The following is a 56715-nucleotide window of genomic DNA, read 5'->3' as shown; positions in this document are numbered from 1 at the left end:
GCGTACCTTCGGCGGCGATGCGGCCCTGGTCGAGGTAGACCAGCTGGTCGGAAACCTCGCGGGCGAAATGCATCTCGTGGGTGACCAGCAGCATGGTGCGGCCCTCGTCGGCGAGGCCGCGGATCACCCCCAGCACCTCGTTGACCCGCTCCGGGTCCAGCGCCGAGGTGGGCTCGTCGAAGAGCAGCAGGCGCGGCTCCATGGCCAGGGCGCGGGCGATGGCGACCCGCTGCTGCTGGCCGCCGGAGAGGAAGGCAGGATAGGCGTCGCGCTTGTCGGCCATGCCGACCCGTTCCAGGTAGTGTTCGCCCAGGGCGGTGGCCTGCTTGCGGGAGATCCCCTTGACCCGCATGGGGGCCTCGATGACATTGCCCAGCACGCTCAAGTGGGGCCAAAGATTGAACTGCTGGAAGACCATCGCGACCTTGGCGCGCAGCCGCTGCAGCTGGCGCCGATCCAGGCCGACGATGTCGCCCTGGGGGTTACGGGTAAAGCGAATCGCCTCGTCGGCAATCGCCAGTTCGCCGCGGTCGGGGCGTTCCAGCAGGTTCATGCAGCGCAGCAAGGTACTCTTGCCGGAGCCGCTGGCGCCGATGATCGAGGTGACGGTGCCCTCGGCGACGCTCAGCGAGACGCCCTTGAGTACCTCCAATTCGCCAAAACGCTTGATCAGGTGGTCGGCCACCACTGCGAGGGCGGCCTGGGGACGGAGGGGATGCTCGAATGATGATGTCATAGGCAATCGGCCTCCGAGGCCGGGGACGGTGACAGGGCGCGCTCATCTCGAGCGCGTTGCGCACAGGCCGCCAGGCGCCGGCTGGCCGCGGCGAGGCGTTCGGCCTCCACGGTCAGGCTGAGGCGCACGAAGCCCGCCGCCGAGGGGCCGAAGGCCTCGCCGGAGAGTACCGAGATGCCCTCCTCGTCGAGCAGGCGGTCGGCGAAGGCCTGGGACGAGAGGCCGGTGGCGCGGATATCCACCATCAGGAACATCCCCGCAGGCGGGCGGATCGCCGTCACCGCCGGGCTCTCGGCGAGTGCCGTGCAGACGGCGTCGCGGCGCGCCCGATAGACCTCGCGCATCGCCTGCAGCTCGGCGGGCGGCGTCGTCAGGGCGTCGCAGGCGGCGTCCTGGATGAAGTCGGGGCAGCCGTAGAGCATGCACAGCGCGAGGTGGGTCAGGTGTTGGATCAGCGTCTCGGGGCCCAGCACCCAGCCCAGCCGCCAGCCGGTCATGGCATGCGACTTGGAAAGGCTGCTGATCACCACGCTGCGTTCGGCCATGCCCGCCAGGCTGGCGGGGCAGATATGCTCGCCCTCGAAGATCAGCTCGGCGTAGACCTCATCGGAGATCAGCCACAGATCGTGGCGGTGGCACAGCGCGGCGATCGCCGCCCAGCTCTCGGCGTCGATCAACTGCCCGGTGGGGTTGTGCGGGCTATTGAGCAGGATGGCCCGGGTGCGCGGGGTGATGGCTGCCTGCAGGGCCGCCGGGTCGAGGCGGAAGTCCGCCTCGCCGTTGAGCGCCACCTGCACCAGCTCGGCGCCGGTGGCACGCAGCACCGCCTCGTAGGTGACATAGCTGGGCTCGGGGACCAGCACCTCGTCGCCGGGGTCGAGCAGGCACTGGGCGGCAGCGTAGAGGCCGCACTGGGCGCCGGCCATGACGATGACATTATCCGGGCCGACGTCGAGGCCCAGGCGGCGGTAGTCGTCGGCGATTGCCTGGCGCAGCGCCAGCTTGCCCTGCACGTCGGGGTAGTGAGTGGCACCGCCGCGCAGGCTGGCCACGGCGCTCTCGACGATGGGCGCCGGGGTAGCGAAATCAGGGTCGCCCACCGAGAGCACGGTGATTGCCTCGCCGGCGGCCTGGCGGGCCAGGGCGCGGTAGTGGATATCCCAGGCCGCGGCCCCTTCGCCGGCGATGCGGCCGGTCAGTCGTGAATAGTGCATAGGGTCTCTCGCTTCCAGACGTGCTGGGACCGGCGTCACGCCGGCCCGGGGGCCTCACTCCAGGCTGGCGCGAACCGCCGCCAGGCCCGGCTCGCCGTCGCGTGTGGTAACACCCTCGAGGAAGGTTTCGATGCGCCCGGGGTTGGCCAGCAGCCAGTCGCGAGCGACGGTTTCCAGTTCGCCCTCTTCGAGGCCGAAGTCGCGGATGAACTCACTCTGCTCGTCGGCCGTCAGCTCGAACTGGTCCAGCAGCCGGATCATGTTGGGGTTGGCCGCGTGGTAGGTGCTGGCGACGATGGTGCGCACATCGCTGGCGCCATTGTTCTCGCCGAACACGCTCGCCGGATCATCGAGGATCTGCATGTCATACGCTGGGGCCATCCAGTGCGGCGTCCAGCCGTAGAAGAGAATCCAGCGCTGGTCACGCTGTGCCGCGTCCACTTCGGCGAGCATGCCCGGCGTCGAGGACTCGCGGAATCGCCATTGGCTGAGCCCGTAGGTATCGGCGTCGGCGGCGTCGTGGAGGTGGTCGCTGACCGTGGAGCCGCTCACGATGGAGTAGATCTCGGCGCCGAAGCGCTCCCGGATCTCGGGGTCGGCCAGCTGTTCGGCGTGGGTCACGCCGGCCTCGTAAACGTAGCCGGGTACCGCGAAGCCCATGCGCGCGCCGCTGACGTTGTTGCCCAGGTCGACGATGCTGCCCGTGTCCATGGCCGCGTCGTAGCTCTGCTGCTGGGAGGGCAGCCAGCCGGCCAGGAAGGCGTCGCTGTCGCCGCTCTGCAGGGTCTGGTAGCCCACCGTTGAGCTGACCTCCAGCGCTTTGACCCGATACCCCAGGGGCTCCGCCAGCTGGGCGAAGATCTCCGACTTGACGGTAACCCCCGGCCAGGGGGGCACGACGAGACGCAGCTCATCGCTGGCGTCCTGGTAAGCAAGCGCGGTGAGCGGCAGCAGGCCGATGAGGATGAGGCCGGTGAGTCGGGTGGTATTGCGCATGTCAGGGATCCTTGTTGTGGGTTATCGATGCGAGGGTGGCGCGGTGACCGCCATCCAGGCCGCCGCGTCCACTTCGATCAGCAGCGGTGAGACGTCGTCGCCGAGAAGGGCAAGCGCCTCGCCGAGGGAGGCGGGGTCGCCCACCGTCCGGTAGCGGCAGGCGTAGGCGTTGGCGAGGTCGGCGAAGTCCGGCGGCGCCAGATCGACGCCGAGCTGGGGCACCTCGTGCATGGCCATATAGCGGCGAATCTCGTCGTAGCCGTGATTGTTCCAGATCACCACTGCCACGGGCCGCCCCAGGTCGCGGGCGGTGGCCAGTTCGCCGAGGACGAACTGCAGGCCGCCGTCGCCGACCAGGGCCACCACCGGCCGCTGCGGGCAGGCCAGCGCCGCGCCCAGGGCCGCCGGCAGGCCGTAGCCCAGGGTGCCGTAGCCGGTGGCGGCGTTGAACCAGCGCCGCGGTGCCGGCAGCGAGGCGAGGAAGTTGCCGGCATAGACCGGCCCGGTGGAGTCGCCCACCAGGATGGCGTCGGGCAGCGCCGCGCGCAGGGTGGCATAGAGCGGCACATAGGCGGCGAGCTGCGGATCCTCGGTGAGGGCCAGTTGGTGGCGTACCGCCGCGGCGCGGCCGTCGTCGGCACGCGGCGGCAGGGCCTCGGCCAGGTCGTGCATCACCTGGCCGACGTCGGCCAGCAGCGCCAGGTCGGCGGCCTGGTTACGACCCAGCTGCTGGGGATCGATGTCGACGCGGATCAGCCGCCCGTGGAGGCGGAAACCGTTATCGAACACCAGATCATAGTCGGTCTCGCCGAGCTCGGTGCCGAGGGCCAGGATCACGTCGGCCTCGGCGGCCAGGCGGCGCGCGGCGGGCAGGCTGGCGGTGGCGCCCAGGTCCAGCGGGTGATCCTGCCCCAGAACCCCCTTGGCGTTGATGGTGGTCAGCGCCGGGGCCTGCAAGCGTTCGACCAGGGCGCGGGCCGCCTGCGGGGCACTGGCGCAGCCGCCGCCCAGCAGCAGCAGGGGGCGCTCGGCCGCGGCCAGCCAGTCGGCGGCCTGGGCGATGGCCGCGGCCGGGGCCGCCGGCGGGAAGACTCGCAGCGGGCGCGGCGGCGCTGCCTCCATGGGCGCGGCCAGCAGGTCCAGCGGGATCTCGATATGCACCGGCCCCGGCCGAGCCCCGTGGAAAATCGCGAAGGCCCGCGCCATCACCTCCGGCAGGGCCGCCGGGTCGAGCAGGGTATGGCTGAAGACGCTGACGCCGGACAGGGTCTGCTGCTGGCTGGGCAACTCGTGGAGCCGCCCCTGGCCGCGCCCCAGGGTGTCGCGGCGGTTGACGCTGGAGATCACCAGCATGGGCACCGAGTCGGCCAGGGCCTGGCCCATGGCCGTGGCGATGTTGGTCATGCCCGGGCCGCTGATGATGAAGCAGGCCGCGGGCTTGCCGCTGGCGCGGGCATAGCCATCGGCCATGAAGCCGGCGCCCTGCTCATGACGCGGCGTGACGTGGCGGATGGCGCTGTCGCCGAGGCCGCGGTAGAGCTCGATGGTATGCACGCCGGGAATGCCAAAGGCGGTGTCCACGCCGTAGGCCTCGAGCAGTCGCAGCAGGTAGTTGGCACAGGTCTGGGGCATGTCAGTCGTGCTCCACGCGGTGCTCGGGCAGCGGCTCGGGCAGCCCGCCGTGGGGCGTACGCCGGAGTACCCGCTCGACCATGGGCAGGAAGTGCTCCAGGGGCAGGGTGTCGTAGTCGGGGTCGAAGCTGGCCTGGTCCCAGTCGTCACAGAAGCGCACGGTGCGCGCATAGGCCGGATGATCGCGATACGCCTCGCGGGCGTGGCGGTCCTGGCCGAAATAGTGGCGATAGTGGTAGCCCTGGAAGAGTTCGTGGTGGCGGATCATCCAGGCGTTGAGAGGGTCGATGAAGGGCTCGAGGATGGCCGCGGCGACCTCGGCGTGGTTGGCCGGGGCCAGGTCGTCGCCGATGTCATGGAGCAGGGCGCAGACCACCATCTCTTCATCGGCACCGTCGCGCAGCGCCCGGGTGGCGGTCTGCAGGCAGTGCTGGTAGCGGTCCACCGGGTAGCCGTGGGTGTCGCCGGCGAGGTTGTGCAGATGGGCCAGCACCCGGCGCGGGGCATCCTCGACATAGTCGCGGAAGCGAGCGTCGATCAGCGCCCAGTCGTCGCGCTGGGCCTCGCCGAAGTGGCGAAAACGAGCTTGATTCATGCGGGCTCTCCTGGGGCGTTGGTCTCGGCATGGCGGCGTAGCACCCGCCGGCGGCTGGCGGTGCTGTCGCGGTCGACATAGCCCTGGCGCATGTGGCGCACGCCGCCGGCCAGCTGATAGGCGCGGCGCCCGTGCAGCAGGCGGTAGTTGTCGATGATCAGCATCTGGCCCGGGTCGAGCTTGAGATGCAGGGTCAGCTCCTCGCCGGTGATCAGCTCATGGAAGGCGCGGCGGGCGGCAAAATAGGCATCGAGGTCATCCGGCGCCAGGGCCGGTACCCGTTCGGTGCGGTTGGAGTAGCGCACGCGCATGGGCTCGCCGTGGCTATCCAGTTCGATCAGCGGCCCTTCGCTCTCGAGGTGGGTGGTGTCGTCACGGTAGCGAAAGCCGGGACGCACCTGGCTCAGGCAGGCGAAGGCCTCAGGGTCGCGCTCGCGCAGCAGCCGAGCGGCCATGAAGCCATCGGCCAGGGTGCTGTCGCCGCCTTCGGCGGCGTTGGTCAGGCAGTGCAGCCAGATGTAGCCGGGGATGGGGTCGCGGTAGGGGTTGTCGGTATGCGGCTCGAGGCCGCGCTGGGTCATGGTCAGGTCGTAGGCATTGGCCACCGACTTGACGTCGGCGATGCCACCCCAGTTGGTGCGCCGCAGCGGGCCGATGCGGTCGATCAGCGGGCGCATGCCGTCCTCTGCGTCGGGGACCCCGGAGACCATCACGAAGCCGTCGCGCTGCAGCGCCTCGAGCATGGCCAGCAGGGCAGCGTCGTCGCGCAGGGCAGCACTGAAGTCGGCGCGGGGTGCGGGGGCGCTGGCGGCGTCCCACAGGCGTTGGGGCGGGTCGACGGCCTCGTCGAGCAGCTCCTGCAGCGGGAAGTCGCAGCGGTGGCCATCGCTGAAGTGCAGCCTCAGGGCGTGATCGACGCTCTCCGCCGACTCCAGGCGCAGGTCCAGCGGCAGCTCGGCGGCCTCGATCAGGCGCTGGCCGGTGCGCGGGTCCCGGGTCTGGGGGTCGGGGCTGCGCTCGCGCAGCCACAGGGCGGTGAACTCCCGTGATTGATCGCGCTGGTCGAGGACCAGGCGTTGGCCTTCGGACTGGAGCCTGACGTGAGTCATGACGGCGTCTCCACAAGATTCGGTCACTGGCGTTGGGTGAGTGCTTATTACCATATCCGCGGTGGCGGGTGCGGACTTGATAAAATTGGCCGTATGCTTGATTTTATTGGCCATGATGGACATCTACCCCGACAAGTGGCCCTATCCGCGGCCGGACTCTCCGCCGCTGCTGACCCCCGATGAGGCCGAGCACACCATGGACGTGTGGCTGGTGCCCAAGTTCTCGATGCTGACGCTGTTCTGTCTGCTCGAGCCGCTGCGGGTGGCCAACCGCTTCGGCCGCAATCTCTTCGCCTGGCGCCTGCGCTCCGCCAGCGGGCAGTCGGTGGTGGCCAGCAACGGGGTGCGTATCGACGTGGACGATTCGCTGGAGACGCTCGCCGACGGTGCCGGCCTGATGGTGGTCTCTTCCTATGAGGCGGAACTGACGGTGGGGGCGGCGGAGCGCGCCGTGCTGCGGCGCATCGCTGCCCATGGCGGCTGGCTGGGTGGGCTGGATACGGCGCCCTTCATCCTCGCCCGGGCTGGGGTACTGGAGGGGTATCGGGTGGCGCTGCACTGGGAGAGCGTGCCGGCCTTTCGTCAGGAATTTCCCCACCTGGCGATCAGCCAGGCCCGCTACGAGTTCGGCAGCGAGCGGCTGACCGGCTCCGGGGGCTCCGCGGGGATCGACATGATGCTGGACTGGATCGAACGCGCCTACGGGCCGGCGCTGGCCAATGCGGTGGGGCGCCAGCTGGTCCACCAGCGAGCCCGGGGCGAGGCCTCCCTGGCCCAGCGTCACCTCTATGAAGAGCTGCCGCGCAGCGTGGTGCGCGCCCTGGCGGTGATGGAGGCCAACTTGGCCCAGGCGCTGCCGATTCCCGACGTGTGTCGTCTGGTGGGCCAGTCCCAGCGCCAGCTGACGCGGCTGTTCATGGCCCACTTCGGCGAGAGCCCCAAGCAGTGCTACCTGGGCCTGCGTCTCGATCAGGCGCGGCGGATTCTCGCCGACAGCCGCTGCCGCGTCACCCAGGCGGCCATGGCCGCCGGCTTTACCCAGCCGGCGCACTTCTCGCGGGCCTATCGGCGCCGCTTCAATGAGGCCCCGAGTACCACCGCCGAGCGGGGCTCGCTCTAGGCCGGCTTGCCTTCGGCGACCTGCCGCTGACGCCGGGCGCGCTGAATCATGCGATAGCGCGAACGGATCTCGTCGCGCTCCATGTAGCAGCCCTGCAGCCAGCGGTGGCCGCGGCTGCCTTCGAAAGCGTCGCGGGCGTGCAGCAGCCGGCGGTTGTCGAAGATCACCAGGTCGCCGGGCGCATAGGTGAAGCGGATCGCGAAGTGCGGCTCGCGCAGCATCGCCTGCAGCGTCATCAGCGCCTCGTAGGCTGGCTCTACCTCCTCGAAGGGGGCCTGCAGGGGGCCGCGCAGGAAGTCGGCGATACGTACCTCGAGCAGCTCGCCGCGGGCGTCGAGGCGGATCATCGGCGAATACCAGACGTAGTCTGTGGTTCTGGCGGTATTGGCGTAGCACCAGTGCACCCGGGTAAGCGTGGCGAAGGCGCCTGGGGCGCGCTGGCGTAGCGCCTCGGCCACGGCGAAGCCGTCGAGCATCACCGCCTCGCCGCCCGCCACGCTGTTCTCCAGGCAGTGCAGCATCTGCAAGCCGGGGTGATATTCGCGGGTCGGCAGGTCGGTGTGCGGCGGCAGGGCGATGGAGGTGTAGGCGTTGGAGTCCGGGTCCGGCTTGGCCTTGACGTCGAACAGCAGGCCGAAGTTGGTGGGCCGGACCGGACCAATGCGCTGGGCGATGGCCTCCAGCGAACCGGGTTCGGTAGGCAGGCCGCGCAGGCGCACCAGCCCCTTGCCGAGGACGCTTTCCAGGGCGGGGGCGAGGATTGCCTCCTCGGCGTCGCCAGCCGGTTCGGTATCGAGCAGGCCGCTGGCCTCGAGGCTGTCTGGATCTGCGCCGGGGCCGCCGTGCCAGAGCCTGACCGGCACCAGCGGCGCCTCGGGGTCGCCGGCGTTGTCGTAGTCGTGGGCGCGCAGCCAGCCGGGGTGGAAGCGCAGGTGACGATCCTCCGCGGCGAAGGCTACGCACAGCGCGCCGGCGTCATCGATCTCGGCGGCGGCGATCTCTGGCCAGCCCGGCAGGCTGGAGAGGTCGAGGATGCGCTCGCGGGTCGCTGGATTCACGGTGCTTTCGTCGGCGGCGTTCTCGCGCAGCCAGATGCCGTGGTAGCGGCTCTTGCGACCGTCGCTCCAGCCCAGCGTGACCACCCGGGCGTCGTGGTCGACCGAGACAATATCGGCCTCGATGGGCCAGCTGTCGTAGTCCGGGGTGAGCGGCAGGGACGAGAACGAGTTCATGGCGACCTCTCTTGAGGGAGTGGAGTCGCCTAGCTTGTCTGCACCGCCGCCGCGGGAAGCAGCACCATTCGACGCCGACTATGCACCATTCGACAGCCAGGCCCGATCCTGCTGGCGCCGCAGCTGGCTGGGCGTCAGGCCGTGGCGCTGGCGGAAGGCGCGGGTAAAGCTGGAGGCAGAGGCGAAGCCGCAGGCGAGGGCGATATCCAGCACCCGGTGGGGGGTCTCCAGCAGCAGGCCATGGGCGTGGTCGAGGCGCAGCCCCAGGTAATGGTCGCGGGGCGAGCGCTGCAGGTAGCGCAGGAAGAGGCGCTCCAGGCCACGCCAGGAGAGCGCCAGGCGCTGGGCCAGGTCGGCGATGGCCAGCGGCGACTCCAGGTTCGCCTCCATCAGGCCGATGGCGCGGCGCAGCTCAATGGGCAGGTGAGGCGGCGCGCCGGGGCGCTGGCGGCTGGCGGGCAGGCGAGCCCGGGCGTGCACCAGCTGGGCATTGACCCGCGCCGCCTGGGCGTCGCCGTGACGCCGTCGCACCAGGTCCAGGGCCATGTCGATGGCGGCGCTGCCGCCGGCGCAGGAGAAGCCCCGGCTATCCACTTCGTAGAGCGACTCCACGGCATCGATGGTGGGGAAGCGGCGGCGGAAGTCGGGCAGGCTCTCCCAGTGCAGGGTCACGGTCTGGCCGTCGAGTAGCCCTGCCGCGGCCAGCGCTACGCAGCCGGTATCCACGCCGCCCAGCACGCCGCCTCGAGCCGCCCGTTCGCGGAGCCCAGCCAGCAGCGATGGGGTCAGGCCCACCTCGGGGGCGAAGCTGGCGCAGACCGCCAGGCTGGGAAAGTCGGGTGCCTGCTGCAGGGCCATCTCGACCCCCAGGGGCATGCCGTTGCTGGCCTCCACCGGGGCGCCGTCGCTGCTGATCAACTGCCAGCGGAACAGCTCGCGACCCGCCATGCGGTTGGCAATCCGCAGCGGCTCGATGGCGGAAAAGAGCGCCACCATGGCGAAGCGCGGTAGCAGCAGAAATCCGATGGGTTCCGGCTCAGGGCCGCGGTAGTGGAGTCTCATGGCGGCCAGAGTAGCGTGCCCCCGCCGAGGATGCAGCAGGGGCCGGCAATGCGCCTAGCGGCGGATAGCGATGCTGCGCCCGGCCAGCGCCGGCCAGTTCCCCTGCTCGGCGTGGGGTAGTGCGGCGATGGCCTCGGTCACCGGCGCCGGGAAGGCGTTGGGGCGGCCGCTCTGCTGGTCCATACCCATCAGCATCTGTTCGCTGCTGGCCAGCAGGTTGCGCTCCTCGTCGAACAGCTCGAAGAAGGCGTGCAGCCGCTTGGCGTCGCGATCCAGCAGGGTCAGCGCCACCCGCAGCGGCTGGCCCTGGAGGGCGCCGCGGCGGTAGCAGAGGTGGGTCTCCAGGGTATAGAGCGTGTAGCGATGGCGGCTGCGCCCCGCGGCATCCAGGCCGATACGCTCCATCAGCGCCTCCACCGCCAGGGAGAAGACCCTGGCGTATTCGGCGTCGTTCATATGGCCGTTGTAGTCGACCCACTCCGGAGCCACCCGGGTCTCGAGGATCACCATCAGATGCGCCCCTCCAGGCCTTCCGCTTCCGGCCAGTACTTGTGCACCAGGTCGAGCAGCTCGACCAGGAAGTCGTCGCGGCGGCGGTCGAGCTCGCTGACCGGCCGGCCGGCGGCCTGGTGCTCGCAGCCTTCGACCACCTTGTCGATCAGCTCATCGGTGAGCTCGGGGGCCTCGAGCTTGGTCCAGGGTAGCTTCAACGCGGGCCCGAACTGCTCGAGCATATGGCGCATGCCCGGTTCGCCGCCGGCCAGGTGGAAGGTCAGAAAGGTACCCATCAGCGACCAGCGCAGGCCGCAGCCGTAGACCACCGCGGCATCGATCTCCTCGGTGGTGGCCACGCCGTCGTTGACCAGATGCAGGGCCTCGCGCCACAGCGCTTCCATCAGGCGGTCGGCGATATGCCCTTCGATCTCGCGGCGAACCACCAGCGGACGCATGGCCAGTTCGCGGTATAGCGCCTGGGCGCGCCGGGTATGCTCGGCGCTGGTGGCGTCGCCGCCCACCAGCTCGACCAGCGGCAGCAGGTAGACCGGATTGAAGGGGTGAGCGACGATCACCCGCCCCGGCGCCCGGGTGCAGTCGCGCTGCAGGTCGCTGGGCTTGAAGCCGGAGGTGGAGGAGCCGATCAGCACCTCGGGCTCGGCGGCGGCGTCGAGGGCGGCGAGAATCTCGCGCTTGAGTTCGAGGCGCTCCGGCACATTCTCCTGGATCAGGTCGGCGCCGGCCACGGCGGCCTCGGGGCTATCGACGAAGGTCAGCCGGTCGCGGCTGGCGCCCTTGGCCAGGCCCAGGCGCGAAAGCGAGGCCCAGGCGTTGTCGACGAAGGCGCGGGTGCGCTGTGGCGCGTCCGGGGCCGGGTCGAAGGCCACCACGTCCCAACCCTGGGCCAGGGCGCGGGCGATCCAGCCGTTGCCGATCACCCCGGTACCGATCACGCTGAGTTGGCGGCTCATGCGTCACCTCCGACGACGTTCTCCACGGTCTGGCCGCTGCGCGGGTCGCGCAGCTTGAGCTGGGCGCGGGTCTCGGCGGGGGTCATTACCCGAGCGCCGAGGTTGTCGATCAGGGTGGCGGCCTTCTCCACCAGCTGGCCGTTGCTGGCCAGTACCCCTTTCTTCAGATAGAGGTTGTCCTCCAGGCCGACCCGGGCATGGCCGCCCAGCAGCACCGCCTGGGCGACCATCGGCATCTGCTGGCGGCCGATGCCGAAGGCTGCCCAGTGGGCTCCCTCGGGCAGCTTGTTGCGCATGGCCAGCATGGTCTCGGTGTCCGCCTCGGCGCCCCAGGGGATGCCCAGGCAGAGCTGGTAGAGTGGGTCGCCGTCGATCAGGCCCTCCTGCTGCAGCTGGCGGGCGAACCACACATGGCCCAGGTCGAAGCACTCCAGCTCCGGCTTGACCCCGGCGGCCTGCACCAGCCTGGCATGCTCGCGCAGCCAGTCGGCGCTGTTCACGTAGATCATGTCGCCGAAGTTGAGGCTGCCGCAGTCCAGGGTGCACAGCTCCGGCAGCAGCTCGCCGACCGGTTCGTGGCGCTGGGCCGGGGTCTGGATATCGCTGCCCGGACCGCCGCGGGTGGGGTCCGCGGCGTCGGGGATCCAGTCGCCGCCGCCGCCGGCGGTGATGTTCATGACGATATCCACATCCGCCTCCCGGACCCGCTCCATCACCTCGCGGAAGTGCTCGAGGGAATGGCTGACAGCGCCGGTCTCGGGGTCGCGCACGTGGATATGCGCAATACTGGCGCCGGCCTGGGCGGCGGCGATGCAGTCGTCGGCGATCTGCTTGGGGGTGACGGGGACCTTGTCGCTCTTGGCGGTGGTGTCGCCGGCGCCGGTAACGGCGCAGGTCAGGATGACGTTGCGATTCATGGAGAGGCTCCTCCCGCGAATGGATGTGATGCAGGGAGTGTCGCCGAGCTGCGGCGTACCGACGCTACGCCAGGCGTCGTTTAGTTGGCGTGACGCGTCATGTCGTCAGGGTGGCGAGGGGAGTGGCGAATTCCTTGAACTTTGGTCTACATCTGGCGCCGTGCAAGCTTGATGACAGCTTCGTCGGATAGCGTTCGTTCCTACACAGGTGCTTGCCTGTGACAATAAATGCTTACAAGAGGCGAAACGTCATGCTCAATACGCTCAATATCATCAAGGGGAAGTCGCTGCTGATCGGCGCTGCCGCCATGCTGACCACGCTGGCGCTGCCGGTGGCCGCCGAAGAGTTTCCCGATCGCCCCATCAACATGGTGGTCGGTTTCGGCACCGGGGGAAGCGCCGACCGCATGACACGTGCAATATCTAGTTACCTAGCCGAAGAGGTCGGTGTGCCAGTCCGTGTTGTGAACCGTCCAGGAGCTGGTGGTCAGTTGGCAGCAAACTACCTTCTTAGTGTCGAAGATGATGGTTATAATATCTTGTCATCTACTTTTGCCCCTTATTTGCCTAATGCCATTGTTGCTAATGGCGCTGATTTTTCGATTGAAGATTTTTCGTTTGTTAATATTCAATGGTTCGATATGGACATCATTGCTGCCAATCGTGATGCGGGTTACGAAGACTTGGCTGCTCTGATAGAGAACATCAGGAAGAATCCTGGCCAAGTTCGGGGTGCTGTCATTCAGGGGTCTGCTGGCCATCTGACGACTCGAATGCTTCTCGATGAAATGGATATCCCACAAGAAAATCTCAATCTGGTGACTTATCAAAATGGTGGTGAGGCTCGTTCTGCCGTAGCTGGTGGCCAAGTTGACTTCATTGCCATCAGTGCTCAAGGTAGCGAAGGGATCCGGGAGTTTCTTACCCCATTAGCTATTGTTAACGATGAGCGTGTCTCGCAGTGGGATGCCCCAGCACTCAACGAGGCTCTTGCGTCTCTCAATATAGAGGTTCCCGTTTTCCAAGGCTCTATGCGCGGGCTGGCAGTTTCTTCAGAGTTTGAACGTCAGCACCCAGAACGCTTCGAGAAGCTTAGCAATGCAATTCAGAGTACCTTGGCGCGCAAGGATGTCCAAGAGCACCTTGAAAGCAATGACATCGGCGGCGTCTGGGTCGGCCCCGAGCGTGCCAATGCGCTGATGCGCGAGAACTACGAGACCTTCGAGAAGTACGCCCACCTGCTCAACTGATGCTATCCGTTGCCGCCGCCCCATACCCTGTATGGGGCGGCTGGGAGTGATGTGATGACCACCCGCGATCGCGACTATGGGGACCTGCTGGTCCTCATGGCCCTGGCTGGCTTTACGCTCTGGTATCTGTTCGATGCCATTAGCGTATCGTCCGCCGTCCAGAACCTGCTGCTGATTCTTCCGCTGGCCCTGATCGTGCTGAGTATCGTGCTGCTGGAGCTGGTAATACGGCTGCGCAAGGGCACGCTGCTGGTGCGCCCCGACGCCGAGCCGCTGCGCCAGACGCTGCCGGTGGTGGGGCTCTTCGCCGCCTATGTGATCTCGCTCGAGACGCTCGGCTTCGATGTGGCCACGGTGCTTTTCATTGCGGCCTTTCTGGTGCTGAAAGGCGAGCGCAACTGGCTGCTACTCGGCGGCTATAGCCTGGCCTTCGGCTTCGGCGTGGCGTTCTTCTTTGCGCTGATGCTGCCCTATCCCATGCACATGCTGATCCTCCAGGGCTAACGGGGTAACACCATGATCGATTTCACGGCCGTCGAGCAGGGCCTGAATCTGCTGTTTTCCGACTTCAGCCCCTGGCTGGTAGTGGTGCCGGGGATCATCATCGGCCTGATCTTCGGTGCCACGCCGGGGCTGCAGATCTCCATGGCCATGGCGATCTTCCTGCCGATGACGCTGTATATGGACTTCGTCCAGGCGATGCTGTTTCTGACCGCGATCTTCACCGGCGGCTCTTTCGGCAGCGGCATCCCGGCGATCCTGATGAATATTCCCGGCACCTCATCGGCGATCGCCACCGCCTTCGATGGCTATCCGATGGCTCGCCAGGGGCGCCACAACCAGGCCCTGGGCATCGCCCTGGCGTCGTCGGTGATCGGCGTGCTGATGGGCTATCTGATCCTGTTCGTAATGATCCAGCCGCTCTCGCTGATGGTCCTGAAACTGGGCCCGGCGGAGATGTTCGCGGTGATCCTGTGGGGCATGACGCTGATCGCCAGCCTCAAGGGTGAACAGGTGCTCAAGGGGCTGATGGCGGGCTTCGTCGGCCTGCTGGTGGGCACCATCGGCTTCAACGAGCTGGGCATGGCGCGCGGTACCATGGGCCAGACCTACCTGCTCGACGGCGTGCCGGTGATCCCGGCGATGATGGGCATGTTCGCCGCCTCCGAGCTGTTCAAGCTGGCCAACAAGGGCTTTATCGTCGAGTCCGAGGCGTCGCGCAAGGTGCGCATCGGCGAGATCTTCGAGGGCTTTGGCATGGCCCTCCGCTATCCGTGGGTGATGATCCGCGGCGGCCTGATCGGGGTCTTCGTCGGCGCGGTGCCGGGGGTGGGGTCGTCGGTGTCGAACCTGCTCTCCTACGTCGAGACCCAGCGCCGCGATCCCGACCCCGCTTCCTTCGGCAAGGGCAATCCCAAGGGGGTGGTGGCGTCCGAATCGGCCAACAGCACCTCGGAAGCGGGCTCCATGGCGACGCTGCTGGCCCTGGGCATTCCCGGCGGCGGTGCCACGGCGGTGATGCTGGCCGCCTTCGCCATGCACAACATCACCGGCGGCCCGCAGTTCATTCGCCAGCAGACCGATGTGGTCTACGCCATCATCTTCGCCAACTTCGCCCAGGTGTTCCTGCTGGTGGTGATCGGTCTGCTGTTCATCCCGCTGCTGGCCAATATCATCAAGGTGCCGATGCGCTATCTGATCCCGTCGGTGCTGGTCCTGGCGGTGATGGGCTCGTTCGGCCTCACCGGCAACATGACCGGGCCGGCGACGGTGTTGATCTTCGCCGTGGTCGGTTGGCTGTTCCGCCACTACGGCTACTCGGTGCCGGCGGCGGTAATCGGCATGCTGCTGGGGGCGATGGCCGAGAAGTCGCTGCTGCACTCCCACCAGATCAGCGGTGGTGATATTGGCTATCTGTTCGAGCGTCCGGTGGCAATGGGCATCGTGGTATTGATGCTGGTGTCGCTGTTCGGCCGGCCACTGATGGCGCGGCTGGGCCGCAAGCGGCGCGCTGCGACCGATGCGCCGAGCTAGCGAGATGCGGCCGCTGACCTGGCGAACCCTGGCCCTTGGCGCCCTGGGCGGCGCGCTTGCCAGCCTGCTGTCGCTGCCCCTGGCGTGGATGCTGGGGGCGCTGTTCATGGTGCTGGCGGTGTCGCTGCTGGGGGTGCCTACTGCGGTGGACACGCGGCTGCACCGCCTGGCCATCGCCACGCTGGGGGTATTCATCGGGCAGCGCGTCGATGCCGGCGAGTTGGCGCAGCTGGCGGCGTGGTATCCCAGCGTGATCGCCATGCTGCTCTATATGCTGCTGCTGTTGGTCGGCGGCGGCGCGCTCTTCCTGCGCGGCGGTGTCGCTCCGCTCAACGCGCTGTTCTGCGCCTTCCCGGGCAGCATGAATACGGCGCTGGTACTGGCCGAGCGCGCCGGCGGCGACGTGCGCTGGATCGCCATCTCCCACTCCATGCGCCTGGCGGTGGTGGTGTTGTCGGCGGCGCTGATGGCGGCGCTGCTGGTCGATGAAGTCAGCATGGCGGATGACGCCGGGCTTCTCACCCTCGATCTACTCTGGTGGCTGCTGGCGCCGGCAAGCTGGTGGCTGGGGCGCCGCCTGCGGCTGCCGTTGGCCGAGTTCCTCGGCCCACTGCTGGTGAGTGCGCTGCTCACCAGCCTAGGTGTGCCGCTGGCGCTGCCCGGCGTGTGCCTGCTGGCCACCTTCCTGATCCTCGGCAGCTCCATCGGCTCGCGCTTCTCGGCGACCTCGTGGCGTCGCGTGGTGAAGGTGGGGCGCGTTGGGCTGCTGTTTGCCCTATTTGCCGTGGTCCTGGCGGCGGGGGTGGCACTGCTGGTGGCATTCCTCACCGACCTGAGCTTCGTCGCGGTGCTGCTGGCGCTGCTGCCCGGTGGGGTGGGCGAGATGGCGGTCATCGCCGTGGCCGTCGACGTCGACCCGGTCTATGTAGTGTCACACCATGTACTACGCCTGCTGCTGCTTATCGCGCTGACGCCGTGGATGCTGCGCTGGGTGCGGGCGCGCTATGCACGGCCAGGGCCGGAAAGCTGACCAGGGCCTCGAGCCCTCCCGCGTCACGGTTGCGCAGGGTCAGCCGGGCACCGTGGGCCTGGGCGATCTGCTCGGCGATGGCCAGCCCCAGGCCGCTGCCCTGGGTGCGCGTATCGGCGCGATAGAAGCGCTCGGTGAGACGTATCAGGCGCTCCTCCGCGACGCCTACGCCATCATCGCGCACGGCCAGCGAGCAGCGGCCATCGTGGCACTCGACGGCGACCTGGATGCTGCCGCGGTAGGCTTGCTCGCCACCGGCGTGGAGGCTGGCGTTGTCGATCAGGTTCTGCACCATCCAGCGCAGCATGATGGGGTCGCCAAGTAGTGGCGGTGCGGACTCGTCGGCTTCCAGGGCCAGCTCCTGGCCGCGCTGATAGACGCTTGCTGCAGCCTGGCTGCAGGCGTCGCGACAAATGGCGACCAGGTCGACGCTGGCCAGGGTGGCGCTGTCGACAAGCTCATGGCGCGTCTTGGCGTATCTGAGCAGCTGCTCGACGGTGTGGCCGGCGTGCTCGGCAATGCGGCTGATCTCACCGAGGTTGGCGCGGGTCTCAGGCTCGTCGCTGCGCGTCAGGGTCAACTCGCTCAGGGCGCGAATCTCCGAGACCGGCGTGCGCAGTTGATGCGAGACGTCGGCATTGAGCTGCTGGGTATTCTGGATGCTCAGGCGCATGCGCTCCATCAGCTGGTTGATGCTCTGGATCAGCGGCGCGACTTCCCGCGGCACCTCGCCAGCCAGCGGCTCCAGGTCATGCTGCGAGCGGCGGTGCAGGGCGCGGCGGATGGCATTCAGCGGCGCCAGGCCCTTGTGGATGGCGAGCAGGGCGATGGAGATGGCGAGCAGCCCGCCGACCGCCATCAGGCCGCTCAAGGTGAGCATGAAGTCGCTGACCAGGGCCTGGCGCGCTTCGGTGGACTCGGCGACGATCACCTCGATCTGGCGGGACTGGTTGGCGCGGGTCAGTGGGAAGGTCAGAGCCACGGCGCGCAGCGAATTACCGGCATAGTCGACGTCGTAGAACAGCGGCTGCTCGGGCACGTCAGGCGGCCCTTCGAGGCCCGCAAAGCCAACCAGCATGCCGCCATCGACCTCCTGGATGCGATAGAAGATCTTGCCATCACCGCGACTGCCAAGGGTGCTGATGCTGAAATAGTGCATGTTGACGCGCAGCTCGCCATCCACCGCGTGGATGCGCCGCTCGACCCGCTCGGCGGCGTTGAGCAGCATGTCATCGAAGGTCTCGTTGATCTGGTGCGACAGCAGGTAGTGACTGGCTAGCAGTGCCAACAGGGCCAGGCCAGTGAAGGGCAGGCCGATCCAGATCAGCAGGCGGGCACGAATCGAACGCATCAATCTGCACCCTGGGCGTCAAGCAGGTAGCCCAGGCCGCGCACCGTCTTGAGGCCGACATCGACGCCCAGTTTCTTGCGCAGGCGAGATACATAGGTCTCCACCGCGGTGTGGCTGACCGGGTCGTCGGTGGTGGAGAGGCGATCGGCGATCTGCCCCTTGCTGACCAGGCGGCCCTGGTTGATCAGCAGATACTCCATCACCTCCAGCTCGCGGCGGTGCAGTGCCACCGGTTCGCCGTCGAGGCGCAGCTCCATGGCATCGGGATGGAACTCCAGGCGACCGCTGCGCAGGGTATCGCCGCCGAACTGCTTGGCGCGGCGCACCAGCGCCTTGGCCCTGGCGGCCACCTCGTCCAGCGAGAAGGGCTTGCAGAGGTAGTCGTCGGCACCCTCTTCGAGTCCCAGGATGCGCTGATCGAGGGCATCCCGCGCCGAGATGATCAGCACCGGGATAGTGTCCTGACGCTGGCGCAGGCGACGCAGCAGGCTGATGCCATCGAGCTCCGGCAGCCCCAGATCGAGGACCAGCAGGTCGTAGGCGCCCACCTCCAGGCAGTGTTCGGCACTGCGGCCGTCGCGGCTCACGTCGGCCTGGAATCCGGTGCCTTCGAGCGCCGCCGAGATGGAGCGCGCCAGATTGTCATTGTCTTCCACCACCAGCACTTTCATCGCTGCCATCCCCGACGTCGCTGCGAGTCCAGCATTCTATCATCCACCGCGCGCTCGCCCGCTAACCGAAAGGTCAATTGTTGGCGGCGGTAATCCCGGTAGGCTGGGGTGGGCCAGCGGCGTCGATGCCGCAGATACAGCGACGGGAGATGGTGCGACGATGCACAGTGATGCGGCAGAGTTCGACTACATCGTGGTAGGCGCCGGCACCGCCGGCTGCCTGCTGGCCAACCGCCTGAGCGCCGACCCGGCCAACCGGGTACTGCTGATCGAGGCCGGCGGGCGCGACAACTACCACTGGATTCATATTCCGGTGGGCTATCTCTACTGCATCGACAACCCGCGCACCGACTGGCTGTTTCGTACCGAACCGGACCCGGGGCTCAACGGCCGTTCGCTGATCTACCCGCGCGGCAAGACCCTGGGCGGCTGCTCGAGCATCAACGGCATGCTGTATATCCGCGGCCAGGCCCGCGATTACGACGGCTGGGCCGAGGCGTTGGGCGACGATGCCTGGCGCTGGGAGAACTGCCTGCCGGATTTCATCAAGCATGAGGATCACCAGCGCCTAGACGCAGGCGGCGACGCCGATGCCGGCCACCGCGATTTTCACGGCCACGGCGGCGAGTGGCGGGTCGAGAAGCAGCGCCTGAGCTGGGAGGTGCTCGACGACTTCGCCGCGGCGGCGGTGGAGGCGGGTATTCCGCGCACCGACGACTTCAACCGCGGCGACAACGAAGGCGTCGATTACTTCGAGGTCAACCAGCGTGGCGGCTGGCGCTGGAATACCTCCAAGGCCTTCCTGCGCGGCGTCGAAAAGCGCGATAACCTGACACTCTGGCACTCCAGCCAGGTGCTGGGGCTGGCGTTTGCCGAGGGGGATAAGCCGCGCTGCAGCGGGGTGCGCGTCGCGCGCAACGGCGCGGAGGTGCTGGCCCGCGCGGGCCGTGAGGTGATCCTCTCAGCCGGTGCCGTCGGTTCGCCGCAGCTGCTGCAGCTCTCCGGTATCGGCCCCGCTGACCTGCTCGCTCAGCACGGCATTGCGGTGGTGCGCGAACTTCCGGGTGTGGGGGAGAACCTGCAGGATCACCTGCAGATCCGCTCGGTCTATCGGGTCAGCGGCGCCAAGACCCTCAATACCCTGGCGGCGAGCTGGCTGGGCAAGGCCAGGATCGGTCTAGAGTATCTGCTCCACCGCACCGGCCCGATGAGCATGGCGCCGTCGCAGCTATGCGCCTTCACCCGCAGCAGCGCCGACTATCGTCACCCCAATCTCGAATATCACGTGCAGCCGCTCAGCCTGCCGGCCTTCGGCCAGCCGCTGCATGACTTCCCGGCGATCACCGCCAGCGTCTGCAATCTCAACCCCACCAGCCGTGGCACGGTGCGCATCAAGAGCGCCGACCCGCGGCAGGCCCCGGCCATTGCGCCCAACTACCTGAGCACCGAAGAGGATCGCAAGGTGGCGGCGGATTCGCTGCGGGTCACCCGGCGCATCGCCGAGCAGCCGGCCTTTGCCAAGTATCAGCCGGAGGAGGTCAAGCCCGGCGTCGAGTACCAGAGCGACGAGGACCTGGCGCGGCTGGCCGGCGACATCGGCACCACCATCTTCCATCCGGTAGGTACGGCGAAGATGGGCCGCGCTGATGACCCCATGGCGGTGGTCGATTCACACCTGCGAGTGCACGGCGTCGACGGCCTGCGGGTGGTGGACGCCAGCGTGATGCCGACCATCACCAGCGGCAACACCAATTCACCGACGCTGATGATTGCCGAGAAAGCGGCGCGCTGGATCTTGGCCGTGGAGTGATCAAGGTTCGCTGATTAAATTCTTCTGAATGGCGTGGACGGCATCGCATGCCGGCTGGGGCTCATGCATGTAGTAGCCCTGGACCTGATCGCAGGAGTGCCGACGCAGGTAGTCCACCTGTTCTGCCGACTCGACGCCCTCGGCAACGACGGTCAGGCCCAAGCACCTGCCAAGATCGATGATGGCGTCGGCCAGGCTCCTGTCTGCGGAGCTGCCTGGAAGATCGTGAATGAACGAACCGTCGATCTTGATGGTGTCGAGGGGAAAGGCCTGCAGCCTGGAAAGTGCAGAGAAGCCAGTGCCAAAGTCGTCGATTGCGATGCGTACCCCGATCTTCCTGAGCTGCTGCAGCACACTGACGGCTCTTGGCATATCCACCATCATTGCGCCTTCGGTGATCTCCACCTCGAGAAGCTGAGGTGACATGCCTGTTGTCGCTAGCGCCCCCTTGATGTCTCTCAGCAGGCTGTCGTCGAGGAACTGTCGGGCCGAGACGTTGACTGCCATTGACAGTGCAGGTAGCCCCGCCTGCTGCCAGGCAACGTTCTGTTGGCAGGCTGTATAGATGACCCAGCGGCCGATGGGCACGATAAGGCCGTTCTCTTCGGCCAGGGGGATGAACTGATGGGGCAGCAGCAAGTCGAGCTCTGGATGTTGCCAGCGCAGCAGGGCTTCCATGCCGATGATACGGCCGGTCGCCATATCGACCTTCGACTGGTAATAGAGCAAGAACTCTTTGCGTTCCAATGCCCTGCGCAGGCTTTGCTCGAGAGTCAGGCGCTCAAGAGAGCCTGATTTCAGCTCCTCGGAATAGAACTGTGCGTTGTTCTTGCCTTCTTCCTTGGCGTGGTACATCGCCACGTCGGCATGCTTCATCAGGGTTTGTTCATCCTCTCCGTCAGAGGGATATTGCGCGACTCCGATGCTCACCGTGATATGGAACTCTTGGCCCGCCAGGAGGAAGGGGGCGCTGACGGCGGCGAGGATTTTTTCGGCGACACGGTTAATCTGATCCGCTGCCTCGATTTCAGGGAGGAGAACCACGAACTCATCGCCGCCCAATCGGGCTACCCGATCGCTTTTCCTCACCGAGCGAATGAGCCGCTGGCTAACCTCTTTAAGCAGCTCATCACCGGCATCGTGGCCCAGCGAGTCATTGATCGCCTTGAAACGGTCCAGGTCCAGAAAGAGAAGAGCCAACCGCTTGTCATAGCGGCCGGCATGTTGCATGCCGTGAGTCAGCAGATGGCTGAAGTGTGCCCGGTTCGGCAGGCCCGTGAGGGTGTCGTGGAAAGCCAGGTGCTCAGCACGTCGGGCATGTTCCAGGCGCTCCTCAAGGGCCTTGGCTTGTATCAGGCGGAGTTTCCGGCTGAGCCGTCCGAGCAGTGTCAGCACTGCGATCGAGATAAGACTCACCAGTAGCGCACGCCAGTAATAGGCACGTCGCGTCGCATTGGTGGCTGCCATCTGCTCCGCTCGAGAAAGGCCGACGACGATGGCGATTGGGAACTCGAACAATGCCCTTGCCACGAGATAGCGTTCCAGGCCGTCCCACTCGCTGACGCTTAGCCCGGCAGGTTCGCCGACCAGGCTGCTGTCCGAAAGCAGGCGCTCGTATTCGGTTGCCTCACCCGTATGAACGTTCTCCCCTGTGCGTCGCACCAGCGAGATGCCACCGTCCCCCACGAGGGCGAGTACTCCCTGCACCCCCATCGTATTCATGTCATAGCCACTGACGAAGTAGGCTGGGTTAACTATTACCGAGACCGTGCCTGAGACCTGTGCTTCTTCCGCCAGGCGACGGCTGAAGACAAGCGATTGATCGGCGCCTGTGGCAGCCTCGCCTTCAAGCTCGACGACCAACCCCGACTGCTCGGTTATACGGCTAGTCTTCCGAGTGCTGTAAAGATCGTGAGTGCTAGCGATGCCATGTCCCTCGGCATCGCTAATACGAACTTCGAACAGCAGGGTGGGGGGCAGCATATCCCGGCGGCTCAGTTCATCCAGCACCTCTTGTGGCGGACGTGCGTCGAGGCTGTAGCGCACCAGTTTGAGGGTAGTATCGATCTCGCGCAGCGCCCTAACCGCCTGCGCCTCGTAGGTTTGTGCCATATCCGATACGAGCGCCGCCAGGCGGCGGTCTGCCGTCCTGTATTCTCGATCGACGAGATTGAACGTGATCAGCCAGACGGCGGTTAGCGTCAGCACAGCGAGCCCGGGAAACAGCACTCCGGGATCGAGTACTCGCAGCAGCCATCGACGCCCCGCGTTGGACTCCATCGTTTCGGCGTGCGGGGTGGGCTCACTCAATGGAGACCCTCCGCAAGCGTTCATCGAGATAGGCGTCGTCCAGATAACCAATGGCCTGTGCATGCTCCGCCACGAAGTCGGCCACGGCCCGGCTACTGGGTAGGGATCGCGGTGGCTGGCCACGCCCGGTGAAGATCAGGCGCGACCAGTGCATCTTTATCTGGGCGGGCGTCTGACCAAGATAATGGCGATAAAAGGCTACGTAGTCCGCCGAGCTTTCGCGCTGGTCGACCGGGACTGCGGGTTGTCCATTGGGGAAGCGGCTGTTTCGGCCAAGATAGATGTCTGCCAGTTCGTTACGCGTCAGAATATGAACCGGACTCTTCGCGGAAACTACGAGTACCACATCGGCCAAGGAAACGTTGGCCGACAGAAGAATGAGCAGGCTGAAACCGAGCCGGGTTAATCGCGAAGTCATTTCAACCCCCTCAGAATACGAAGTCGAGCGCGAGGCTGAAAAGGTTGACCGAGCCGCCGGGCTCGAACGCAGGATTCCTGTTGGTTAAGTACCCATTTGACCCGGCGTCCAGGTCGATATGATCGATTTGTGCCTTCAGGTTCATGCCGCGAGCGAAGTCCCAGCGTGCGCCCAGAGAGAAGCGCGTCTGTGAATCCTGGTATGCCGTGAAATAGTTGAGGGTAGCGTCCAGGACCTCCGTGCCGGGTTGCGACAGGCCGGCAACCGATGTCGGGCTGCGCTTGCTGTGTCTGGCATAGGTGACGTATGGAGTAATGCTGCCCAAGCGATAGCCGTGAGTGATATACCAGCCGCGGCTATCGCCGACGAAGGTGCGACTACTGCTTTGCGTCCACTCTCCCATGACGAACCAGTTGCCAGTGTCGTAATTGGCGCCGAGGCTGAAGACGTCAAACCGCTTGTCGTTCATGTCGTAGCGATCGGCAATCGCCTCGCCATCAGGGCCAAATGCACGATAAATATCGAAGAAAGGAGTGAGCTCTTCGATGCTCAAGCGATAGTGGGTGTAGGCGGTAAATAGTCTGAGATTTTGCCACTCCAGGTTATTGCCCAGCGTGAACCCCTCTCGGGCCACTGCGGCACCTGTGGCGCGTTCGCCGTTTTGGTCTATATAAGGGAATTTCCCGGTAGTCTGGCCATAGGTGGCTCGCAGCGTGTTGTTTACCTCGCCGAGGCGAAACCGGTAGCTAATATCGACGCCATCGATATTGGAAATCGGGATGGAGCTATAGACTTCCTGTGGAGTTCGTACCCAGGGCAAGGCGTAGCCGACCTTGCGATATTCGGCATTCATGAACACCGGCAGCATGAGACGACCGGCCCGCACGCTGAGATCCGGGGTGACATGATACTTGAGATTGGCCCACTCGATCGTTGGCTGGTAGGAGCCGTCGTAGCGCTGCTCCGAGATGGCCTGAACGACGCCAGAGAGGCGCGGCGTAACCTCTGCGCTGAGCTGAAGTCCCAAGCGACTATCGACTTCGGCGCTCCAGTCGCTGCTGTAGCCGGCGCCTCGGGCTGCAAAGATGCTCGAGGTATGGTCAGCCCGCGCCTCGTCGGAGTAGACAGCGCCGAGCGTGCCGAAGCCGTCCAGCGACAGCGAGGGTGTCGCCGCCTGTGCGGCCATGGAAAGGCCACAAGCCAGCAAGGTCACCAGGACCTTTAGATGGGGCTGCTTCCTGAGCATCGGCTTCACACGCTTAGTGGATAGGAAAAGGGGAGCCACCGTTCAGGACGTGGAAGCGGTTGGCAAGCGTCGGGGAAGATGCCCTAGATAACTTATCGGCACGGGGAGGACGAAGCTTGAGGCGTTGGCCCGGATTTGCTCAGCCGGCGCTGAGACAAACGAAAACGCCCCGCGAGTGATCGCAGGGCGTTAGGGGATTCTTTGGTCGGAGCGACAGGATTCGAACCTACGACCTCTGCCTCCCGAAGGCAGCGCTCTACCAAGCTGAGCTACGCTCCGACGCGGTTGGGCTAGTGCCTCAACGATGCGGAAGTATACGGATTTTGTGCCGTGATGCAAGTGCCCAGGCGGCTCAGGTGGTGCGTTCCACGGCCAGTCTTGCCAGCTCTGCCATGCTGTCGCGATAGCGGCTCGGCGGCAGCCGCTCGAGCTGCTCGAGGGCCTTGGAGGACATCTCCTCGGCACGCTGGCGAGTATAGGTCAGCGCGCCGGTCTGATCGACGATCGCCAGCACCTCGTCGAGGCGCTCGAGGCCGCCCTGGCGAATCGCCTGGCGAATCAGCTTGGCCTGCTCCGCGGTGCCCTCGCGCATGGCGTGGATCAGCGGCAGGGTCGGCTTGCCCTCGGCAAGATCGTCGCCGACATTCTTGCCCATCGCCGTGGCGTCGCCCTGGTAGTCGAGCAGGTCGTCGACCAGCTGGAAGGCCAGCCCCAGATAGCGGCCGTAGTGCTGCAGCGCGGCTTCCTGCTCGGCGTCGGCCGCGGCGATGATCGCGCCGCTGTGGCTGGCGGCCTCGAACAGCATGGCGGTCTTGCCCTGGATGGTGTCGAAGTAGGCGGCCTCGTCGATGTCGGGGTTGCCGACGTTGGTCAACTGCAGCACCTCTCCCTCGGCAATGGTGCAGGTCGCCGCCGAGAGTACTTCCATGACGCGCATCGAGCCGACCTCGACCATCATCTGAAAGGAGCGCGAATAGAGGAAGTCGCCGACCAGCACCGAGGGGGCATTGCCCCAGGCGTCGTTGGCGGTGGCTTTGCCGCGACGCATGTGCGATTCATCGACTACGTCGTCGTGCAGCAGCGTCGAGGTGTGCATGAACTCGATCAGCGTAGCCAGGGTGATGTGCTTGTCACCGTCGTAGCCGAGGGCGCGGGCGGCGAGCAGCACCAGCAGCGGGCGCAGCCGCTTGCCACCGCTCTCGACGATATAGCCAGCGATGGACTCGACCAGTGGCACCCGTGAGGAGAGCTTGGCCAGAATGGTACGGTCGACGGCGGCGAAATCCTCTGCCACCGCCGCGTGAAGGGGCGATGCTGTCGGCTGCATGGGCGCGCTGCTTGTAAGAGGTGGGGCCTGTCGCCCGGGAGCGGGCCGACCTTGGATTGAGGGTTATGCTATGGGCGCCCCATGGGGGCGTCAAGCGAGGATGGGCGCCACCCGCAGGGCTTGTGTCGTGCTTGCCTGGCGGCTATAATCCGCGACCCAACTCATCATGCTCCCTGTCAGATGGCTGCCAAAAGGGGCGCCACTCGCCGCAGGCCGATGAAGAGCGCAACCCCGATGAGTGTCTGGAGAGTTACGACATGTATGCAGTTATCAAGAGCGGTGGCAAGCAGTACCGCGTTCAGGAAGGCGAAACCCTGAAGCTCGAGAAGCTGGAAATCGCCACCGGTGAAACGCTGGAATTCGACCAGGTGCTGCTGGTCGGCGACGGCGACGACATCAAGGTCGGCGCACCGCTGGTCGATGGCGCCAAGGTTGCCGCCGAGGTCGTGTCCCACGGCCGTGGCGACAAGGTGACCATCATCAAGTTTCGTCGCCGCAAGCACCACATGAAGCGTCAGGGCCACCGTCAGTGGTTCACTGAAGTCAAGATCACCGGGATCTCCGCCTAAGCGGACACGCCCCCTGATAGAGCGAGGTATTTGCAATGGCTCATAAGAAGGCAGCCGGCTCCACGCGCAACGGCCGCGATTCCGAATCCAAACGCCTTGGCGTCAAGTTGTTTGGTGGCCAGGTAGTGACAGCTGGCAACATCATCGTGCGTCAGCGCGGCACCAAGTTCCACGCCGGCACTGGCGTCGGCCTCGGCCGTGATCACACCCTGTTCGCCTTGAGCGATGGCGTGATCAAGTTCGAGACCAAGGGTCCGAAAAACCGTAAGTTCGTCAGCGTCGTCTCTGCCTGAGAGCGCTATGAACTTGCTGTAAAAGGCCCCGCCACGGCGGGGCCTTTTGCGTATCATGACGGCCATGCCCGTCAGGAGAGTGAAACATGCAGTTCGTCGACGAAGCCTCGATCATCGCCGAAGCCGGCAACGGCGGCAACGGCTGCCTGAGCTTCCGCCGTGAGAAATACGTGCCCAAGGGTGGCCCGGACGGCGGCGATGGCGGCCACGGCGGCAGTGTCTACCTGATCGGTGACGATGCGCTGAATACCCTGATCGATTTCAAGTATCAGCGCTTCTACAAAGCCCAGAACGGCCAGGGTGGCATGGGTCGCCAGATGAGCGGCAAGGCCGGCGAGGACCTGCATGTCAAGGTGCCGGTGGGCACCACGGTGATCGACGAGGACACCCTCGAGGTGATCGCTGACGTCACCGAGATCGGCCAGGTGGTGCTGGTCGCCCAGGGCGGCCGCCGTGGGCTGGGTAACATCCACTTCAAGTCCTCGACCAACCGCGCGCCGCGGCGCACCACGCCGGGCACCGAGGGTGAGCGTCGCAACCTGCGCCTGGAAATGAAGGTGATGGCCGACGTCGGCCTGCTGGGCATGCCCAATGCCGGCAAGTCGACGCTGATCCGCTCGGTCTCCGCGGCCAAGCCCAAGGTCGCCAACTACCCCTTCACCACCCTGGTGCCCAACCTCGGGGTAGTGAAGCTCGGCATGCACGAGCACTTCGTGATGGCCGATGTGCCGGGGCTGATCGAGGGCGCCTCGGACGGGGCCGGCCTGGGGCTGCGCTTCCTCAAGCACCTGACCCGCACCCGGCTGCTGTTCCACGTGATCGACGTGGCGCCGTTCGACGAGTCGGACCCGGTGGAGGCCGCCGAGGCGATCGTGCATGAGCTCGAGCAGTTCTCGCCGACGCTGGCCGAGCGGCCGCGCTGGCTGGTGCTCAACAAGTTCGACCTGCTGCCAGAGGAGGAGCGCGAGGCCGCCGCCCAGGCGATTCTCGAGCGGCTCGCCTGGGATGGGCCGGTGTATCGCATCTCGGCGATCTCCGGCGACGGCACCGAGGCGTTGGTGCAGGCCGCGCACCGCTGGTTGACCGAGCAGCGCCGCCTCGAGAACGAAGACGAGGCCGCCGCCGAGCGCGAGCGTGAGATGTGCGCGCGCATGGAGGCCGAATCGGTGGCGCGCACCGAGGCGCGGCTGGGCCGCAAGCGCAAGCGCCACGACGAGGATGACGACGACGTCGACGACGATGATGATTATGATGTCGAAGTGGAGTACGTACAGTAACTCGTCCGTGCCGTTTCTCTGAGTTACAGGATGATCGCCTTGGAGAGCCAAGTGGAAAGCAACCAGCAGACGCCCGGTCGTGAGGCGCTGAGCGGCGCCCGCCGCGTGGTGGTCAAGATCGGTAGCGCGCTGTTGACCAACGACGGCCGTGGCCTCGACGAGCCGGCCATCGGCGGCTGGGTGGACCAGATCGCCGAGCTGCATCGCCGCGGTATCGAGGTGGTGCTGGTGTCGTCCGGCGCGGTAGCGGCAGGCATGGTGCGTCTGGGTTGGCAGGCGCGGCCCTCGGCGGTGCATGAGCTGCAGGCCGCCGCGGCGGTGGGCCAGAACGGCCTCACCGAGTGCTACGAGGGCCACTTCGCCCGCCACGGCCTGCTCACCGCGCAGATCCTGCTGACCCACGACGACCTCTCCAACCGCAAGCGCTACCTCAATGCGCGCTCGGCGCTGCGTACCCTGGTCGACCTGCGGGTAGTGCCGGTGGTCAACGAGAACGACACCGTGGTCACCGACGAGATCCGCTTCGGCGACAACGACACCCTCGGCGCGCTGGTCGCCAACCTGCTCGAGGCGGATGCCCTGGTGATCCTCACCGACCAGGAGGGGTTGTTCGACGCCGATCCGCGCCACGACCCGACCGCCAAGCTGATCCACGAGGGCCGCGCCGGCGATCCGGCGCTGGCAGCGATGGCCGGCGGCGGCGGTGCGCTGGGGCGCGGCGGCATGACCACCAAGGTACTGGCGGCCAAGCTGGCGGCGCGCTCCGGGGCGGTCACGGCGATCGCTAGTGGCCGCCAGCCTGAGGTACTGACGCGGCTGATCGAGGGTGAGCGGCTGGGCACCCTGCTGCGCCCCGAGCAGGCGCCGCTCGCCGCGCGCAAGCGCTGGCTGGCCGGGCAGCTGCAGGTGCGCGGCAGCCTGACCCTGGATGCCGGGGCGGTCAAGGTGCTGCGTGGGCGCGGCTCGAGCCTGCTGCCGGTGGGGGTGACCGCGGTCAGCGGCAGCTTCGTGCGCGGCGATATGGTGGTGTGCGTCGATGAGCACGGCGAGCGGGTCGCCAAGGGGCTGGTCAACTACGGCGCCGAAGACGCCGCACGGCTGCTCGGCAAGCCGAGTCATCAGATCGAGGCGCTGCTCGGCTACATGGAAGCCCCGGAGCTGATCCATCGCGACAACCTGGTGGTGCTGTGAGGCCCGTGCGGTGCGGGTTTCGCAGTAGCACGCGCGCCAACAGCATGATAGGATATGCCATCCTCTCAGACACGGCCCGGTGGTTGAGTGCAACCCAGTACGGCCAAACCGGTTGGGAGTGGTAGCATAATCCCAGCTTGGTCAACTAGTTACCGTAAGTCGGTGAAATAATTCTCCAAGGAGACAGTAAGTGGCTAACAGCAAGCAAGCCCGTAAGCGCGCCCGTCAGGCCGAGAACCGTCGCGTCCTCAAGGCCAGCCAGCGCAGCATGGTTCGCACCTACGTCAAGCGCGTCATCAAGGCCATCAACGGCGGTGATCACGCCCAGGCCATGGACGCCTTCAAGCAGGCGCAGCCGGTCATCGACCGCATCGCCGACAAGGACGTGCTGTCCAAGAAGAAAGCTGCGCGCATGAAGAGCCGCTTGAACAAGCGAATTAAGGCGCTGGCTGCGTAAGCCGGACGCTCTCTGCAAAAGAACCGGCTGCGGCCGGTTTTTTTGTGCCTGGTTCCGCTATTCATCAGCCTTGGAAGTGACGCCTCGACGTGGCCAACGACGACTCTTCATCTCAGCCGCCGCCCCACCCAACTCCCGCCGCGGGCGCTCAGCCACCGGCGCGGGTCGGGCTGATGCGCTCGGGGCTGATCGTCAGTGCTATGACCATGCTGTCGCGGGTCATGGGCCTGGCCCGCGACGTGGTCGTGGCCGCGCTGTTTGGCGCTGGCAACGGCGCCGATGCCTTCTTCGTCGCCTTCAAGATCCCCAACTTCATGCGTCGGCTGTTTGCCGAGGGCGCCTTCAACCAGGCCTTTATCCCGGTGCTCTCGGAGTACGCCGCACGCAACAGTCGCGAGGAGGTGCGCGAGCTGCTCGACGCGGTGGCCGGCAGCCTGGCGGTGGTGCTGCTGTTGATCACGGCGCTGGCGATGTTTGCCGCGCCCTGGCTGGTGTGGGTGTTTGCCCCGGGCTTCGGGCGCGACCCGGACAAGCTGGCGCTGACCGCCGACATGCTGCGGCTGACCTTCCCCTACCTGCTGTTGATCTCGCTGACCGCCTTCTCCGGCAGCGTGCTCAATACCTGGAACCGCTTCGCCATCCCGGCCTTCACGCCGGTGCTGCTCAACCTGTCGTTGATCGGTGCGGCGGTGCTGCTGACGCCGCTGATGAGCGAGCCGGCCATGGCGCTGGCCTGGGGGGTGCTGATCGCCGGCATGGCGCAGCTGGCCTTCCAGGTGCCGTTCCTGGTGCGCCTGGGGCTGATGCCGCGGCCCTGGCCGAACTTCGCCCACAGCGGCGTCAAGCGTATCCTGCTGCTGATGGCGCCGGCGCTGTTCGGGGTCTCGGTATCGCAGATCAACCTGCTGCTGGATACCGTGCTGGCCTCGCTGCTGACGCCGGGCAGCGTCTCCTGGCTCTACTATTCGGACCGCCTGGTGGAACTGCCGCTGGGGGTGTTCGGCATTGCCATCGGTACGGTGATCCTGCCGGCGCTCTCCAAGCGTCACGCCGAGCAGTCGCCGCAGCATTTTTCGCGAATGCTCGACTGGGCGATTCGCGCGGTGCTGCTGCTGGGGCTGCCGGCGGCGCTGGCGCTGCTGCTGCTGGCCGAGCCGCTGTTGATCTCGCTGTTCCACTATGGCGCCATGACCGAACACGACATCCGTATGGCGGCGATGAGCCTGCGTGCCTACTCGCTGGGGCTGATCGCCTTCATGCTGATCAAGGTACTGGCGCCGGGCTTCTTCGCTCGCCAGAACACCAAGACCCCGGTCAAGGTGGGGATCATCGCCATGGCGGCCAACATGGTCTTCAACCTGATCCTTATCTGGCCGCTGGCGCATGCCGGCCTGGCGCTGGCCACGGCGCTGTCGGCGTTCATGAACGCCGGGCTGCTGGGCTATCTGCTGCGCCGCGAAGGGGTGCTGACGTTCCAGCCCGGCTGGGGGCGCTTCGCGCTGCAGCTGGGTGGCGGCTGTGCGGTGATGGGCGCGCTGCTGTGGGGGTTGGCGCCGGACTGGCAGGCCTGGCTGGGCTGGGGCGTCTGGACGCGAGTCGGCTGGCTGACGACCCTGGTAGTGGCCGGCGCCGGGGCCTATTTCGCCTGGCTGCTGGCGCTGGGCGTGCGGCCCAGCCAGTTCAAGTTGAATGGCTAAGCGACCGAGTTATCGAAAGAGCCATCGGCGAGGGACGCCGGGGGCAGGTCGAAGAGGAGGTTCTACGCCATGGACGGCGTAGGTAGCGCCCAGGGATGGGTTCACAGCGCCTCCTCGTAGGCCTGCCGACGGATCAGTCCCGAGCTATATCGTGGGCTAGCGACCGATGACATAGGCGCCCGTAGTGTGGGCCGCTATAATCGATGGTTTTATTCGCTGAGGTACGGCACGGAGCACGTGAGCAACGCATGCAACTGATTCGAGGATTGCACAATCTGCGCGACGAGCACCGCGGCTGCGTGGCCACCATCGGCAACTTCGATGGCGTCCACCGCGGCCACCAGGCGATTCTCGAGCAGTGCCGCGAGCGCGCCCGCAAGCTTGGCGTACCGGTGACCGTGGTGGTCTTCGAGCCCCAGCCGCGGGAGTACTTCGCCGGCGACCAGGCCCCGCCGCGGCTGACCCGGCTGCGCGACAAGGTCGCCCTGCTCGACGCCCACGGCGCCGACTTCGTGCTCTGCCTGCCGTTCAACGACGCGCTGCGCAGCCTCACCGCCCAGCAGTTCATCGACCGTGTGCTGCTCGATGGTCTCGATGTGAAGCACCTGGTGGTCGGCGATGACTTCCGCTTCGGCTGCGACCGCAGCGGCGACTTCGCGCTGCTCGCCGAGGTCGGCGCCGAGCGCGGCGTGGGCGTCGAGCACACTCGCACCTTCGTGCTCGACGACGAGCGGGTCTCCAGCACCCGGGTACGCACCCTGCTGGCCTGCGGCAACTTCGCCCAGGCCGAGCGCATGCTGGGCCGGCCCTATGCGCTGGGTGGCCGGGTGGTGCGCGACCAGCAGCTGGGGCGCACCATCGGCGTGCCCACCGCCAACCTGCCGCTACTGCGCCTGCCGCTGGCGCTGCGCGGGGTCTACGCGGTGGCGGTCACGCTGCCCGACGGGCGACGCCTGCCCGGGGTGGCCAACGTTGGCTGGCGCCCCACCGTGGGTAGCGAGCGCCCGGTACTCGAGGTGCACCTGTTCGACTTCGACGGCGACCTCTACGGTGCGCGGCTGACGGTGGTGCCTTGTGCCCGGCTGCGCGGCGAGATGCGCTTCGATGGCCTCGAGCCGCTCAAGGCCCAGATCACCCGCGACCAGACCCAGGCGCGGCGCTACTTTGCCCGCCATGCCGGCGGGCTCGACGACACTCTTCCCCTGGCATCGGCGCCGCTGGCGCGCGAGGCTGCGACTTACGACTCCTCGGCCGCCGATGCGGCTGCCGGGCGCGACGCTGACGGACACTCATGAGCGACTACAAGCACACCCTGAACCTGCCCGAAACCGACTTCCCGATGCGTGGCATGCTGCCCAAGCGCGAGCCCGACCGGGTGGCACGCTGGGAGCAGCTGGATATCAACCAGCGGCTGCGCGACGAGCGCCGCGGCCGCGAGAGCTTCGTGCTCCATGACGGCCCTCCCTACGCCAACGGCAGCATCCATATCGGCCATGCGGTCAACAAGATCCTCAAGGACATCATCGTCAAGTCGAAGAGCCTGGCCGGCTTCGATGCGCCCTATGTGCCGGGCTGGGACTGTCACGGCCTGCCTATCGAGCACAAGGTCGAGACCACTCACGGCAAGCACCTCGATCCCGAAAAAGCGCGTGGCCTGTGTCGCGAGTACGCCGGTGAGCAGATCCAGGAGCAGCTGAGTGACTTCATCCGCCTGGGGGTGATCGGCGACTGGAAGCACCCCTACAAGACCATGGATTTTGCCAACGAGGCCGGTGAGATCCGCGCCCTGGCCGAGATGGTCAAGGGCGGCTACGTGTTCAAGGGGCTCAAGCCGGTCAACTGGTGCTTCGACTGCGGCTCGGCGCTGGCCGAGGCCGAGGTGGAGTACCAGGACAAGCAGTCCGACGCCATCGACGTGGCCTTCCCCTGCGCCGACGACGACAAGCTGGCCGCGGCCTTCGGGCTGGGCCAGCTGCCCAAGCCGGCCGCCATCGTGATCTGGACCACCACGCCCTGGACCATCCCCGCCAACCAGGCGCTCAACGTGCATCCCGAGTTCGACTACGCGCTGGTCGACGTTGGCCAGCGCCTGCTGCTGCTGGCCGCCGACCTGGTCGAGAGCTGCCTGGAGCGCTTCGGCCTCAGCGGTGAGGTGGTCGCCACCGCCAAGGGCGCCTCGCTGGACCTGATCGACTTCCGCCATCCGCTCTACGATCGCCTGTCGCCGGTGTATCTCGCCGACTACGTCGAGTCCGAGGTGGGCAGCACCGGCATCGTGCACTCGGCGCCGGCCTATGGGGTCGACGACTTCGTCACCTGCCGCGCCCACGGCATGAGCTTCGATGAGATCAAGAGCCCGGTGCAGGGCAACGGCGTCTACGCCGACGACCTGCCGTTCTTTGGTGGCCAGATGATCTGGAAGGCCAACCCGCAGATCGTCGAGAAGCTCGCCGACGCCGGCGCGCTGATGGCCCACAAGCCCATCACCCACAGCTACATGCACTGCTGGCGCCACAAGACGCCGGTGATCTACCGCGCCACGGCGCAGTGGTTCGTGGGCATGGATCTCGAGGGCAGCGACGGCAAGACCCTGCGCCAGCGCGCCCTGGAGGGCATCGAGGCGACCCAGTTCACCCCCGCCTGGGGCAAGGCGCGGCTGCACTCGATGATCGCCAACCGGCCGGACTGGTGCATCTCGCGCCAGCGCAACTGGGGCGTGCCGATCCCGTTCTTCCTGCACAAGACCAGCGGTGAGCTGCACCCGCGCACCGTCGAGCTGATGGAAGAGGTGGCAAGCCGCGTCGATAAGGAGGGCATCGACGCCTGGTTCCGCCTCGACCCCGCCGAGCTGCTCGGCGCCGAGGCGGCGGACTACGACAAGGTCACCGATACCCTCGACGTGTGGTTCGACTCCGGCACCACCCACTGGCACGTGCTGCGCGACTCCCACCAGCTCGGCCACGCCGAGGGCCCGCGTGCCGACCTCTACCTCGAGGGTTCCGATCAGCACCGCGGCTGGTTCCACTCCTCGCTGCTGACCGGCTGCGCCATCGACGGCCACCCGCCGTATCGCGGCCTGCTCACCCACGGCTTCACCGTCGATGCCCAGGGCCGCAAGATGTCCAAGTCGGTGGGCAACGTGGTCGCGCCCCAAGAAGTGATGGACAAGCTCGGTGCCGATATCCTGCGGCTGTGGGTGGCCTCCACCGACTACTCCGGCGAGATGGCGGTCTCTGACGAGATCCTCAAGCGTACCGCCGACGTCTACCGGCGGATCCGCAATACCGCGCGCTTCCTGCTCAGCAACCTCAACGGCTTCGATCCTGAGCGCGATGCGGTGGCCTTCGACGACATGCTGGCGCTGGACCAGTGGGTGGTCGACCGTGCCGCCCAGCTGCAGGCGCGCATCCAGACCGCCTATGACGAGTACCGCTTCCTCGACGTCTACCAGCAGGTGCACACCTTCTGCTCCCGCGAGCTGGGCGGCTTCTACCTCGACGTGATCAAGGATCGCCAGTACACCACCCAGGCCGACTCGCTGGCCCGCCGCAGCTGCCAGACTGCGCTCTATCATGCGGTCGAGGCGCTGGCGCGCTGGGTGGCGCCGATCCTGTCGTTCACCGCCGAGGAGATCTACGAGCACATCCCCGGTAAGCGCGCCGACAGCGTGCTGCTCGAGGAGTACTACGCGGGCCTCGCCACCCTGGCCGACGATGCGCCGCTGGGTCGCGACTTCTGGGAGCAGGTGCTCGAGGTCAAGCAGGCGGTCAACAAGTGCCTGGAAGACGCGCGCAACGCCAAGCAGATCAAGAGCGGCCTGGCCGCCGAGGTGACCCTTTACGTCGATGACGGCCTGCACCAGACGCTGGCCAAACTGGGTGACGAGCTGCGCTTCGTGCTGCTGACCAGCGACGTGCATCTGGCGCCGCTCGCTGACGGCAGCGCCGCCGAGGCCACCGAACTGGACACCCTCAAGGTGGTCGTGGCCGCCAGCGAGCACCACAAGTGCGACCGCTGCTGGCACCACCGCCCCGACGTCGGCCAGCATGCCGAGCACCCCGAGCTGTGTGGGCGCTGTATCAGCAACCTGCCCGATGGCCCGGGTGAAACCCGGCGCTATGCCTGAATGATGCCTGAGATCGACGATGCCCGAGACTGCCGAAATGACCGATAAGAGCGCCGCCCCTCCGATGCACAAACCGCTGCGCTGGCTATGGCTGGCCGCGGCGGTGATCGTGCTCGACCTGGCGACCAAGTACGCCGCCAGCGCCTGGCTGAGCTACGCCCGCCCGGTGGAGGTGCTGCCGTTCTTCAACCTCACGCTGCTGCACAATCCCGGGGCGGCGTTCAGCTTCCTGGCCGGGCACCCGGGCTGGCAACGCTGGTTTTTTGCGCTGATCGCCATCGGCGCCAGCATCGGCCTGACGATCTGGCTGCGCCGCCTCAGGGCGCATGAGGTGCTGCTGGCGCCGGCGCTGGCGCTGATCATCGGCGGCGCGCTGGGCAACCTCTTTGATCGCCTGGTGCATGGCTACGTGGTGGATTTCCTCTCCTTCCACGCTGCCGGCTGGTACTTCCCGGCCTTCAACGTCGCCGACATCGGCATTACCCTCGGTGCCGCGGGCCTGATTCTCGAATCGATCCGCGACGCACGACGCTGAACCCCACGGCGGCCGGCGCGTCCAACCAGTCCACGGCAGCGCCCCGCCCACGGCAAGAGAGACACAGATGAGCGATCAACCTGCTAGCGTCCACCGCGTCGCTGACGGTATGGAAGTCACCCTGCACTTCACCCTCAAGCTCGAGGACGGCACCGTGGTCGACTCGACCCGCGACAAGCGCCCGGCCACCTTTCAGGTCGGCGACGGCAACCTGCCGCCGGGCTTCGAGGCGCCCCTCGAAGGCCTTACCGACGGCGACACCGGCAGCTACCGGATCTCCCCGGAGCACGCCTTCGGCCAGCACAATCCGCAGAACGTGCAGCTCCTCAAGCGTGACGACTTCGACGAGGTCGAGCCCGAGGTGGGCACGGTGATGTCGTTTGCCGATGCCGCCGGCGGCGAGCTGCCCGGGGTGATCGCCAGCATCGACGGCGAGCAGGTCGAAGTCGACTTCAATCATCCGCTGGCGGGGCGTACCCTGACCTTCGAGGTCGAGGTGATTCAGGTTCGCCCGGCCACCACTCATTGATGCCCACGGCAAGAGAGAACGCCATGCACATCAAGCTGGCCAACCCCCGCGGCTTCTGCGCCGGCGTCGACCGCGCCATCGATATCGTCAACCGCGCCCTCGATGTGTTCGGCGCGCCGATCTACGTGCGTCATGAGGTGGTGCACAACCGCTACGTGGTCGACACCCTGCGTGAGCGCGGTGCGGTGTTCGTCGAGGAGCTTCACGAGGTGCCCGACGACGTCATCGTGATCTTCTCCGCCCACGGCGTGTCGCGGGCGGTGCAGGAAGAAGCCGAGCAGCGCGGCCTCAAGGTGTTCGATGCCACCTGCCCGCTGGTGACCAAGGTGCATCTGGAAGTGCTGCGCTACGCCAAGCGCGGCCAGGAGTGCATCCTGATCGGCCACGCCGGCCACCCCGAGGTGGAAGGCACCATGGGCCGCTACGACACCGCCCAGGGCGGGGCGATCTACCTGGTCGAGGACGAAGACGACGTCGCCGCGCTCCAGGTCAAGGACCCCAGCCGACTGGCCTTCGTCACCCAGACCACGCTGTCGATGGACGACACCGCCAAGGTGATCGACGCGCTGCGCGCGACCTTCCCCGAGATCGAGGGGCCGCGCAAGGACGACATCTGTTACGCCACCCAGAACCGCCAGGACGCGGTGCGCGGCTTGGCCGCCGAGTGCGACCTGGTGCTGGTGGTGGGCAGCCCCAACAGCTCCAACTCCAACCGCCTGCGCGAACTCTCCGAGCGGGTCGGCACGCCGGCTTACCTGGTCGATGACGCCAGCCAGATCGACCCGGCCTGGCTCGACGGCGTCACTGCCATCGGTCTCACCGCCGGGGCCAGCGCCCCGGAGGTGCTGGTCAATGGCGTCATCGAGCGGCTGCAGCAGCTTGGCGCCAGCGTCCCCGAGGAGCTCTCCGGCCGCACCGAGACGATTACGTTTTCCATGCCGCGTGAGTTGAGAGAGCGTGTTATCGTTAGCCAATGAGTGCTAGCCCGGAGTGGGCTATTCTGACGAGAGAGACTGGTAAGGAAGCCGGGCATTTTGCCCGGCTTTTTGCGCCTTAATGCTGTCATCCGCTGTGGCATGATAGAGACTGAAAACCAAAGGTAATGCGACGATGCAGGGCAACCGCAAGCGGGGGACACCGCAGTGAGCGTAGGGCAAGCTACCGGCTTCACTTTCCTGCGCCCTGCGCGCCAGGCGGGCTTCACCTTGATCGAGCTGATGATCACCGTGGCAATCATCGCCATCCTCGCGTCCATCGCCTACCCCAGCTACCAGCGCTATGTGCAGCAGGCACGGGTTACGGATGGACAGTCTGGTCTGATGCAGGCGGCTTCTGAAATGGAGCGCTGTTATACGGTATCGAATACCTACCCTGCGACAGGCTGCTTGGGGACGACATCATCCCCCGATGGGGTGTATCCCACCATTAGGCTCTCTGAGTCGGGGGCGAGCTTTCGTTTGGAGGCAACCGGGGGAAGTCGAGTGACCAGTGGCTGCGAGACGCTCTGGGTTTTGAGTAACGGTGAGCGTGGCCCTGATGCTTGCTGGTAAGCGAAGAAGCCATTTGGGCTTCACCTTGATTGAGCTGTTGGTAACACTGACCGTTGCCGTCATTCTGGCGACAGTGGCAGTGCCAAACTTTCAGAGCCTACTTAACAGCAGCCGAATGGCGAGCGATTACAACGAAGTGCTGTTGGGTATTAATTTTGCCAGGAGCGAAGCAATCAAGCGCCGCACGCCTGTGCGGTTTGAAGCATCATCTAATGGCACTTGGCAGTACGACGTCTCGGTAGTGGGGGGCGAGCTGCTGAGGACTCGAAGAGGTCGAGATGGCAGAACGTCCATGAACGCCGGCACGGTGACATTTAATGCTCTCGGTCGCCCCGAAAACTGTGTTGCCGGCGATGACTGTGTTTTCTCTGTGCAATCCAAACTATCGGGTGCTGCGGACAGAAGAATTCAGGTCACCACGATGGGCCGTGCAGGAAAATTTTACGATACAGATTCCGAAGAGGTGGAAGAGTGAGTAGGTCGCGCCGCTATTCCCCTCAGTCTGGCTTTACGCTGATTGAAGCACTGATTGCTCTGCTGGTGCTCTCCATCGGCATGCTTGGTGTCGCTGCCATGCAGCTCAAGGCCCTACAGGGCGCGCATGCGGCCTACCAGCGCTCCATTGCCTCGTTAGCTGCCCAGGATGCTCAGGAAAGGCTTTGGGCGGTTATGGCCAAAGACCCGAATAATCTGATATGCCCCAGTTGGGGGGAAGCGCAAAATATTGACGGAGCTAGTTGGCATGCTCAGTGGGTAGAGTTTCTTCCCGGACTGAATAGCAGCCCTGTCAGTGAAAGCGTAGGTTGCCAGTTTGATATTTCCGTGGGTTGGTCGGATAGCCGGTTTGAAAACGAAGATGCCCCGGTGTTCGAATATACGATCCGCTTACCGGGAAGTTGAAAATGAAAAGAAATGGCGGCTTCTCCTTGGTCGAGCTAATGATTGCCATGGTGATTGGCTTGGTTATTGTTTTGGGAGCCGGGCAGCTTTTTATGACAGTCTTTCAGACCAACCGCCAAGTGGAGACGTTAAGTGAGAAACAGGCTGCGGTAAATTTCGCTGTTGAGACCTTGCTGCGAGATGTTCGACGGGCAAGTAATATAACTCAGGTAGGTGGAGGTTTGTCGGTTACTGTTCCCAATCGTGGAGATATCACTTCGGGATGTGGCTCTAATGATAGTGTGGTTAAAACATATAGGATTAGTGCTGATGAAGTGAGGGATGGTGATGGATGGGCGCTTGAGATGAGCCAAGGTTGCAATACTCCAAGCCCTGATTACCAGCAAGTAGTAGCCGCCTTAACTAGCAATGGCTTTGAAGTAGATGGTAGTTTTAGTGGTGATGGGGTTTGGGGTGTTACTTTGGAGTTGATTGCGACAGATAATAGTGGGAGCCCTGATCTACTGGTCTTTCGTGCAGTGAATCGTACAGAGGCAACCAACTGATTCAATCTGATGTCGATGAGGCCTGCATGGCCTCCCGGAGTGCGGTGATGAAACATCAAAAGGGTGCGGCGTTGATAGTTGTGTTGACGCTGCTCACGATTTCTCTGATGGTCGGTCTAGCAAGTATGCAGTCATCGCAAATTGATGAGCGGCTGGCGGGAAATTACAAGGCCCAGTCTGAAGTGCAAATGGGGGCTGAGCGAGCTGCTGCGGCTGGTTGGAGTATGCCGCCCAGTTCTGTTGATTTTCAGCATGTTAGCTTTACACTGGCCGATATGATGGGGTTTGGCTGGGAAGAGTTTAAAGAAGATAGTATTTTCAGTGACCAAAGACTGAGCACCAATGCTTGCTCTGAAAACGTGGATTGTTATTATCGCTTTGTAAAGTCGGGTGGTTCTGATTACATTTTGGCTATGGGGTCTATTGGTGATGGTGAGCTGGCAACTAGCCAGATAGTCGCTGTAGAAGTTCAACTGGGGGGTGGGCCTTCGCCTCTTTTTAATAGCCCAATAGTAGGTTGTGAAGGCGTGACAATGGGTGGAGGCTCCACCGTGGGAAGCTATGATTCAAGGGAAGGGGGGTGGGATGGAACAGCTGGTAGTTTCTTAGAATCTAGTTCCCCACTTGTAAGCACCCTGAATGGCGACAGTGCCGACATTGTCCTTGGCGGCAATGAAAAAATATACGGATCCATATCATCCTATGGAGGAGTAACGCTTAATGGCTCGTCCTCGATTCATGGTAGTGTTTCTGCAAATCAGACAGTGAATCTCCAAGGTGGTGGAGCTAAGGTGAAGGGTGATGTTGAAACGCTCGGGAATATAAATTTTTCCAGTAGTGATAGGGTGGAGTCATCACTTAAAGCAGGCAAAGATATCGTTTTTGGGAATTGGTCGTCATATGTCGGTGAGGCTATATACGCGGGTGGTAGCGTAGTGACCAACACAAACAGAAAAGATCCTTCAGAACATCTTTTTGTTGATAATAGAGGTAATTACTTTCCAGGCAATAGCGGTAATCCTGCTGGCGTTACCCAACAAATCTGCGACAATGCTCTCTTTGGCGAGAGAAGCTTTGATGATGAGAGAGACTTTTTGAAGTCAGTTGTTTCTCCGTTAAACAGCGATCCGGAAATTAGCAGCAATGACTTACTTATTGGGCCTTGGCCTAATGGGGATTGGGAAATTTCTAGCGAGGGGGTAAGAAGGTTTGATAAGACTTGGAATATAAATGACTGGGTATCACATGGCCGAACCCAATCTGTTGAGAATGCCCTTGGTAGGGAAGGCGATGTCAATGTTATGAGAGTCGGGGACTTAAGAATTAGTAGTAGTGGCAGTTTAAGGGTTACAGGTGATGTTGTGTTGATTGTGGAAGGGGAGTTTTCTATTGGAGGGGGTGGGCAGGGCTTGGTTATTGATCCCAATGGTAGTCTGACAGTTATTGTGGAAGGTAAGACTCAATTTGGAAGTGCTGCAAAAATGAACTCTGTTAATACTCTGAACCTTAGTGGAAACCCTTCATTATCAATACTTTCTGCCTATGAAGGAAGTGACAACGGAATCGAATTTAACGGTGGTGGGCGTGTAGTCGCTAATGTTTATGCCCCCTTTACAGGCGTGTCAGTTAACTCAGGAGCTGATTTTTACGGTTCTGTTAGAGGGCAGAAAGTGACAGTGAGTGGCGACGGTTTGATTGCCTATGACGAAGCGCTTACTAATACGGGTTACACATCAGGTGGCGCTGGTGCGGGGGGGAACCCTACTATTAGCAGCTGGCAGTAAACGAAACAGAGCTTCGCTCATGTGGGGGCCGGACGAGGATGTTGAACCCAGTGACTGCCGGTAGCGCTCTGCATTTGCGCCATCTCGACGATTGGAAACCTTTATATTTATAACCATATCGACTCTTTTTTACTGTTTTCATAACTCTCAATGACTCTCGGCGACCGTTGGTCAAGTCGTGGGCTTGTCCTCACTTGCGGCAGTCCTATTTCAATTATAGAGTGGTGGGGCCGAGCTTAGGATAAACTTCTCTATGTCATCCTGTATCCGGTGAATTAGGCTGGTTGAGGTCAATCGGACAGGTGAAATATCTCTGCCTTGCTTTACGTGGTGATGTGTTCAAGCTTCAATCACCTTGGCAGGTCTTTGGTTGGCCACTATTACTGCGTACTCTGCCCAAAATATTGACAGTGACGCTGGCGCCTTGATTCAATTTTCCACATATGCGAAAGGTGCCGAAATGTCCGCCAGCCCTGCCCAGAGTGCCGTATCGCACTGGCCTGTTGTCGTTACGATAGGTCAGTGATGGCAGCTTGCTCTCGCCAAAGGTGCGCAGCAGTTCGGCATTGCCGGCGCTTCCGTTACCGACAAAAATCGCCAGAGAATTACTCCAGCCTGCGGCCATGTCACAATGCTCCAGCGTTAGGCTGGGGCAGAGCGTCACCTGAGTTCGCCTGGCAATGGCAGCGCTTCTCGTCATCGCCAACGCTGATTTAAGCCGCATCACCTCCGCGGCAACCTGATTGCGTGCGGTAAACTGCTGGTAGTTGGGAATCGCCCAGGTGGCCACGATCACCGTGATGGCGATGGCCGCTAGCAGCTCGATCAGCGTAAATCCCTGGCTTGGTTGGATTACGGGCGAGCGGCTTGCCGCTGGTGTCTCGTGATAGTCTTGGTGGCTCGGTGGGTGCATGGGTGCCTCCCTGGCAGGCGCGTTCCATCCCTGGTGCCGCTACTGTCACCCTAGCCCAAGCCTATGTAAGCCATATCGGATTCTGCTGTGAGTGATTTCCTAGTCGTAGGCGGCGGTGTCATCGGCATGATGACCACGCTGCAGTTGGCCGATGCTGGCCACGAGGTGACCCTGCTCGAGCGCGGCGCGTGCGGCCGCGAATCCTCCTGGGCCGGCGGCGGTATCGTCTCTCCGCTCTATCCCTGGCGCTATTCGGCGCCGATCTCGCGTCTCTCGACCTGGTCGGAGGGTTACTACCCCGAGCTTGCGCTGCGGCTGCTGGAAGAGACCGGCATCGACCCGGAGTATCGCCAGAAAGGGCTGCTCTACCTGCGCGTCGATGACGAGCCGCGGGCACTGGGTTGGGCGCGGGCGGTGGGCAAGCCGCTGGAGCGGGTGGCGGCTGAGTTCCTCTACGCCAAGGAGCCGTCGGCGCTGCCGGGCTGCGATGGCGCGCTATGGATGCCGACGCTGGGCAGCATTCGCAATCCGCGGCTGGTCAAGGCGCTGCGCGAACGGCTGGCGGCGATGCCCAAGGTGCGCATCGTCGAGGGCTGCGAGGTAACCGGGCTGCAGCGCGAGGGGCGGCGTGTCTCGGCGGTGGATGCCGGCGCCGAGCGTTTCACGGCAGGTGAGGTGGTGGTCTGCGGCGGCGCCTGGGCCGCCGAGCTGCTCGGCTCACTCGGCGTGGGCCTGCCGGTGCGCCCGGTGAAGGGGCAGATGATCCTGTTCAAGGCGCCCCCGGGGCTGCTGCAGCGAGTGGTACTGATGGATGGCCGCTACGTGATTCCCCGTGCCGATGGCCGCGTGCTGGCCGGCTCGACGCTGGAGGAGGCAGGCTTCGACAAGGGCACCGACCGGGCGGCCAGGGAGTCGCTGTGGGAGAGTGCCACGCGCATCGTGCCGGCGCTGGCCGGGTGCGAGGTGGAGCACCACTGGGCCGGGCTACGGCCGGGCTCGCCGGATGGCACGCCCTTTATTGGCCGTGTGCCGGGGCTCGACAACCTCAGCGTCAATGCCGGCCACTACCGTAATGGCCTGGTGCTGGCGCCGGCCTCGACGCGGCTGCTGGTGGATCAACTGCTGGAACGCGAAGCGATCCTCGACCCAAGCCCCTACCGGCTGGAGGGGCGCCTGAACACCACCATGTGACACAGCACACACGCCGGTGAGCCGCGGTTTGTCAGCGACAGGGCTCTGCGGACACGCTGTGACCCCACCCCTGGGCGCTCGAAGCTCCTCGCTACTCGTCCTTCTGCTCTTCGAGGTACTTGTCGCGGTGGGCGCTGGAGCAGAACCACTCGCCGCGCTCGCGCAGGGCATCGCTTTCGGGCAGGTGCACCTTGCAGTAGGTACAGCGCACGATCTGGTTGGCGTCGCTGTCGCCTGCATCATGGTCCAGCAGCTCCTCGCGGTCGAGTTTCCACTCGCGGTACATGCGGTACAGCTTGAGGCCGGCGAAGAACAGCACGGCGAAAATGATCAGGCGAATGATCAACAGGTTCATCCTTCTATGACTCCTTGCGGGAGGCGAGCACGCGTCGCGGCTTTGCCAGCAGTGCGGCCATGCGGGACAATGGGCTAACCATGAGTTTCGAGAGATTTTCACGCCCATGCAAGACTTGACGCTGGTGATGGCCCAACTCGACCCGCTGGTCGGTGATATTCCCGGCAATACCGAGCGCGCCATCGAGTCGGTGCGCGAGGCACGTATTGAGCATGGTGCCGATATCGTGGTGCTGCCGGAGCTGTTCCTGACCGGCTACCCGCCGGAGGATCTGCTGCTGCGCCCGTCGATGGAGACGCGGCTGCGTGAGGCGCGGGCGCGGATGGCCGAGAAGATGTCCCGCGAGGTGCTGGTGATCGTCGGCTACCCCGGCATGCGCGAGGGGCAGCGCTACAATCTCGCCGGCCTGCTCTACCAGGGCGAATGGGTGGCCGAGTATGCCAAGCAGGCGCTGCCCAACTATCAAGTATTCGACGAGCAGCGCTACTTTGCACCGGGCAGCGAGCCGTTGGTGTATGAGCACAAGGGCGCCAAGCTCGGCATCCTGATCTGCGAGGATATGTGGCAGGAAGCACCCGCTCGCCTGGCCAAGCAGGCCGGTGCCGAGATCCTGGTGACCCTCAACGCCTCGCCGTACCACCAGGACAAGCCCGCCGAGCGCCTGGCGCTGTTCGCCGAGCGCGCCGCCGAGGTGGGGTTGCCGCTGGTCTACGTCAACCAGATCGGCGGCCAGGACGAGCTGGTGTTCGACGGCGGCTCAGCCTGCGTCGACGCCCAGGGCAAGCTGCAGGTGCAGGCGCCGCACTGGCAGGTGGGCCTGATGCCGGTGCTCCTGGTCAAGGAGAAGGCCGGCTGGGTACCTCGCGGCGGTGAGGTCGAGCCCGAGGCGAAGGCCGAGGAGAGTCTCTACTGTGCGCTGGTGACCGGGGTGCGCGACTACGTCAACAAGAGCGGCTTCAAGGGCGTGGTGCTGGGACTGTCCGGCGGCATCGACTCGGCGTTGTCGCTGGCCATCGCGGTGGATGCCCTGGGCCCCGAGCGCGTCCACGCGGTGATGATGCCCTACCACTACACCGCCGAGATCTCCCAGCAGGACGCCGCCGAGCAGGCCCGTCTGCTGGGCGTCAACTACGAGGTGATGCCGATCGCGCCAATGGTGGAGGCGTTCAGCGAGACCCTGGCCGAAAGCTTCGCCGGCACCCAGCGCGATACCACCGAGGAGAACCTGCAGTCGCGGGTGCGCGGTGTGCTGCTGATGGCGATCTCCAACAAGAAGGGCCTGATGGTGCTGACCACCGGCAACAAGAGCGAGATGGCGGTGGGCTATGCGACGCTCTACGGCGATATGGTCGGCGGCTACAACGCCCTGAAGGACGTCTACAAGACCTGGGTTTACCGCCTGGCGCGCTGGCGTAACACCCAGGAGCCGGCGATCCCCGAGCGGGTCATCACCCGTCCGCCCTCCGCTGAGCTGGCGCCGGACCAGCAGGACAGCGACTCGCTGCCCGACTACGATACCCTCGACGCCATCTTGGCGCGCTACATCGAGGGCGACATGAGTGCCGAGGCGATAATCGAGGCGGGCTTCGCCCGCGAAGATGTCTATCGCGTGGTGCAGTTGGTCGATCGCTGCGAGTACAAGCGGCGCCAGGCGCCGGTGGGCGTGCGTGTGACGCCGCGTGGCTTCGGTCGCGACCGCCGCTACCCGATCGTCAACGGCTGGCAGCCGGGGGAGTAGGCTCGCGGGCTACGGGCTACGGGCTACGGGCTACGGGCTACGGGCTACGGGCTACGGGCTACGGGCCAAAAAAGCGCCACCGGCCCAATGGGCGGTGGCGCTCTGCTTTATGCCGTGGGCTCGTTGGCTCGCAGCCCCATGCTGTCAGGCCGAAATCGAATCTGCGTCGACGTGCAGCGGGCGGAAGGTGCGGCCGCTCAGGCGCTCGTGGCGCGGGTCGTTCTCGATCAGGGTGGCCAGCACCTCGCGGGCGCGGTCGCGCATGCCGAGACCCAGGTAACCCTCGACCATCACTGCCAGGGCGTCGCGGTTGGCGGTGGCCTCCGGGTAGTTCTCGATCACCCAGCGGCCGCGCTGCACGGCAGCCAGGTAGGCGCCCTTGCGCAGGTAGAAGTCGGCCACATGGAGCTCCTGGGCGGCCAGCACGTTGCGCAGGTAGATGATGCGCTGGCGGGCGTCCGGGGCGTATTCGCTCTCCGGGTAGCGTTGGATCAGCTCGCTGAAGTCGCTGTAGGCATCCCGCGAGGCGCCCAGGTCGCGGCGCGACAGGTCGACCAGCCGCAGCCGCTCGAGGCTGAAGCGCCCGGCCTGATAGGCCGACAGACCGCGCATGTAGTAGGCGTAGTCGACCTGGGGATGGTCCGGCTGCAGGCGAATGAAGCGCCCGGCCGCGGCGCGTGCCGCCTCCCAGTTGTCGGTCTGGTAGTAGGCGTAGATCAGCTCGAGCTGGGCCTGCTCAGCGTAGTCGCCGAACGGGAAGCGGCTGTCTACCGTCTCGAGTTCTTCCACGGCGGCTAAGTAGCGGCCCGACTCCAGCGACGCGCGGGCCTGCTGGTAGAGCTCCTGTTCCGACACCTGGGGCAGGTCGTCGTCCGACTCCGTTTCGTCGTCACTGCCGCCGCCGAACAGGGCACAGCCGCTGAGCAGGGTCACGGCGAGGGCGAAGGCACCTAACCGGGTGCCGGTAAGCATAACGCGCATCTTGATCCTCGTATCAAACAACCCGGGTGGCCATGCTAGAATCGTTCGCAATCTGCCACAATCGGCTCACTATAACGCACCCGTTTGCAAAACACACAGGCCCCGCCGTTTCATCATGTCCGAGACCCTACACCGTGACGCCCGCGTCCCCGACGCCATGGCCGGCCAGCGCCTCGACCAGGCGGCTGCCGAGCTATTTGACGATTTCTCCCGCGAGCGCCTCAAGGGCTGGATCCAGCAGGGGGTGCTGACCGTCGATGGCGAGCAGCGGCGGCCCAAGCACAAGCTCCACGGCGGCGAGCAGCTGCTGCTGCGCGCCGAGCTCGAGGAGGACACCCGCTTCGAGCCCCAGGCCATGACGCTGGATATCGTCTTCGAAGATGACGAGGTGCTGGTGATCAACAAGCCGGCGGGGCTGGTGGTCCACCCCGCGGCGGGTAACCCCGACGGCACCCTGCTCAACGCCGTGCTGTATCACCATCCGGCGGCGGCGAGCATTCCCCGTGCCGGCATCGTGCACCGCCTCGACAAGGACACCACCGGGCTGATGGTGGTGGCCAAGACGCTGGCTGCCCAGGCCGCGCTGGTCGAGCAGCTGCAGGCGCGTAGCATGTCCCGCGAGTACGATGCCGTCGTCACCGGGGTGATGACCTCCGGCGGCACCGTGGATGCGCCCATTGGCCGCCACCCCAAGGATCGCAAGCGCCAGGCGGTGACCGGCAACGGCAAGCCGGCGGTGACCCACTACCGGGTCACCGAACGCTTCCGCCACCATACCCATGTGCGCTGCAAGCTCGAGACCGGGCGCACCCACCAGATCCGCGTGCACCTGGCCCACAAGCGTTTCCCGCTGATTGGTGATGCGCTCTACGGCGGGCGGCTGAAGCTGCCGCCGGGCGCCGACGATGCGCTCAAGGACTTGCTGCGCGGCTTTCCGCGCCAGGCGCTGCATGCCCGCAAGCTGGCCTTCGTTCATCCGGCCAGCGGCCAGCGGGTCGAGTACCGTGCCGAGCTGCCCGACGATATGCTGATGCTGCTCGACTACCTGCGTCACGACCACGCCACCATGCGCTGAGGAGCCCGCGATGCACGACGCCGCCGACGACCTGCACCCGCACCCGACGCTGATCCTGCCCGACTGGCCGGCGCCGACCCGGGTCGGCGCCTTCGTCACCACCCGCGAGACCGGCCCCAGCCAGGGACCCTTTGCGGCCTTCAATACCGCGCTGCATGTCGGCGACGACCCGGCCATGGTCGAGCGCTGCCGCGAGCTGCTGCGGGCGCAGCTCGACGACGACCGCCCGCTGCTGTGGCTCGACCAGGTGCACGGCGCGGCGGTGCAACAAGCGTACGATCCCGAGGTGCCCCAGGCCGACGCGGCGGTGGCCGCCGACAAGCGCTACGCCTGCGTGATCCAGACCGCCGACTGCCTGCCGGTGTTCTTCTGCGACCGCCTGGGCACCAAGGTGGGGCTGGCCCATGCCGGTTGGCGCAGCCTCGCCGGCGGCGTGCTCGAGGCCACCATGGCCGCGCTGGATATCGAACCCGATGAGCTGCTGGTGTGGCTCGGCCCGGCGATCTCCAACGCCCAGTTCGAGGTGGGGCCGGAGGTGTTCGACGCCTTTGTCGCAGTACAGCCGGAGGCGGCCTCGGCCTTCGAACCCAGTCCCTATCGGCTCGGCCACTACATGGCCGATATCTACAAGCTGGCGCGGCTGCGTCTCGAGCGCCTCGGGGTGCATCACGTCAGCGGCGGGCACTTCTGCACCGCCTGCGAGCCGCGCTTCTACTCCCACCGCCGCGACGACGGCCAGACCGGGCGCATGGCCAGCGTGATCTGGCTACGCTGAGGCGCTTGATCCAGATCAACGCTAGGCGAGCTTTCCCCGTCGGCCGACTTGAAAGCGGCCCCCGCCGACTCCATTGATGATGTCAAGACGATATTGACAGGGCCAAGCGGCGCGTCCGAACGCGCCGCCACCCCGATGGAGGAAGAGTAAATGCGACCCGATAAATTTACCGGCAAGCTGCAGAGCGCGGTGGCCGATGCCCAATCGCTGGCGGTGGGCCGTGGCCATAACCAACTCGACCCTGGCCACCTGCTGCTGGCGCTGCTCGATGCCCGCGACAGCGGCATCAAGGGCCTGATCCAGCAGGCCGGCGGCGACAGCGGCCGCCTGCGGGCGGGGTTGGTGCAGTATGTCGATGACCTGCCCAAGGTCGGCCAGTTCGACGGTGAAGTGCAGCCGTCCCGCGATTTCGTGCGGCTGTTCAACCTCGCCGACCGCGAGGCCCAGAAGCGCGGCGACCAGTTCGTGGCCAGCGAGCTGGTGCTGCTGGCGGCGCTGGAGATGGGCGGTGGCCTGGCCAAGACGCTGACCCAGGCCGGGCTGACCCGCAAGGCGGTGGCAACCGCCATCGACAGCCTGCGCGGCGGCCAGCGCGTCGACGACGCCAACGCCGAGGACAACCGCGAGGCGCTCAACAAGTACACTATCGACCTCACCGCGCGGGCCGCCGAGGGCAAGCTCGACCCGGTGATCGGCCGCGACGACGAGATCCGCCGTACCATCCAGGTGCTGCAGCGGCGCACCAAGAACAACCCGGTGCTGATCGGTGAGCCCGGCGTCGGCAAGACCGCCATCGTCGAGGGGCTGGCCAACCGCATCATCGACGGCGAGGTACCCGAAGGCCTCAAGGACAAGCGCGTGCTGTCGCTGGACATGGGCGCGCTGCTGGCCGGTGCCAAGTACCGCGGCGAGTTCGAGGAGCGTCTCAAGGCGGTGCTCAATGAGCTGTCCCAGGAAGAGGGGCGGGTGATCCTGTTCATCGACGAGCTGCACACCATGGTCGGTGCCGGCAAGGCCGAGGGCGCCATGGACGCCGGCAACATGCTCAAGCCGGCGCTGGCGCGCGGTGAGCTGCACTGCGTGGGCGCCACCACCCTCGATGAGTACCGCAAGTACATCGAGAAGGACGCGGCCCTCGAGCGTCGCTTCCAGAAGGTGCTGGTGGACGAGCCCTCCGAAGAGGACACCATCGCCATCCTGCGCGGCCTCAAGGAGCGCTACGAGGTCCACCATCGCCTCAATATCACCGACTCGGCGATCATTGCCGCGGCGCGGCTCTCGGCGCGCTATATCACCGACCGCCAGCTGCCCGACAAGGCCATCGACCTGATCGACGAGGCGTCGTCGCGGATCCGCATGGAGCTCGACTCCAAGCCCGAGGAGATGGACCGCCTCGACCGCCGGCTGATCCAGCTCAAGATGGAGCGCGAGCACCTCAAGAAGGAGACCGACGAGGCCTCGAAGAAGCGCCTCGAGACCCTCGAGGCGCAGATCGACGAGCTGGCCCGCGAATACGCCGACCTCGAGGAGGTGTGGAAATCCGAGAAGGCCAGCATCGAGGGTGCGGCGCAGTACAAGGATGCCCTCGACAAGGCGCGGGTCGAGCTCGACGCCGCCAAGCGCCAGGGCGACCTGGGCAGGATGTCCGAGCTGCAGTACGGGGTGATCCCCGACCTCGAGCGCAAGATCGCCGAGAGCGAGGCCGGCGAGGCGGATACCTCGACCCACACCTTGCTGCGCTCCAACGTCACCGAGGAGGAGGTCGCCGAGGTGGTGTCGCGCTGGACCGGGATTCCGGTGGCCAAGATGCTCGAGGGCGAGCGCGACAAGCTGCTGCGCATGGAAGAGGCCCTGCACCAGCGGGTGATCGGCCAGGACGAGGCGGTCACCGCGGTGGCCAACGCCGTGCGCCGTTCGCGGGCCGGGCTGGCCGATCCCAACCGCCCCAACGGTTCGTTCCTGTTTCTCGGTCCCACCGGGGTCGGCAAGACCGAGCTGTGCAAGTCGCTGGCCAACTTCCTGTTCGACACCGAAGAGGCGATGGTGCGCATCGACATGTCGGAGTTCATGGAGAAGCACTCGGTGGCGCGGCTGATCGGTGCCCCTCCCGGCTATGTCGGCTACGAGGAGGGCGGCTACCTGACCGAGGCGGTGCGCCGCAAGCCCTACTCGGTGCTGCTGCTCGACGAGGTGGAGAAGGCCCATGCCGACGTCTTCAACATCCTGCTTCAGGTGCTCGAGGACGGCCGCCTCACCGACGGCCAGGGTCGCACCGTGGACTTCCGCAACACCGTCATCGTGATGACCTCCAACATGGGCTCGGACATCATCCAGCGCATGGGCGCCAGCGAGGACGACAGCGAGCAGGGCTACGCACAGATGAAGGAGATGGTGATGGCGGTGGTCGCCGACCACTTCCGCCCCGAGCTGATCAACCGTATCGATGAGGTGGTGGTGTTCCACGCCCTCGGCCAGGAGCAGATCCAGGCCATCGCCGGGATCCAGCTCGAGCGCCTGCGCGCACGCCTCGCCGAGCATGAGCTGGGGCTCGAGGTCAGCGACGATGCCATGGCCCAGCTGGCGGTGGTCGGCTTCGACCCGGTCTACGGTGCACGGCCGCTCAAGCGGGCGATCCAGAGCCGCATCGAGAACCCGCTGGCCCAGGACCTGCTTGGCGGCAAGTTCGTGGCCGGCGACGTGATCAAGGTCAGTGCCGAGGAGGGTCAGCTACACTTCAGGAAATGAGGCAGCTGCCGATAATGGTTTAAACGGTCGCGTCCGACCTCGTTTGCCCGTCTCGCTTGTCGAGACGGGCTTTTTAATGTCTGCGCCTTGCTCAATTGTCGACCTTGGGCTACCCAAGGCGGTTTGGCGGTTGACAGCCCAGCCGCGCTATTGGAATCTTGTCGGTTCCTGATTGCGGGCGCGGTCCATACGGGCAATCCCCACTCACCGCGCGAAGGGTAGGCCGAATGGCCTCTACCCGCCGAAGGACTTCCGGCCCGAGCTAACCGCTCGGTCTGGCCAACGCCCCCGACACGGCGAACCGCCGTGAAAGGTAGCGCCGATTCATGCTGCATGGATCGATGCTGCCGAATGAGAGTGCAGGCCCCAACAGGGCTCATTAGCCAGGGTTTGGCATCAGGTGCCGGCACTGCCGGCAGCGACGTACCGTCGCACTCGACCCCATGACCCGCACTGGGACATGGATCGCACTCGAGACCTCCAGGGGAGAAACACACGTGGAACTGCTTTCCGGCGCCGACATGATCGCCCGCTTCCTGCAGGATGAGGGCGTCGAATATATCTATGGTTACCCGGGCGGCGCAGCGCTGCATATCTACGACGCGCTGTTCCGCCAGGACAAGGTCAAGCACATCCTGGTACGCCACGAGCAGGCGGCGACCCACGCCGCCGACGGCTATGCCCGTGCGTCCGGCAAGCCCGGCACCGTGCTGGTGACCTCCGGGCCCGGCGCGACCAACGCCGTGACCGGTATCGCCACCGCCTACATGGACTCGATTCCGATGGTGGTGCTGTGCGGCCAGGTGATGAGCCACCTGATCGGCGATGACGCCTTCCAGGAAACCGACATCATCGGCGTGACCCGGCCGATCGTGAAGCATAGCTTCTCGATCCGGCATCCGTCCGAGATTCCGGAAGTCCTCAAGAAGGCCTACTATCTGGCCTCTACCGGCCGTCCCGGTCCGGTGGTGGTGGATATTCCCAAGGACATGACCGCGCCCACCGAGCGCTATGAGTACGTCTACCCGAAGAAGGTCAAGATGCGCTCCTACAATCCGGTGACCCGCGGCCATACCGGCCAGATCAAGAAGGCCGTGGAGCTGATGCTCAAGGCCAAGCGGCCGGTGTTCTATACCGGCGGCGGGGTGATCACCGGTCGCGCCTGCGAGGGGCTCACCGACCTGGTCAAGCAGCTCGGCTTCCCAATCACGACCACCCTGATGGGCATCGGCGCCTTCCCGCAGAGCGACGACCAGTGCCTCGGCTGGCTGGGCATGCACGGCTCCTACGAGTCGAACATGGCCATGCACCATGCCGACCTGGTGATCGCCATCGGCGCGCGCTTTGACGACCGGGTCACCAACAACACCTCCAAGTTCTGTCCCACGGCCAAGATCGTGCACGTCGACATCGACCCCAGTTCGGTGTCCAAGACGGTGCGTGCCGATGTGCCCATCGTCGGGCCGGCGGCCAGCGTGATCAACGAGATGATCAGCCTGGTGCAGGGCAAGGAGATCGCCCATCCCGACGCCCTCGGCGAGTGGTGGCAGAAGATCGACGGCTGGCGCGAGGAGCGCCACGGCAAGCTCTACGAGCCCTCCGAGCCCGGCGAGGCGCTCAAGCCGCAGGAGGTCATCGAGGCGGTGTGCAGGATTACCCGCGGCGAGGCCTTCGTGACCACCGACGTCGGCCAGCACCAGATGTTTGCCGCGCAGTACTACAAGTTCGACAAGCCCAACCGTTTCATCACCTCGGGGGGGCTGGGCACCATGGGCTTTGGCTTCCCGGCGGCCATGGGCATCAAGAAGAGCTACCCCCAGGACGATGTGGTGTGCATCACCGGCGAGGGCAGTTTCCAGATGATGATGCAGGAGCTGTCGACCTGTAAGCAGTACGGGGTGGGCGTCAAGATCGTCAATCTCAACAATGGGTCGCTGGGCATGGTGCGCCAGTGGCAGGACCTCAACTACAAGTCGCGCCATGCGCACTCGTACATGGAGTCGCTGCCCGACTTCCAGAAGCTGATCGAAGCCTACGGGTTTACCGCCATCAAGGTAGAGCGTCACGAGGATCTCGAACCCGCCCTCGAGCGGGCCTTCGCTGACAACAACGAGCTGGTGTTCCTCGACATCTATGTCGACCCGCGCGAGCACGTTTATCCGATGCAGGTGCCGCTGGGCGCCATGCGTGACATGCTGCTTTCGAAGACGGAGCGGACCTGATGCGCCATATCATTTCGATCCTGATGGAAAACGAGCCCGGCGCGCTGTCCCGCGTGGTGGGGCTGTTCGCCCAACGCAACTACAACATCGAGACGCTCAATGTGGCGCCTACCGAAGACCCGACCCTGTCGCGGTTGACGGTGACCACGATCGGCGATGACCGAGTGATCGAACAGATCACCAAGCATCTCAACAAGCTGATCGACGTGGTCAAGCTGGTCGACCTGACCGAGGGCAACCACATCGAACGCGAGCTGATGATGGTCAAGGTCAAGGCGCTCGGTGCCGCGCGTGACGAGGTCAAGCGCACCGCCGACATCTTCCGCGCCCAGGTCGTCGACGTTACGCCGAGCCTCTACACGGTGCAGATCACCGGCGATGCCGGCAAGCTGGATGCCTTCCTGCAGGCCATGGCGCCGGTGGGCATTCTCGAGGTGGCGCGCACCGGGGTGTCGGGGATAGCGCGTGGCGATAAGGTGCTGTCGCTCTGATTTACGACTGCGCTCGATAGAGCACCATAGGCCGCCCTCCGGGGCGGCTTTTTCGTGGGCGCCCTTTACACTTCCGCCCAAAGCGCACGGATGAGTGGGCTCTTGAGGCGGCGCTTGGCAACGCACAGGCCGACGTCGTAGTGGGGCAGTTCGGGCTTGACCGGCAGGATCGTGACTCGGTCGTGGAGTGGGCTGTTATCGAGCACGATCTTGGGCACCACGCCGACCCCGAAGCCCAGGCCGACCATGCTGACGATGGCTTCGTTGCCGGCGACCTGGGCATAGATCTGCGGCGTGACGCCCAGCGCCTTGAACCAGGTGTCGCAGTGCTCCCGGGCCAGGCCCGACTCGGAGAGAATCATCGGCACGCCGGCCCACTGGGCGGCGCTGGGGGTCTGCGGCGTGCTGGGCATCCAGCTGGTCTCTTCGCGAGGGGCGATGAACACCAGCGGCGAGGTGGTCATTGGCTTGAAGGCCAGGCCGTCGGGCAGAGTGCGTGGCCGGGGCGTGATCGCCATGTCCTCCTCGCCGGCCAGTACCCGTCCCACCGACTCGGCGGGGTCGCCGGTGTGCAGCTTGAGCTCGATGCGCGGGTGACGCAGGCGAAATTCGCTGAGCAGCGCGTAGAGGAAACTGTAGCTGGCGGTCACCGAGCAGTAGATGCTGATCTCGCCGGCCAGTTCACGGGCCTCGCTCATCAACGAGTGGCGTATTGCCTCCCACTGCTCCAGCGCATCGCGGGCATAGTGCTGGAACATCTGCCCCTGGCGGGTCAGGGCGACGTGGCGGTTGTCGCGCTCGAACAGCGGCGCGCCTAGGTTTTCTTCGAGCTGGCGGATCGAACGCGACAGCGTCGAGGGGCTGATATGACAGGCATCGCTGGCGCGGCCGAAGTGCAGCATGTCGGCCAGGGCCAGGAAGTGCTTGAGGGGGCGCATGTCCATGTGGCGTATTTCAATATATGCAATCTGGTATTGCAAATATAGCGTTTTACGCAACGCTGCGCCTGCCTTAAGGTGTCGTCATCGTTTCGACGACTCCCAGCGCCGCGACAGACGGCGCGGGTGGCCATCAACGCTGAATTCCATATCCGCCATATCTCAGGAGAATCCCCATGCGCGTCTATTACGATAAGGACTGCGACCTGTCCCTCATCCAGGGCAAGAAGGTCACCATCGTCGGTTACGGCTCCCAGGGTCACGCCCACGCCAACAACCTCAAGGAATCTGGCGTCGACGTCACCGTAGCGCTGCGCCAAGGCTCCTCCTCCGCGGCCAAGGCCGAGGCGGCAGGCCTCAAGGTCGCCTCCGTGCCCGAGGCGTGCAAGACCGCCGACGTGGTGATGATCCTGGCTCCGGACGAGAACCAGAAGGCGATCTACGAGAACGAGGTCGAGCCTAATCTCAAGGAAGGCGCCACCCTGGCCTTCGCCCACGGCTTCAACATCCACTACAACCAGATCGAGCCGCGCAAGGATCTGGACGTGATCATGATCGCGCCCAAGGCCCCGGGCCACACCGTGCGCTCCGAGTTCGTCAAGGGCGGCGGCATTCCCGACCTGATCGCCATCCACCAGGATGCCTCGGGCTCCGCCAAGGAGCTGGCACTCTCCTACGCCGCGGGCGTCGGCGGCGGCCGCAGCGGGATCATCGAGACCACCTTCAAGGACGAGACCGAGACCGATCTGTTCGGCGAGCAGGCGGTGCTGTGCGGCGGTGCCGTCGAGCTGGTCAAGGCCGGTTTCGAGACCCTCACCGAGGCTGGCTACGCCCCGGAGATGGCCTACTTCGAGTGCCTGCATGAGCTCAAGCTGATCGTCGACCTGATGTACGAGGGCGGCATCGCCAACATGAACTACTCGATCTCCAACAATGCCGAGTACGGCGAGTACGTCACCGGTCCCGAGATCATCAACGACGAGTCTCGCGCCGCCATGCGCAATGCGCTCAAGCGCATCCAGACTGGTGAGTACGCCAAGATGTTCATCAACGAGGGCAACAGCAACTACCCGTCGATGACCGCGCGTCGCCGTCTCAACGCCGAGCACGACATCGAGCAGGTCGGCGCCAAGCTGCGCTCCATGATGCCGTGGATCGCCGCCAACCAACTGGTCGACAAGTCCAAGAACTGATCGAACCGGTGTTTCATGCTGACAAGGGCGCGGATATCCGCGCCCTTGTCGTTGTTGGGGCCTTGCCGCCGCTGGAAAGCGCCCCGTCGCTATCGTAATACGAGTCAGGGTGTAGAATGGAAAAGGCGCCACGGCGCTTTTTTTGGGCAATGGAAAGAGAATTATGAGCCAAGAGCCGAACACGCCAGAGCAGGATCGTGCCGAGCAGGTGCCTCCGTCGCGCGCCGACGAAGACATCGCCTCGGCCTTCGTGCGCGAGACCGAGGTCATCGAAGAAGCGGTAGAGGATGGCAAGAAGGTACGGCGACGGGGTATCTATCTGCTGCCCAACCTGTTCACCACTTCGGCGCTGTTCTCGGGTTTCTTTGCCGTGGTGGCAGGCATCAACGGTGACTTCACCGCTGCAGCGGTGGCGATCTTCATCGCCATGGTGCTCGATGGCCTCGACGGCCGGGTAGCGCGCATGACCAATACCCAGAGCGCCTTCGGCGCCGAATACGACAGCCTCTCCGATATGGTGTCGTTCGGCGTGGCCCCGGCGCTGGTCGCTTTTACCTGGATCCTCCAGGACATCGGCAAGACCGGCTGGGTCGTGGCATTTCTCTACGTTGCCTGCGCCGCCCTGCGCCTGGCTCGCTTCAACGTGCAGATCGGCAGCACCGACAAGAAATGGTTCATCGGCTTGCCCAGCCCCTCGGCGGCGGCCTTCGTTGCCGCCAGCGTTTGGACCTTCAACAGCTTCGATGCCGATGCGGTGGGCTTCAAGCTGCTCATGCTGCTGGTGGTGGCGGCCGCCGGGGTGCTGATGGTCAGCAATATTCGCTACCACAGCTTCAAGGACATCGACTTCAAGAAGCCGGTCCCCTTCGTGGTGCTGCTAGCCATCGTGCTTGGCTTCGTGATGATTTCAGTGCAGCCCTCGGTGATGTTGCTGCTGCTGTTCGGTGCCTATGTGGTCTCGGGGCCAGCGCTGGCGGTGATGCGCAAGATGAAGCACGCCCCCGACGCCTGAGCTTTTCATTTCGCTCAAACGCCCGCCCCGTGCGGGCGTTGTCGTCTGCATGGCCCGCCTGGCGGGCCGCTGTTCGCGGGCAGCTATCCACAGGTGCTCGCGGCTTG

52 protein-coding genes and 1 tRNA gene (1 of these 53 only partly in view) are annotated in these 56715 nt (G+C 65.1%); 31 read left to right on the top strand and 22 right to left on the bottom strand.

All coding sequences use genetic code 11. The features are described from left to right. The 6 genes in view from QC821_RS18055 to tmpA are tightly spaced (at most 54 nt apart) and all read right to left on the bottom strand, a layout consistent with a single transcriptional unit that may run on beyond the window. Positions 1–736: the 5' portion of an ABC transporter ATP-binding protein gene (locus QC821_RS18055; protein ID WP_309724370.1), read on the bottom strand. The gene continues 56 nt to the left of window position 1, outside the view; the window shows 736 of its 792 coding nt (coding positions 1–736); its start codon is at positions 734–736; its stop codon lies beyond the left edge, outside the window. Next, on the bottom strand, positions 733–1950 hold the full coding sequence (locus QC821_RS18050) for a pyridoxal phosphate-dependent aminotransferase (protein WP_309724369.1): 1218 nt from the start codon (positions 1948–1950) through the stop codon (positions 733–735). The genes QC821_RS18055 and QC821_RS18050 overlap by 4 nt, the downstream gene beginning before the upstream one ends. Before the next feature lie 54 nt (positions 1951–2004). Next, positions 2005–2946, bottom strand: coding sequence for a glycine betaine ABC transporter substrate-binding protein (locus QC821_RS18045; protein WP_309724367.1), 942 nt, complete (start codon positions 2944–2946; stop codon positions 2005–2007). A 21-nt stretch (positions 2947–2967) separates the two neighbouring features. Continuing rightward, complete coding sequence (locus QC821_RS18040) at positions 2968–4578, bottom strand: 5-guanidino-2-oxopentanoate decarboxylase (protein WP_309724365.1); 1611 nt, start codon at positions 4576–4578, stop codon at positions 2968–2970. Between the two features lies 1 nt (position 4579). Further along, a complete protein-coding gene (locus tag QC821_RS18035; protein WP_309724363.1) occupies positions 4580–5173 on the bottom strand; it encodes an HD domain-containing protein in 594 nt (197 codons plus the stop codon). Beyond that, positions 5170–6282, bottom strand: coding sequence for a 2-trimethylaminoethylphosphonate dioxygenase (gene tmpA, locus QC821_RS18030; RefSeq protein WP_309724361.1), 1113 nt, complete (start codon positions 6280–6282; stop codon positions 5170–5172). Before tmpA ends, QC821_RS18035 begins: the two co-directional genes overlap by 4 nt. 112 nt (positions 6283–6394) lie before the next feature. On the opposite strand from tmpA, the gene QC821_RS18025 reads away from it, so the two are divergent. Next, the gene (locus QC821_RS18025) at positions 6395–7402 is read left to right on the top strand and encodes a GlxA family transcriptional regulator (RefSeq protein WP_309724360.1); all 1008 of its coding nucleotides are present in this window, start codon (positions 6395–6397) and stop codon (positions 7400–7402) included. On the opposite strand, the gene QC821_RS18020 is transcribed toward QC821_RS18025, so the two are convergent. From QC821_RS18020 to QC821_RS18000, 5 genes are all read right to left on the bottom strand, one after another. Then, positions 7399–8634, bottom strand: coding sequence for a TauD/TfdA family dioxygenase (locus QC821_RS18020; protein ID WP_309724358.1), 1236 nt, complete (start codon positions 8632–8634; stop codon positions 7399–7401). The two genes, QC821_RS18025 and QC821_RS18020, sit on opposite strands and share 4 nt — an antisense overlap. Before the next feature lie 78 nt (positions 8635–8712). Beyond that, a complete protein-coding gene (locus QC821_RS18015) occupies positions 8713–9696 on the bottom strand; it encodes a GlxA family transcriptional regulator (RefSeq protein WP_309724356.1) in 984 nt (327 codons plus the stop codon). A gap of 54 nt (positions 9697–9750) precedes the next feature. Continuing rightward, on the bottom strand, positions 9751–10206 hold the full coding sequence (locus tag QC821_RS18010) for a thioesterase family protein (protein WP_309724354.1): 456 nt from the start codon (positions 10204–10206) through the stop codon (positions 9751–9753). After that, on the bottom strand, positions 10206–11162 hold the full coding sequence (locus QC821_RS18005) for an L-carnitine dehydrogenase (protein ID WP_309724352.1): 957 nt from the start codon (positions 11160–11162) through the stop codon (positions 10206–10208). Before QC821_RS18005 ends, QC821_RS18010 begins: the two co-directional genes overlap by 1 nt. Further along, a complete protein-coding gene (locus QC821_RS18000) occupies positions 11159–12079 on the bottom strand; it encodes a beta-keto acid cleavage family enzyme (protein WP_309724350.1) in 921 nt (306 codons plus the stop codon). Before QC821_RS18000 ends, QC821_RS18005 begins: the two co-directional genes overlap by 4 nt. Positions 12080–12330: 251 nt before the next feature. On the opposite strand from QC821_RS18000, the gene QC821_RS17995 reads away from it, so the two are divergent. Genes QC821_RS17995 through QC821_RS17980 form a run of 4 tightly spaced genes read left to right on the top strand, consistent with a single transcriptional unit; the run spans position 12331 to position 16393 of the window. After that, the gene (locus QC821_RS17995) at positions 12331–13329 is read left to right on the top strand and encodes a Bug family tripartite tricarboxylate transporter substrate binding protein (protein ID WP_309724349.1); all 999 of its coding nucleotides are present in this window, start codon (positions 12331–12333) and stop codon (positions 13327–13329) included. 54 nt (positions 13330–13383) lie between these two features. Further along, positions 13384–13833: a tripartite tricarboxylate transporter TctB family protein gene (locus tag QC821_RS17990; RefSeq protein ID WP_309724348.1), complete on the top strand. Its 450-nt coding sequence runs from the start codon at positions 13384–13386 to the stop codon at positions 13831–13833. A gap of 12 nt (positions 13834–13845) precedes the next feature. Continuing rightward, on the top strand, positions 13846–15363 hold the full coding sequence (locus QC821_RS17985; protein WP_309724347.1) for a tripartite tricarboxylate transporter permease: 1518 nt from the start codon (positions 13846–13848) through the stop codon (positions 15361–15363). Positions 15364–15367: 4 nt separating this feature from the next. Further along, positions 15368–16393 carry an AbrB family transcriptional regulator gene (locus QC821_RS17980; protein WP_309724346.1) on the top strand — a complete coding sequence of 342 codons (1026 nt, stop codon included), beginning with the start codon at positions 15368–15370 and terminating at the stop codon, positions 16391–16393. On the opposite strand, the gene QC821_RS17975 is transcribed toward QC821_RS17980, so the two are convergent. Both QC821_RS17975 and QC821_RS17970 read right to left on the bottom strand, forming a co-directional pair. Further along, positions 16323–17744 (bottom strand): sensor histidine kinase, encoded by a 1422-nt coding sequence (locus QC821_RS17975; RefSeq protein WP_309724344.1) that lies wholly within the window; start codon positions 17742–17744, stop codon positions 16323–16325. The two genes, QC821_RS17980 and QC821_RS17975, sit on opposite strands and share 71 nt — an antisense overlap. Next, a complete protein-coding gene (locus QC821_RS17970) occupies positions 17744–18415 on the bottom strand; it encodes a response regulator transcription factor (RefSeq protein ID WP_309724342.1) in 672 nt (223 codons plus the stop codon). Before QC821_RS17970 ends, QC821_RS17975 begins: the two co-directional genes overlap by 1 nt. Before the next feature lie 160 nt (positions 18416–18575). On the opposite strand from QC821_RS17970, the gene QC821_RS17965 reads away from it, so the two are divergent. Then, positions 18576–20225: a GMC family oxidoreductase gene (locus tag QC821_RS17965; RefSeq protein WP_309724340.1), complete on the top strand. Its 1650-nt coding sequence runs from the start codon at positions 18576–18578 to the stop codon at positions 20223–20225. Here QC821_RS17965 and QC821_RS17960 read toward each other — a convergent pair whose 3' ends face one another. The 5 genes from QC821_RS17960 to ispB form a co-directional block, all read right to left on the bottom strand. Beyond that, positions 20226–22535: a putative bifunctional diguanylate cyclase/phosphodiesterase gene (locus QC821_RS17960; RefSeq protein WP_309724338.1), complete on the bottom strand. Its 2310-nt coding sequence runs from the start codon at positions 22533–22535 to the stop codon at positions 20226–20228. It lies immediately after the preceding gene. Beyond that, positions 22528–22953 (bottom strand): phosphate ABC transporter substrate-binding protein, encoded by a 426-nt coding sequence (locus QC821_RS17955; RefSeq protein ID WP_309724337.1) that lies wholly within the window; start codon positions 22951–22953, stop codon positions 22528–22530. Before QC821_RS17955 ends, QC821_RS17960 begins: the two co-directional genes overlap by 8 nt. A 10-nt stretch (positions 22954–22963) precedes the next feature. Continuing rightward, positions 22964–24199, bottom strand: coding sequence for a porin (locus tag QC821_RS17950; RefSeq protein ID WP_309724335.1), 1236 nt, complete (start codon positions 24197–24199; stop codon positions 22964–22966). 202 nt (positions 24200–24401) lie between these two features. Beyond that, positions 24402–24478: transfer RNA gene (locus QC821_RS17945), tRNA-Pro, on the bottom strand. A 73-nt stretch (positions 24479–24551) separates the two neighbouring features. After that, positions 24552–25526 (bottom strand): octaprenyl diphosphate synthase, encoded by a 975-nt coding sequence (gene ispB, locus QC821_RS17940; RefSeq protein WP_309724333.1) that lies wholly within the window; start codon positions 25524–25526, stop codon positions 24552–24554. Positions 25527–25783: 257 nt separating this feature from the next. Here ispB and rplU point away from each other — a divergent pair, with 257 nt between their 5' ends. The 16 genes from rplU (at position 25784) to QC821_RS17860 (ending at position 40979) form a co-directional block, all read left to right on the top strand. Then, positions 25784–26095: a 50S ribosomal protein L21 gene (gene rplU / locus QC821_RS17935; RefSeq protein ID WP_095623131.1), complete on the top strand. Its 312-nt coding sequence runs from the start codon at positions 25784–25786 to the stop codon at positions 26093–26095. A gap of 35 nt (positions 26096–26130) precedes the next feature. Then, the gene (rpmA, locus tag QC821_RS17930; protein ID WP_076749544.1) at positions 26131–26388 is read left to right on the top strand and encodes a 50S ribosomal protein L27; all 258 of its coding nucleotides are present in this window, start codon (positions 26131–26133) and stop codon (positions 26386–26388) included. 86 nt (positions 26389–26474) lie between these two features. Continuing rightward, entirely contained in the window at positions 26475–27665 is a 1191-nt protein-coding gene (gene cgtA, locus QC821_RS17925) for an Obg family GTPase CgtA (RefSeq protein ID WP_309724329.1), read from the top strand. A 30-nt stretch (positions 27666–27695) separates the two neighbouring features. Further along, positions 27696–28856 carry a glutamate 5-kinase gene (gene proB, locus QC821_RS17920; protein WP_309724327.1) on the top strand — a complete coding sequence of 387 codons (1161 nt, stop codon included), beginning with the start codon at positions 27696–27698 and terminating at the stop codon, positions 28854–28856. A 190-nt stretch (positions 28857–29046) separates the two neighbouring features. Then, positions 29047–29313 carry a 30S ribosomal protein S20 gene (gene rpsT / locus QC821_RS17915; RefSeq protein ID WP_095623128.1) on the top strand — a complete coding sequence of 89 codons (267 nt, stop codon included), beginning with the start codon at positions 29047–29049 and terminating at the stop codon, positions 29311–29313. Between the two features lie 173 nt (positions 29314–29486). Next, positions 29487–31010 (top strand): murein biosynthesis integral membrane protein MurJ, encoded by a 1524-nt coding sequence (gene murJ / locus QC821_RS17910; RefSeq protein ID WP_309724466.1) that lies wholly within the window; start codon positions 29487–29489, stop codon positions 31008–31010. Between the two features lie 248 nt (positions 31011–31258). After that, a complete protein-coding gene (gene ribF / locus QC821_RS17905) occupies positions 31259–32305 on the top strand; it encodes a bifunctional riboflavin kinase/FAD synthetase (RefSeq protein WP_309724324.1) in 1047 nt (348 codons plus the stop codon). Next, positions 32302–35136: an isoleucine--tRNA ligase gene (ileS, locus tag QC821_RS17900; protein ID WP_309724322.1), complete on the top strand. Its 2835-nt coding sequence runs from the start codon at positions 32302–32304 to the stop codon at positions 35134–35136. Before ribF ends, ileS begins: the two co-directional genes overlap by 4 nt. A 37-nt stretch (positions 35137–35173) precedes the next feature. Beyond that, on the top strand, positions 35174–35671 hold the full coding sequence (gene lspA, locus QC821_RS17895; RefSeq protein WP_309724320.1) for a signal peptidase II: 498 nt from the start codon (positions 35174–35176) through the stop codon (positions 35669–35671). A 67-nt stretch (positions 35672–35738) separates the two neighbouring features. Continuing rightward, positions 35739–36200: an FKBP-type peptidyl-prolyl cis-trans isomerase gene (gene fkpB / locus QC821_RS17890; protein ID WP_309724318.1), complete on the top strand. Its 462-nt coding sequence runs from the start codon at positions 35739–35741 to the stop codon at positions 36198–36200. A 23-nt stretch (positions 36201–36223) separates the two neighbouring features. Continuing rightward, positions 36224–37177 carry a 4-hydroxy-3-methylbut-2-enyl diphosphate reductase gene (gene ispH / locus QC821_RS17885; RefSeq protein ID WP_309724316.1) on the top strand — a complete coding sequence of 318 codons (954 nt, stop codon included), beginning with the start codon at positions 36224–36226 and terminating at the stop codon, positions 37175–37177. 240 nt (positions 37178–37417) lie between these two features. Then, a complete protein-coding gene (locus QC821_RS17880; protein ID WP_422720127.1) occupies positions 37418–37750 on the top strand; it encodes a type IV pilin protein in 333 nt (110 codons plus the stop codon). Then, positions 37722–38225: a GspH/FimT family pseudopilin gene (locus QC821_RS17875; protein ID WP_309724313.1), complete on the top strand. Its 504-nt coding sequence runs from the start codon at positions 37722–37724 to the stop codon at positions 38223–38225. Before QC821_RS17880 ends, QC821_RS17875 begins: the two co-directional genes overlap by 29 nt. Next, on the top strand, positions 38222–38650 hold the full coding sequence (pilV, locus tag QC821_RS17870) for a type IV pilus modification protein PilV (protein ID WP_309724311.1): 429 nt from the start codon (positions 38222–38224) through the stop codon (positions 38648–38650). Before QC821_RS17875 ends, pilV begins: the two co-directional genes overlap by 4 nt. 2 nt (positions 38651–38652) lie before the next feature. Then, positions 38653–39195 (top strand): PilW family protein, encoded by a 543-nt coding sequence (locus QC821_RS17865; protein WP_309724309.1) that lies wholly within the window; start codon positions 38653–38655, stop codon positions 39193–39195. A gap of 47 nt (positions 39196–39242) precedes the next feature. Continuing rightward, a complete protein-coding gene (locus tag QC821_RS17860; RefSeq protein WP_309724307.1) occupies positions 39243–40979 on the top strand; it encodes a DUF7305 domain-containing protein in 1737 nt (578 codons plus the stop codon). Positions 40980–41325: 346 nt separating this feature from the next. On the opposite strand, the gene QC821_RS17855 is transcribed toward QC821_RS17860, so the two are convergent. Continuing rightward, complete coding sequence (locus tag QC821_RS17855; protein WP_309724305.1) at positions 41326–41892, bottom strand: GspH/FimT family pseudopilin; 567 nt, start codon at positions 41890–41892, stop codon at positions 41326–41328. 87 nt (positions 41893–41979) lie between these two features. Between QC821_RS17855 and thiO the strand changes: the two genes are divergently transcribed. Next, positions 41980–43083, top strand: coding sequence for a glycine oxidase ThiO (gene thiO / locus QC821_RS17850; RefSeq protein WP_309724303.1), 1104 nt, complete (start codon positions 41980–41982; stop codon positions 43081–43083). A gap of 91 nt (positions 43084–43174) precedes the next feature. On the opposite strand, the gene QC821_RS17845 is transcribed toward thiO, so the two are convergent. Next, positions 43175–43438, bottom strand: coding sequence for a PP0621 family protein (locus QC821_RS17845; protein WP_095623116.1), 264 nt, complete (start codon positions 43436–43438; stop codon positions 43175–43177). Positions 43439–43544: 106 nt separating this feature from the next. On the opposite strand from QC821_RS17845, the gene QC821_RS17840 reads away from it, so the two are divergent. Next, a complete protein-coding gene (locus QC821_RS17840; RefSeq protein ID WP_309724300.1) occupies positions 43545–45176 on the top strand; it encodes an NAD+ synthase in 1632 nt (543 codons plus the stop codon). Between the two features lie 144 nt (positions 45177–45320). On the opposite strand, the gene QC821_RS17835 is transcribed toward QC821_RS17840, so the two are convergent. Beyond that, positions 45321–46157, bottom strand: coding sequence for an outer membrane protein assembly factor BamD (locus QC821_RS17835; protein ID WP_309724298.1), 837 nt, complete (start codon positions 46155–46157; stop codon positions 45321–45323). Between the two features lie 115 nt (positions 46158–46272). On the opposite strand from QC821_RS17835, the gene rluD reads away from it, so the two are divergent. From rluD to ilvN, 5 genes are all read left to right on the top strand, one after another. Further along, positions 46273–47232 (top strand): 23S rRNA pseudouridine(1911/1915/1917) synthase RluD, encoded by a 960-nt coding sequence (gene rluD / locus QC821_RS17830; RefSeq protein ID WP_309724296.1) that lies wholly within the window; start codon positions 46273–46275, stop codon positions 47230–47232. A gap of 10 nt (positions 47233–47242) precedes the next feature. Continuing rightward, positions 47243–48007 (top strand): peptidoglycan editing factor PgeF, encoded by a 765-nt coding sequence (gene pgeF / locus QC821_RS17825; protein ID WP_309724294.1) that lies wholly within the window; start codon positions 47243–47245, stop codon positions 48005–48007. A gap of 150 nt (positions 48008–48157) precedes the next feature. Continuing rightward, entirely contained in the window at positions 48158–50752 is a 2595-nt protein-coding gene (gene clpB, locus QC821_RS17820; RefSeq protein ID WP_309724293.1) for an ATP-dependent chaperone ClpB, read from the top strand. Between the two features lie 497 nt (positions 50753–51249). Further along, positions 51250–52974: an acetolactate synthase 3 large subunit gene (locus QC821_RS17815; protein ID WP_309724291.1), complete on the top strand. Its 1725-nt coding sequence runs from the start codon at positions 51250–51252 to the stop codon at positions 52972–52974. After that, the gene (gene ilvN, locus QC821_RS17810; RefSeq protein WP_095623110.1) at positions 52974–53465 is read left to right on the top strand and encodes an acetolactate synthase small subunit; all 492 of its coding nucleotides are present in this window, start codon (positions 52974–52976) and stop codon (positions 53463–53465) included. Before QC821_RS17815 ends, ilvN begins: the two co-directional genes overlap by 1 nt. 65 nt (positions 53466–53530) lie before the next feature. Here the strand turns inward: ilvN and ilvY are convergent, their stop codons facing one another. Then, positions 53531–54409 carry an HTH-type transcriptional activator IlvY gene (gene ilvY / locus QC821_RS17805; protein ID WP_309724287.1) on the bottom strand — a complete coding sequence of 293 codons (879 nt, stop codon included), beginning with the start codon at positions 54407–54409 and terminating at the stop codon, positions 53531–53533. 170 nt (positions 54410–54579) lie between these two features. Between ilvY and ilvC the strand changes: the two genes are divergently transcribed. Both ilvC and pssA read left to right on the top strand, forming a co-directional pair. Beyond that, entirely contained in the window at positions 54580–55596 is a 1017-nt protein-coding gene (ilvC, locus tag QC821_RS17800) for a ketol-acid reductoisomerase (RefSeq protein ID WP_076749505.1), read from the top strand. 163 nt (positions 55597–55759) lie between these two features. Next, complete coding sequence (gene pssA / locus QC821_RS17795; RefSeq protein WP_309724284.1) at positions 55760–56608, top strand: CDP-diacylglycerol--serine O-phosphatidyltransferase; 849 nt, start codon at positions 55760–55762, stop codon at positions 56606–56608. Positions 56609–56715: the final 107 nt, after the last annotated feature.

The organism is Franzmannia qiaohouensis, assembly GCF_031451695.1.
GTDB lineage: Bacteria > Pseudomonadota > Gammaproteobacteria > Pseudomonadales > Halomonadaceae > Franzmannia > Franzmannia qiaohouensis.
This window is presented reverse-complemented; position numbering and strand designations above follow the sequence as displayed.

Coding starts and splice junctions, on each gene's coding strand:
- QC821_RS18045 (WP_309724367.1), bottom strand. CDS start 2,946: ATGCGCAATACCACCCGACTCACCGGCCTCATCCTCATCGGCCTGCTG.
- fkpB (WP_309724318.1), top strand. CDS start 35,739: ATGAGCGATCAACCTGCTAGCGTCCACCGCGTCGCTGACGGTATGGAA.
- QC821_RS18010 (WP_309724354.1), bottom strand. CDS start 10,206: ATGGTGATCCTCGAGACCCGGGTGGCTCCGGAGTGGGTCGACTACAAC.
- pssA (WP_309724284.1), top strand. CDS start 55,760: ATGAGCCAAGAGCCGAACACGCCAGAGCAGGATCGTGCCGAGCAGGTG.
- QC821_RS17965 (WP_309724340.1), top strand. CDS start 18,576: ATGCACAGTGATGCGGCAGAGTTCGACTACATCGTGGTAGGCGCCGGC.
- ilvY (WP_309724287.1), bottom strand. CDS start 54,409: ATGGACATGCGCCCCCTCAAGCACTTCCTGGCCCTGGCCGACATGCTG.
- tmpA (WP_309724361.1), bottom strand. CDS start 6,282: ATGACTCACGTCAGGCTCCAGTCCGAAGGCCAACGCCTGGTCCTCGAC.
- QC821_RS18025 (WP_309724360.1), top strand. CDS start 6,395: ATGATGGACATCTACCCCGACAAGTGGCCCTATCCGCGGCCGGACTCT.
- rpmA (WP_076749544.1), top strand. CDS start 26,131: ATGGCTCATAAGAAGGCAGCCGGCTCCACGCGCAACGGCCGCGATTCC.
- ilvC (WP_076749505.1), top strand. CDS start 54,580: ATGCGCGTCTATTACGATAAGGACTGCGACCTGTCCCTCATCCAGGGC.
- QC821_RS17980 (WP_309724346.1), top strand. CDS start 15,368: ATGCGGCCGCTGACCTGGCGAACCCTGGCCCTTGGCGCCCTGGGCGGC.
- QC821_RS17950 (WP_309724335.1), bottom strand. CDS start 24,199: ATGCTCAGGAAGCAGCCCCATCTAAAGGTCCTGGTGACCTTGCTGGCT.
- QC821_RS17995 (WP_309724349.1), top strand. CDS start 12,331: ATGCTCAATACGCTCAATATCATCAAGGGGAAGTCGCTGCTGATCGGC.
- ispB (WP_309724333.1), bottom strand. CDS start 25,526: ATGCAGCCGACAGCATCGCCCCTTCACGCGGCGGTGGCAGAGGATTTC.
- QC821_RS17835 (WP_309724298.1), bottom strand. CDS start 46,157: ATGCGCGTTATGCTTACCGGCACCCGGTTAGGTGCCTTCGCCCTCGCC.
- QC821_RS17860 (WP_309724307.1), top strand. CDS start 39,243: ATGAAACATCAAAAGGGTGCGGCGTTGATAGTTGTGTTGACGCTGCTC.
- QC821_RS17990 (WP_309724348.1), top strand. CDS start 13,384: ATGACCACCCGCGATCGCGACTATGGGGACCTGCTGGTCCTCATGGCC.
- QC821_RS18015 (WP_309724356.1), bottom strand. CDS start 9,696: ATGAGACTCCACTACCGCGGCCCTGAGCCGGAACCCATCGGATTTCTG.
- QC821_RS18000 (WP_309724350.1), bottom strand. CDS start 12,079: ATGAATCGCAACGTCATCCTGACCTGCGCCGTTACCGGCGCCGGCGAC.
- QC821_RS17985 (WP_309724347.1), top strand. CDS start 13,846: ATGATCGATTTCACGGCCGTCGAGCAGGGCCTGAATCTGCTGTTTTCC.
- ileS (WP_309724322.1), top strand. CDS start 32,302: ATGAGCGACTACAAGCACACCCTGAACCTGCCCGAAACCGACTTCCCG.
- ilvN (WP_095623110.1), top strand. CDS start 52,974: ATGCGCCATATCATTTCGATCCTGATGGAAAACGAGCCCGGCGCGCTG.
- ribF (WP_309724324.1), top strand. CDS start 31,259: ATGCAACTGATTCGAGGATTGCACAATCTGCGCGACGAGCACCGCGGC.
- QC821_RS18040 (WP_309724365.1), bottom strand. CDS start 4,578: ATGCCCCAGACCTGTGCCAACTACCTGCTGCGACTGCTCGAGGCCTAC.
- pgeF (WP_309724294.1), top strand. CDS start 47,243: ATGCACGACGCCGCCGACGACCTGCACCCGCACCCGACGCTGATCCTG.
- rplU (WP_095623131.1), top strand. CDS start 25,784: ATGTATGCAGTTATCAAGAGCGGTGGCAAGCAGTACCGCGTTCAGGAA.
- cgtA (WP_309724329.1), top strand. CDS start 26,475: ATGCAGTTCGTCGACGAAGCCTCGATCATCGCCGAAGCCGGCAACGGC.
- proB (WP_309724327.1), top strand. CDS start 27,696: ATGATCGCCTTGGAGAGCCAAGTGGAAAGCAACCAGCAGACGCCCGGT.
- QC821_RS18005 (WP_309724352.1), bottom strand. CDS start 11,162: ATGAGCCGCCAACTCAGCGTGATCGGTACCGGGGTGATCGGCAACGGC.
- QC821_RS17855 (WP_309724305.1), bottom strand. CDS start 41,892: ATGCACCCACCGAGCCACCAAGACTATCACGAGACACCAGCGGCAAGC.
- QC821_RS17955 (WP_309724337.1), bottom strand. CDS start 22,953: ATGACTTCGCGATTAACCCGGCTCGGTTTCAGCCTGCTCATTCTTCTG.
- rluD (WP_309724296.1), top strand. CDS start 46,273: ATGTCCGAGACCCTACACCGTGACGCCCGCGTCCCCGACGCCATGGCC.
- QC821_RS17970 (WP_309724342.1), bottom strand. CDS start 18,415: ATGAAAGTGCTGGTGGTGGAAGACAATGACAATCTGGCGCGCTCCATC.
- QC821_RS17880 (WP_422720127.1), top strand. CDS start 37,418: ATGATCACCGTGGCAATCATCGCCATCCTCGCGTCCATCGCCTACCCC.
- QC821_RS17845 (WP_095623116.1), bottom strand. CDS start 43,438: ATGAACCTGTTGATCATTCGCCTGATCATTTTCGCCGTGCTGTTCTTC.
- ispH (WP_309724316.1), top strand. CDS start 36,224: ATGCACATCAAGCTGGCCAACCCCCGCGGCTTCTGCGCCGGCGTCGAC.
- QC821_RS17975 (WP_309724344.1), bottom strand. CDS start 17,744: ATGCGTTCGATTCGTGCCCGCCTGCTGATCTGGATCGGCCTGCCCTTC.
- clpB (WP_309724293.1), top strand. CDS start 48,158: ATGCGACCCGATAAATTTACCGGCAAGCTGCAGAGCGCGGTGGCCGAT.
- lspA (WP_309724320.1), top strand. CDS start 35,174: ATGACCGATAAGAGCGCCGCCCCTCCGATGCACAAACCGCTGCGCTGG.
- QC821_RS17840 (WP_309724300.1), top strand. CDS start 43,545: ATGCAAGACTTGACGCTGGTGATGGCCCAACTCGACCCGCTGGTCGGT.
- murJ (WP_309724466.1), top strand. CDS start 29,487: ATGCGCTCGGGGCTGATCGTCAGTGCTATGACCATGCTGTCGCGGGTC.
- QC821_RS18035 (WP_309724363.1), bottom strand. CDS start 5,173: ATGAATCAAGCTCGTTTTCGCCACTTCGGCGAGGCCCAGCGCGACGAC.
- QC821_RS18050 (WP_309724369.1), bottom strand. CDS start 1,950: ATGCACTATTCACGACTGACCGGCCGCATCGCCGGCGAAGGGGCCGCG.
- QC821_RS17865 (WP_309724309.1), top strand. CDS start 38,653: ATGAAAAGAAATGGCGGCTTCTCCTTGGTCGAGCTAATGATTGCCATG.
- QC821_RS18020 (WP_309724358.1), bottom strand. CDS start 8,634: ATGAACTCGTTCTCGTCCCTGCCGCTCACCCCGGACTACGACAGCTGG.